Here is a 57340-nt window from a genome sequence, read left to right on the forward strand (position 1 = left end):
GCGATTTAATGAAATCGCTGTCCGCGAATTCTGAAATACGCATCCGGAAGGCCGTGGCCGGAAGAAGCTGTTGTCCCAGCGGATATTCCATTCTTCTCCAAGCCATACCGGCAAGACCGGGTGCTGGATGCGGTCAGGAAAATGGCTGCGTGATGACCTGGATCTTGCGGCCTGCCTCAAATCAGCCGTCACGTAGTTTTGCGCCCTCGCTCCCAGCCGTTCGAGAGTCGCGGTGATACTTAGGTTCTGCCGCGAAGGACTCACGTCACGCGTCAACGATTGGAGATGCAAAATGAAGCCAGAAGTCCTCCTCTATGTCACGAGTTGGTGCCCATACTGCCGCAGAGCGAAAGCGCTGCTTACAAAAAAGGGGGTAGCGTTCACGGAAGTCGACATCGAGGCTAGTGCGGAAAACCGAAAAGCGATGATCGACGTCTCAGGTCGAAGGACCGTGCCGCAGATATTCATCAACGGCACGCATGTGGGCGGCTCTGACGAACTCCATGCCCTCGATGCCAGAGGCGGGCTCGACCAGCTGCTCGCCATCGGACGGCCACCAGTGACGTGAAATGGAGGAGAAAGAATTCGATACGGCTTTCGCTAAGCTACCGGACGGATATAGTGGGGGCACTTACAAAGCCCGGCGCTTCGGCGTTACAGTCCGCCGCTCCAAAGATGGCCGACGTAACAGCCTTTTTGCCCGAGAGCTGGCTGGAACCGATATCGTTAGCTTCAACCTGTACCGCGTCTCAGCGGGCAAGGCTTCACTCAAGCCGTGTGAGATGTCCGCAGAAAAGGTCGTGGCGTTCGTGCTCCACTTTCGACCGGACGCATGAGCTTGGCTTCACCGCTAAACGTGGTGACCGTGATGGGCGCGAACCTAGGCCCCTAGGCTCGTTTCTGGTCGCCTGAACTATCGAAACTATAGTTACAGGTCATTGGACTTCATCCTGACGTAAATTCATTTTCTGTACCTTAGCGTGCGAAAGAATCGGCGCTGGTCTGTTGTGCAAGCCATGATCGAGAAAGTCCAAGCGATGACAAACTCCAGTGCTGCAACCGCGCCTTCACCTTCTGACCTGGACGAAAGCGCGACCATGACGGTCGCGGATGCGCTGAAGATCATTTTGGCGAACAGCTATGCGGTCTACCTCAAGACCAAGAACTTTCATTGGCATGTCTCGGGCCCGTACTTCAGGGACTACCACCTGCTTCTCGACGAGCAAGCCGCGGAGATCCTCGCTGCTACCGATGCTATGGCTGAGCGCGCCCGGAAGACCGGTAATACGACCATCCGATCGATCGGCGATATCGCCCGCCACCAGACGATCAAGGACAACGACGCGGAGTTCGTCACGCCGCAGGACATGCTGACGGAATTGCGCGCTGATAATCTTCATATGGTCGAGTCGCTGCGTCGCGCAAAGGACGTCGCCGATCAGGCGAAGGACAATGCGACCTCCGGCCTGATCGATACCTGGACCGACGAGGCGGAACGCCGTGCGTGGTTTCTTTTCGAAGTCAGCCGATAGGATTGCTGCTCAACGGATCGGATCGTTTCATGGCGTCTAACGATGCGCAGACCCAGTTTATTCAGACAGAGGGCGGTAGGATAGCCTTCGACGACACGGGCAAGTCCGACACCGCAGCGTTCCTAGACGAAGTCTCCGTGCCAAGCCTCATCGTGATGGGCTCGAAGGATCCAGACTTCCCGGACCCTGTCGAAGAAGCTCGGAGCTTGGCTTCGAGGATCAATGGCGGAACCATGATTGTCGCGGGCGCCGGGCACTACCCTCATGTCGAAATGGCGGACGATGTCGGACAGCGTATCATCGCGTTCGTAAGCCAGCTCGATAGGTCCGGCCTAGCCGTTTTGCCTTTGCGCAGGAGTTGAGGATGGCAAAGGTCGGCTTTGGTGGAGGCTGCCACTGGTGCACCGAGGGTGTTTTCCAAGCGTTGCGCGGCGTCACGCAGGTCGACCAGGGTTTTCTACAATCGACGGCGCCGGCAAACACCTGGGCAGAGGGGGTGATCGTCACCTTCGATCCCACGGTCATTGGTTTGACGACGCTGTCCGAGGTCCATCTCAGAACGCACTCCGCCAAGCGAGCCCGATCGCTGCAAAGCAAATATCGCAGTGCGATTTATATATTTGAAGAGAGCCAGCGCCATGAAGCTGAGCAAGCAATTGCCCGCTTGGGCGAAGAGACTGGCGAGGCGGTGCACACCTTAGTTCTATCGTTTGTGGGCTTTAGGGCATCGGATGCGCGCTATCAGAACTACTACCGCACCGATCCGAGCAGGCCTTTCTGTCAGAGCTACATTGATCCGAAGCTGGCGTATATCCGGCAGCACTATTCAAAGTTTGCTCTGCCGGGATAGCCAATACGAGTACGCATTTTCCGGGGATCCGCACGCCGAGCCAGCACCGTGTGCTGGGTGACTGCTTTGGCTAGTTCAACGTAGATGAATGATCCGACGACGGGGTCACGACTCGGCCAAGCGCCATAACTTTGGACCATCTCGGAGAGAGACAGCGCACCGAACACGACTCGAACGTGTGGTCTCCACCTTCAACGGTAGCACTGAATGATGGTGCGGGTGGCCGGGGTCGAACCGGCACTCCTCTCGGAACTGGATTTTGAAGGGAATCGCGTCTTTCGTATTCCGCCGTACCCGCCAGAAACTCGGGCCCGAAATCGCCCACATAACCGTTGCGCAGCATCTGCGCGGCACCTGGCGAGTCAACGGAAGCAGTTCGTCCAACCCCGCCTATGTGGCCTATACGGTATCCGTTTCTCCGACCCGAGCCGGGAACGTCTTTCGCGGCGGCGAATGGCGCAGCATGTATGTCCGTGCGGCAGCGTGAGGCACCGGTCTTTGGCCCTTAAAATTAAACCCGAAGCGCCCCTCAAAGAACTACCGCGATGATCAACTCAAGACGCGGCGGCAAGGCCTTGGTCATGCTGCCGAAGGAGGCGGCAGTGCCAGATAGCAAATACCTTACGCCTGAGGAGGTAGCTGAGCGCTACCGAGGTGGTATTTCGGTTGGGACCCTACGGAATTGGCGCGCGATGCGTCTTGGACCGTCCTTCGTCAAAATCGGCAAGGCCGTGCTCTACCCCCTCGATGAGCTTGATGCCTGGGATGAAAAGAATAAAGTGCAATGCCGTGCCCCAAGGGACACGGCGAGCACCTAGGTGATCAAACGTGACGGTCACGTTCACGCATGATCAACCGCCCCCATTCTCCGGCACCAGTCATTATGAAATTTACATTATTTGCTTATTGATCAATGTCTTAGCGTAATGGATGGCATGGTCCACAACCATCCTTCCGGTGATCCAACGCCATCGCGCGCCGACATCGATATGACCAAGCAGCTCGTCAACGCTGCCAAAGCACTCAACATCACGGTGCATGATCATGTCATTGTCGGGAAGCACGGCCATGCCAGCTTCCGTGGACTGGGATTGATCTAACAAAAATTTCCGCATCCAGCAGTTACCGATTGTTAAGCATAGCGCGAAGAATGGTTGCGCATTGCATGGAAATCGCTCGAATTTTCTTAAATTTGGACACAATCAGAGGTGAGACGAGAGCCAGTTCGAAGGCACGGCCTTTCGATGGGTATAATGAATTCAGGCATGTTTCCCGCCAGCGTTTCCAGACGGGAAAATCGGAGTAAAAAATGTTGAAGCGTTCTATCACCGCAGTGGCGCTTGGCGCCGCAATCGTTGCTTTTGCAGGTTCGGCTTTCGCTGCCGACATGATGGGAGCAACCGACTATTCCTATAATGATCCTGTCGCCGCAGGCCCGCATGACTGGTCCGGCAACTATATCGGCGCACAGGTCGGCGCTTCTTCGTCCAGGGTTCCCGGTCCTTTCACCAACCGCACTGGTGCTCTTGGCGGCGTTGTCGTAGGCAAAAACATGCAGAGCGGCAATGTCGTGTTTGGCGGAGAACTCGAAGGAAACTTCGCCGAAGCCGAACATCGCATCGGCAATGGCGGCAGCCTTCAGCAGTCATGGAACGGCAATGCCAAGGGCAAGGTCGGCTATGCTTTCGACAAGACGCTCGTTTACGGCACGGCTGGTTACGGCGTGACCCGCTTCAAGGCCAAGGACAACACCACCTCGGCTCCGGGCTGGGAAGGTGGCGCACTGGTTGGCGCTGGTGTTGAACAGGCCCTGAGCGGCCCGCTTTCCGTAAAGGCCGAATATGACTTCCAGCGCTTTAACGACGTGAAGTCCCGCGTCAACGGCGTGGAACAGCGCAACAATCTGAAGAACCATTCGATCAAGGCCGGTCTGAACTACAAGTTCTAGGCCTCGCGATCCGATGCGAAACTTCATTCTGTTTTAGCATCAAGCAATTCTGCATTTGCACAAAGGGCTGCGTTTCATAGCGCAGCCCTTTCGTTTTGCATAAATTTATCTTCATTTCGCAGTCTGACTACGTCATTCGATGGCTTGACTCCGACAGGCACTAACCGATTATAAATTGGTAGTGGAAGTGCGGGGAACAATAAGAGCGAAAAGCTCAACCACCATATCGGGAGGTTATCTTACCTTGCCGTGTTGTCTCCTCGCGCCTGAACACTTGGATATGTGGCTCTGCTGTCGCAGACCATGCAGTCAGGAATGAAAGAATGCAGCGCGTTTTTGACGGACACAACGATGTCCTTCTGCGGCTTTGGGAAAATGCCCGCAAGGGCCAAGACCCGATCAAGGAATTTATCGACGGGACGGATATCGGCCATATCGATCTGCCCCGTTCGCGCAAAGGCGGTCTCGCCGGTGGAATATGCGCTATCTACATACCTTCGGGCGAGCATATCGAACTGGGCAAGCCTGATGCCAATGGCCACTACGAAACGCCGCTTTCAGTGCCGCTGGAACGTAGTCCCTCCCTCGACATAGCTCTCGAAATCGCAGCCATCGCGTTGAAGCTGGAAGCTGCCGGGGGCTGGAAACTCTGCCGCAACGGTCGTGAACTCGACGAAACGCTGAACAGCGACACATTCGCCGCCGTGCTGCACATGGAAGGCTGCGAAGCCATCGATGCCGATCTGGCTGCTCTTGAGGTCTTTTATGCTGCCGGCTTGCGTTCGCTCGGACCGGTCTGGAGCCGCAACAACGTTTTCGCTCACGGTGTTCCATTCGCCTATCCGATGAGCCCCGATACTGGCCCGGGCTTGACCGATGCAGGCAAGCGCCTGGTCAAAGCGTGCAACACCAAGGGCATTCTGATCGACCTGGCGCATATCACCGAAAAAGGTTTCTGGGATGTGGCCAAACTGAGCGATCAGCCGCTGGTCGCCAGCCATTCCAACGCACACGCCCTCACTCCTGTCGCCCGCAACCTGACCGACCGTCAGCTTGATGCGATCCGCGAGAGCAAGGGTCTTGCCGGACTGAACTACGCCACGACGATGCTGCGCGCGGACGGTAAGGAAGACGCCAACACGCCGCTGTCCGATGTAGTTCGCCACGTGGATTACATGGTTGAACGCATGGGCATCGACTGCGTAGCGCTCGGTTCGGACTATGACGGCGCAACAATTCCAGCCGAAATTGGCGATGCCGCAGGCACGCAAAACCTTGTCGATGCACTGCGAAAAGCGGGCTATAGTGAACAAGAGCTAGCAAAACTTTGCCAGGACAATTGGGTACGGGTTCTGAAACAGGCTTGGCACGAAGCGGCCTGATCTGGTGCGCATCCCGAAAAGTGTGAAATGGTTTTCGGAATAAGATGCGCGAAAAAACAAAGACAAAATCCCAAACAAAATCATAGGAAGGGGACTCTCAACATGATGCATTTCGGACGTTTTCGTATTCTGGCTGCGGGTGCAGCACTTGCCGCGGTACTGGCCGCAAATCCAGCCTGGTCGGCCACGCCAGCCGACACACTGGTTCAGGCATGGGCCATCGATGACACGATCACGCTGGACCCGGCAGAATCCTTCGAACTGAGCCCGGCCGAATTCATCGGCAACGCTTATGACATGCTCGTTCGCCTCGATATCAACGACACGTCGAAAGTCATACCGGGCGTCGCTGAAAGCTGGACCGTTTCCGACGATGGTCTCACCTATACGTTCAAGCTGAAGAAGGACATCAAGTTCGCTTCCGGCAACCCGATAACGTCTGCCGACGTGGCTTATTCTTTCGAACGCGCTGTGCGTCTCGACAAGAGCCCGGCTTTCATCCTGACCCAGTTCGGCCTGACCAAGGATAACGTCAACGAAAAGGCGAAAGCCGTAGACGATACTACCTTCGTCTTCACCGTCGACAAGCCATATGCACCAAGCTTCGTGCTGAACTGCCTGACCGCGACCGTGGCCGCAATCGTCGACAAGAAGCTCCTCGAAGAGCATGCCGCAAAGGTCACGCCGACCGACGATTACAAATACGACACCGACTATGCCAACGCATGGCTGAAGACCAAGTCGGCAGGCTCGGGCCCGTTCACGATCCGCGAATGGCGCGCCAATGAAGTCGTCATTCTGGAACGCAACGACAATTTCTACGGCGAAAAGGCAAAGCTCAAGCGCGTTTTCTATCGTCACGTCAAGGAAAGCGCGACGCAGCGCCTGATGCTTGAATCCGGCGACGTCGATGTGGCGCGCAATCTGGAACCGGGCGACTATGAAGCCGTTCTGAAGAACGACAAGCTGACGACCGCCAGCGCTGCCAAGGGCACGGTCTATTACATCAGCCTCAACCAGAAGAACGAAAACCTGGCCAAGCCGGAAGTTCGCGAAGCGTTCAAATATCTGGTCGATTATGATGCAATCGGTTCAACCCTCATCAAGGGCATCGGTGAAATCCGTCAGACCTATCAGGCAAAGGGCGTTCTTGGTTCTCTCGATGCTGCACCCTACAAGCTCGACGTAGCCAAGGCGAAGGAACTGCTCGCCAAGGCAGGCCTGAAGGATGGTCTATCGGTCACGTTCGACGTCCGTAACGGCCAACCGGTCACCGGCATTGCCGAATCCTTCCAGCAGACCGCTGCTCAGGCTGGCGTGAAGATCGAAATCATCCCCGGCGACGGCAAGCAGACACTGACCAAGTATCGTGCCCGTAACCACGACATGTATATTGGCCAGTGGGGCATGGACTATTGGGATCCGAATTCCAATGCCGAAGCTTTCACCAGCAACCCGGATAACAGCGACGACGCATCGACCAAAACGCTTGCATGGCGCAACGCCTGGGACATTCCTGAGCTGACCAAGCAGACGCAGGCAGCTCTTCTGGAACGCGATAACGACAAGCGTGCTGAACAGTACAAGAAGCTTCAGCAGGAAGCTCTCGACCAGAGCCCGTTCGTCATGCTGTTCCAGCAGGTTGAAGTTGCAGGTATCGCCGGCAACGTGAAGGGCTACAAGCTCGGCCCGACATTCGACTCCAATTTCCTGGCGCCCATCAGCAAGGAATAGTTGGCTACGCCTCAGCGCATGAAAGCTTTTCATGCGCTGAATCGGCTTAAAAACAAAAGGATGGAGCGGTTTTCTGAATCAAAACGGAAAGCCGCTCCAGAGCATTTCCAGCGAACCGGTTTCGCTCCCGGAAATGCGTCACAACAGGAAATGGAACGGCTCATCGAAACCGTTCTAGGGCTTTTCAAGCAAAGATGACTGAGGCTTCAGACCAGAACCTGTTCTGAAATGCTCTCATTGTCGGAAGCGGTCAAAACATTGAGCAACACTGGAACCACCAAAAAGGTAAGGCGAGCGCCACGGCGTTCAACGGTCCTTGCCGCGTCGTTAGCCAGTTTTCTGGTCATCGTCGTCACGACCTATCTGGGCCTTCTGGCCGTCACATTCTTTATCGGCCGTGTGGTGCCGATCGACCCTGTGCTTGCCATCGTCGGCGACCGCGCTCCTGCGCATGTCGTGGCGCGCGTGCGGGAAGAAATGGGCTTTAACCTGCCCTATTACCAGCAGTTCTATCTTTACGTTAAGGGTGTGCTACAGGGCGATTTTGGCACTTCGGTACTGACGACCAATCCGGTCATGACCGACATTCGCCGCGTTTTCCCCGCGACCATGGAACTCGCTACCGTCGGCACCATCATCGGCGCTTTGTTCGGCATTCCGCTCGGCGTTCTCGCCGCCGTGAAGCGTGGTAGCCTCGTCGACCAGATTGTGCGCGTGATCGGCCTCGTTGGCTATTCGGTGCCGATCTTCTGGCTCGGTATGCTGGCACTTCTGATCTTCTATGCGCGGCTCGGCTGGACCTCGGGTCCCGGACGTATCGACATCACATTCGAATACACGTTCACGCCGATCACCGGTTTCTACCTGATCGACGCGATCATCCAGCGCGACTGGCCAGCTCTCAAGGATATCGTCTCCCACCTTATCCTGCCGTCGGCTTTGCTCGGCTATTTCTCCTTGGCCTATATCAGCCGCATGACCCGTTCCTTCATGCTCAACGAGCTGGAACAGGAATATATCGTTGCTGCTCGTGCCAAGGGTATTTCGGAAACCCGCATCATCTGGGGCCATGCGCTGCGCAATGCCGCCGTCCCGCTCGTGACAGTGATTGCGCTTTCCTATGCCGGACTTCTGGAAGGTTCGGTTCTGACCGAAACCATCTTCTCCTGGCCCGGCCTCGGACTCTATATCACCAATTCCCTCCAAAACGCTGATATGAATGCCGTTCTCGGTGGCACTATCGTTATCGGGTCGGTCTTTATCGCGCTCAACCTCGTGTCCGATCTTCTCTATCGGGTTCTCGATCCAAGGACGCGCGTACGATGAGCCAAATGACAGATACTTCCAACCTCTCATGGCGTGAATGGCTGCTTACCGAGCGGCCACAATCACGCACGCAAGCCCGTCTCGGCCGGGCCTATATGGTCTGGCGGCGTTTCACCGCCAACAAGCTGGCGGTTCTCGGCCTCCTGATCATCATCGGATTGCTCGTCGTTGCAGCGCTGGCCGATGTGCTGGCGCCGCATTCGCCAGTTATCGGCGATCTGGCCAATGCCCGCCTGCTGCCGCCGGGAACACCCGGCTATCTGCTCGGCACCGACGATCAGGGCCGCGATATTCTTTCGCGTCTGATCTATGGCTCCCGCCTCACTCTCTATGTGGTGTTGCTGGTCGCCATCATCGCCGCGCCTATCGGCCTTCTGGTCGGTACTGTCGCCGGTTATGCCGGCGGCTGGGTCGATGCCGTACTGATGCGCATCACCGATATCTTCCTTGCCTTCCCGAAGCTCATTCTCGCGCTGGCCTTCGTTGCTGCTCTCGGACCCGGCATCGAAAATGCCATCATCGCCATCGCGATCACCTCATGGCCACCCTATGCGCGTATTGCGCGCGCGGAAACGCTCACAGTGCGCAACTCGGATTATATCTCCGCTGTTCGCCTGATGGGCGCTTCGCCAATCCGCATCGTCGTGCGCCACATCATGCCGCTCTGCACATCTTCGCTGATCGTGCGTGTGACGCTCGACATGGCAGGCATCATCCTGACGGCAGCGGGCCTCGGCTTCCTCGGCCTCGGCGCTCAGCCGCCATTGCCTGAATGGGGCGCGATGATCGCTTCCGGTCGCCGCTTCATTCTCGACCAGTGGTGGGTTGCAGCCATGCCGGGTATTGCGATCCTGATCGTCAGCCTTGGCTTCAATCTTCTGGGCGATGGCCTGCGCGATGCGCTCGATCCGCGGGGTAACAATCAATGAAGCCTCTTCTCACTGTTGAAGACCTGCGCGTCACCTTCCCGACGCGCACAGGCGCAATCGAGGCCGTGCGCGGTGTCAGCTTCGAGCTTGGCCGCGAGCGTCTCGGTATTGTTGGCGAATCCGGTTCTGGCAAATCCCAGACCGGCCGCGCCATCATGGGGCTTACCCCGCTCCATGCGAAGATCACCGCCAGAAAACTCGAGTTCGACGGCATCGACCTTCTAAACGCGTCGGCACGCGAACGTCGCTCCTTGCGCGGTGGCCGCATAGCCATGGTGTTGCAGGACCCGAAATATTCGCTCAACCCTGTCATGACCATCGGCAAGCAGATCGCCGAAACGCTGAAGGCCCATGGCAAATTCAGCAGCGATGAAATCCGCAAGCGCTCAATCGCCATGCTCGAAGCCGTGCAGATTCGCGATGCTGAACGCGTCATGAGCCTTTATCCGCACGAAGTTTCGGGCGGTATGGGCCAGCGCGTCATGATCGCCATGATGCTGGTCGCCGAGCCGGAAATGCTGATTGCCGACGAACCAACTTCGGCCCTCGACGTGACGGTTCAGCTTGAAGTGCTCGGCATTCTGGACAAGCTGGTTGCCGAACGCGGCATGGGGCTGATCTTCGTCAGCCACGACCTGCGCCTCGTTTCTTCATTCTGCGACCGCGTTATCGTCATGTATGCGGGCAAGATCGTGGAGGAAATTGCGGCGAAGGACCTCGCCAATGCGAAACATCCCTATACGCAAGGATTGCTGAACTGCATGCCGAAAATCGGAGCCGATCGCCATCCCCTGCCAACCTTGCAGCGCGAGGAGGCTTGGAAGCTATGACAGGGGAAACTATGAGCACGGCATCTGCACTGAGCGTCGACAATATCGACGTCTATTTCGACCATTTCCATGCGCTGAAATCGGTGAGCATCGACGTAGCGCGCGGCGAATCCTACGGCCTCGTGGGGGAATCCGGTTCCGGCAAGTCGACCCTGCTGCGTGCCGTTGCAGGACTGGCACCCGTTGAAGACGGCGAAATCCGCATAGACGGGCAATTGCTGAAGACGCCGCGCGACAAGGCATTCTATCGCAATGTCCAGATGGTGTTTCAGGACCCTTACGGCTCGCTGCATCCCCGGCAAACGGTGGACCGGCTGTTGCTGGAACCGCTTGCCATCCACGGCGTCGGCGACACCGAACAGCGCATCGTGAAGGCGCTCGATGAAGTCGGCCTCGGTTCCGGCTTCCGCTTTCGCTATCCGCACCAGCTTTCAGGCGGCCAGCGTCAGCGTATTGCCATTGCCCGCGCCCTGATCGTTGAACCCAGCATATTGCTGCTCGATGAACCAACCTCGGCGCTCGATGCATCGGTTCAGGCGGAAGTGCTGAATCTGCTGGAGCAGGTTCGGCGTGACCGCAACCTGACCTTCGTTATGGTCAGCCACGATCTTGGCGTTGTGACCCATATGTGCGACCGGCTTGCTGTCATGCGTAATGGAGAGGTCGTGGAACAGCTGCAGGCAGACGATCTTGTCAGCGGCAATATCCATGCCGACTATACGAAGAACCTGATGCAGGCCAGCGAAGGCTTCCGCAGATAATGCAAAAGCTTGTCTCCCAAAAGTGGTAACCATTTTTGGGATAAAGACATTCGAAAAACAAAGGGGACCTTCCGGTCCCCTTTTTCATTGCATCAATCGTCGGATGCCTTGCGCGGTGTGTCGCCATCCTGCCCGCGCCGCCAATAGGCGACAATAAGCTGGCGATCCTTCGCAACATTGCGTTCCTTGCGCATATAGGTGCGGATCGACCGGAATGCGTTAAACTCGCAACCCGCCCAGACGTAAATGTCATCTTCGTCTTCCGGTAGTTCGACTGCGCGGACCGCATCCTGCAACAATGTCGTCGTTCCGGCTTCCGCGCCATCGCGGTTCAGCCACTGCAGATCGACATCGGCACGAGAGACAAGTTCCTGCTCTTCCGAAGCACTGCCGATCTCGACGCGCACGACTGCCTTGGTCCCTTCCGGCAGACGCTCCAGAATGCGCCCGATGGCAGGTAGCGCGGTTTCGTCACCCGCAAGCAGATACCACTTCGCATCGCCCGCATCGCCACCGCCCGGCCCCGTCATCCCGACAATATCGCCCGGCTTGGCGCTGACAGCCCAGCCGGAACCCGGCGCGTCGCAATCATCGCCATGGACGACCATATCGATATCCACCCAGCCGGCTACGCTATCGATGTTGCGGATCGTATAGACACGTGTGGCAAGCTTGGCTTCGCCATCCGGCCAGACAGGACGGCCATCTTCACCAGTTGTGGGCCATTGCGGTTTGGCCAGACCTTCCGGCGGAAACAGCAGGCGGATATGAAGGCCCAACTGCGAGAAGCGGAACAGGTTGTCGCCCTTCAGACGAATACGACGCATATGCGGCGTTACGTTCGATACTGCAACGACCTGCATCTCGCGGAAGTAAGGCAGCGGCAACCCGGCGGCCCCATCACCTTCCCAGATGATCTTCGGTTTGGCGCTGCCCTTGTCGAGAAATTCCAGCACATGCTCGGCGATGGAATATTTCATATAGGCAAGACCGGTTTCGTCCTCGCTTTTGACGTCGACGCTAACCGTTTCATCATCCCATTGCACATCAGCCTGACCGAAGCTCAGCACCAGCTTGGCCGTGCTGCCCTGCCGATGCACGTCGGCATGCTCGACAAAATGATCAAGGAGCTGATTGACCACATCACCGGCATTTGTGAGCGCAAAGCGGGTATTGGCGTTGAGTTCGGACATGCCCCGTCCTCCTTTGGGAAACAATTTCCCCAGCCTTACCCGAATATAACATGACTATTCAAGTCATCATTTCGATTTGAACCCGCAATAAATTGTGACGGGCAGTGCCTGTCGCCAGACATCGAAAGAGCCAAGTGCGCCGGCTTGCGCAACGCCAAGACGCGTCAATTCCCCGCCGAATTTCTCACGCCAGTTGAAAAGCAGCATCTCGCTTTGCAAGGTCACTGCATTCGCGACAAGCCTGCCGCCTGGTTTCAGGGCGTTCCAACAGGCTTCCAGCACGCCTTCATCCGTTATGCCACCGCCGATGAAAATCACATCCGGTGCCTCCAGCCCTTCCAGCGCGAACGGTGCTTCACCCCTAACCAGCTGTAATCCGGGGGTACCCAAAGCCGCACGATTTCGCTCGATCATCCCCTGCCGCTGTTCGTCCGCTTCTATGGCAATCGCGCGACATGAAGAATGAACGCGCATCCACTCAATGCTGATCGATCCACAACCGGCACCGACATCCCAGAGCAGTTGCCGCGGCAATGGCTGTAATCGCGACAGAGTAACAGCGCGCACGTCGCGCTTGGTCAGTTGGCCATCATTCTCAAAAGCTTCATCGGGCAGACCGGCGACGGGAGAAAACACGTTCGCTTCCGGCGCAGCGACACATTCGATTGCCAGCACATTAAGATCAGCACAGTTTTCGTACGGCCAGTCGTCAGCACTGCCGCTGATAAGCTTTTCCTTTGACCCGCCAAGATGCTCAAGCACCGTCAGACCACTGTGGCCAAAGCCTTTGGCCTTGAGAAGTGCTGCAGCTTTTGCGGGCGTTGTGCCATCATTGCTAAGCACGAGAATTCTCTCTCCCGGCAGAAGATGCGGTACCAGCAATTCAAACGGACGCCCATGGACGCTCACTGTGCGGACGTCCTGTAAAGGCCAAATCATCCGACTTGCAGCTAGAGAAAACGATGATGGAAAAGGAATAATCTGAAGTTCTTCGGGAGAAAAATGCCGGGACAAGGATGCGCCCATACCGAAGAACATCGGATCGCTGCTCGCGAGCACAACGACCCGTTGGCCTTGATATGCCTCAATCATCGCGAAAGCTTTGTCGAATGGAGACGGCCAAGTCACACGCTCGGCTGTGATCTCGTCACTCACAAAATCCAGATGCCGCTTGCCGCCGAAAATGACGGCAGCATTGATGAGCGCGTCGCGGGCGTTTTTTCCAAGGCCCGTCAGTCCATCCTCGCCAATACCGATAACTGTCAGCCAGCAGCTCATTAGCGTTGCTCCTTTTCTTTGTTCGTATGGCGGGGCAGTAGCAAGTGCAAGCGGCAAGGCGTATAAGGCTCAAATGTCGAGCCAACAAATCACTCAGTCGCGGCAAGCCCAACCCGACAGGCGCAACGCCTGCCCCGGTCTTTCGCGTATGGTTATGGCCAGGGATGGGGCTATTGCCCGTATCAAACTGAGGCTCGGTCGCCTTTCTGCCGATCAGGCGCGTTCAATTGCAGCAATAGCCGAACGTTTCGATGCAGGCGCGATAGAGCTGTCGATTCGCTCCAATATTCAGTTGCGCGGTATTACGCCCAGACATTGGGACGATGTTATCGCGGCACTTCACGAGGCTGGCCTTGGCGTCGACAATCCCGGCGCGGATGATATTCGCAACGTGTTGGTCAGCCCCACGGCTGGCATTGACCGGGGCCAGATATGCGACGTCACCGGACTGGCATCGTCTGTGCTGGACATGCTGCAGGCGAATGAGGCTTTTTATGCCCTATCGCCGAAATTCTCGCTGCAAATCGACGGTGGCGAAAACTGCGCGATGATTTCTCATCCGGGTGACATCTGGCTTTCGGCGATAGACGGCGAAACCTTTGCTTTTGGCCTTGCTTCGTCTCCCGACAGGGAAGCGCTGGGGGCTGTAGACGCACAACATGCCCTGCCCTTCATCGAAGCGATGCTGCATCGTTTTTTACGCCATGCCAGCTTTGCGCGGATGAAACATCTGTTTGAAGCCATCCCAGCATCAGAGTTTGTGGCAGGTCTGAGCCGGGAATTGTCGTTCCCGATTCATCCCGCAACCGGCTGGAAGCGCAAGGCACCGATGCCATTTTCGCATCTTGGCAACAACCAGCAGTCTGACGGTTCATTTTATGTCGGCGCCGTGCCGCTCCTGGGACGCCTGACATCGGCGCAACTAGCAGGTCTGGCAGACCTCTCCGACAGCGGAAGGCGTGGACTGCGTCTGACGCCGTGGCAAGGCGTTATCCTGCCTTATGCAGGCGAAACCCAGATTGGTGAACTAACCGAAAAACTTCGTTCGCTTGACCTCGAAACGACAGCCGAAGCCCCACATGCGCGGCTTCGTGCCTGTTCGGGATCAAATGGCTGCGTCTCCGCACTCGCCGACACACAGACAGACGGTAAAAGGCTGGCAACATATCTGGCGCCGGGAAAATCATCCGTGCACATCACGGGATGCGCCAAGTCATGCGCAGCACTTGCACCTTTGCCGCACACGCTTCTGGCGCGCTCGACAGGTCGCTACGATCTTTATGCGCAAGAGACGTTTCCGCAAGACGGGGCTGGACCATCGCGCTTTGGACGGCTATTGGCGACTGATATCACCATTGACGAAGCGGCGTGCCTTCTGAACGCCCGACACTGATTAGAGCGGTCACCATGACAGACTATATTCGCGATGGGCAGGCCATTTACGACCGGTCCTTCGCCATCATTCGTGCCGAGGCCGATCTAAGCCGGATACCAGCCGATCTGGAAAAGCTTGCAGTCCGTGTCATTCATGCCTGCGGCATGGTGGATGTGGTCAGTGACCTCGCTTTCTCGCAAGGAGCCGGCAAAGCCGGACGCGACGCTCTGCTCGCCGGTGCGCCCATTCTCTGTGATGCACGCATGGTGGCCGAAGGCATTACCCGCTCTCGTCTGCCTGCCAATAATGAAGTCATCTGCACGCTGAACGACCCATCGGTTCCTGAGCTTGCAACGAAGATCGGCAATACCCGCTCGGCTGCAGCGCTCGACCTCTGGCTCCCGCATCTCGGCAACAGCATTGTTGCAATCGGCAATGCACCGACCGCCCTCTTCCGCCTGTTCGAATTGCTGGATGCTGGCGCGCCAAAACCTGCGCTCATCATCGGCATGCCGGTTGGCTTTGTCGGCGCGGCAGAATCCAAAGACGAACTCGCCACAAACAGCCGCGGTGTACCTTATGTGATTGTACGCGGAAGACGTGGTGGCAGCGCCATGACGGCAGCGGCAGTCAATGCGCTCGCGTCGGAGCGCGAATAATGACGGTAAAAGGCAGACTGTTCGGCCTGGGCGTTGGCCCCGGCGATCCCGAACTGATAACGCTTAAAGCCCTGCGTCTCCTCAAAAGCGCACCGGTTGTGGCTTATCACGCAGCCAAGGGGAAGAAGGGCAATGCCCTCACAATAGTCGAGGAATATCTTTCACCGGAACAGGTTCTGGTGCCGTTGATCTATCCAGTGACGACGGAAAAGCTTCCCGCGCATATGGATTACGAACAGATCGTCAGCGATTTCTACGGCGAGATAACGAGCACGATAGCGAGCCATCTTGATAGAGGTCAGGATGTGGCCGTGATAGCGGAAGGCGACCCGTTTTTCTACGGCTCGTTCATGTATATTCATGACCGGCTTGCCGATCAGTATGAAACGGAAGTCGTGCCCGGTGTCTGCTCCGTTCTTGGCGCTTCAGCTGTGCTGGGCGCCCCACTGGTCTATCGCAATCAGACATTATCCGTTCTCTCCGGCGTCATGAGCGCAGAAGAACTGACGCGACGGCTCGCGGATACAGGCGCTGCAGCTATCATGAAGCTTGGCAAAAACCTCGATAAGGTCCGCGCTGTGCTGGGCGAGCTCGGTCTCATGGACCGTGCGCTCTATGTTGAGCGCGCCACCATGGCCAATCAGCGCATTGTGCCGCTTGCCGAAGTCAATGGTAGCGACTGTCCCTATTTCTCGATCATTCTCGTTCCGGGGCAAAAATGGAACGGCGCGTGATTCCCGCAATTCTGGTTCTCGGAGAAGCCGCGGTTCCTGCCGCGCGGCGGATCGCATCGGTGCTGGAACGCGCCGAAATACGCGGCCTCCAGAACCGTGTTGCGTCGCTGGATGAAACCTTCGTGCATTTCGGCGATGCGGTCAGGTCGCTTTATGAGGAGGGCCGCCCCATCATCGCGCTTTGTGCAGCCGGTATCGTCATCCGGGCGCTGGCACCATTGCTGCAGAACAAGCGCGTCGAACCGCCGGTTCTTGCTGTCGCCGAAGATGGAAGCGCAGTTGTGCCGCTTCTGGGTGGTCTCTCCGGTGTCAATGACATGGCTCGGCAGATTGCGGCAGCACTTGAGGTTGCGCCTGCCATAACCACGTCCGGCGAACTGCGGTTCGGTATCAATCTGCTGCACCCGCCTGCCGAACTGACCCTTGCCAATACTGACGACGCGAAAAATTTCACGTCGAACCTGCTTGCGGGACAGAAGGTGCAGCTTGACGGAAAATCACGCTGGCTTGCTAATTCCAAACTGCCTTTCGCCAATGACGGTGCGCTGACGATCAGCATAACGCCCCACATCCGCACACCCCAGCCAGACGAGCTGATTTATCATCCGCGCAGTGTGGCGATTGGCGTCGATAGGGTCAGCGAGAACATTCAGAACGATATTGAAGATGCTCTCGCCAATGCAGGCATTGCCCCCGCGTCGCTGGCATTGCTTCTCGCCCACGAAAAAGACTGCACTTCGCCGCGGCTCCAAGAGGCTGCGGCGAAAATTGGTGTCCCGCTGCGCTATGTGGCGAATGCAACCGATGCTCGTGAGATCGTTCTTCATTCGGTGGAACAGCCGGTTCAACTGATGGAGAGCTTGGGGCTTGCCATTGCCGTGGCTGCCACCCCGGCAGATGTTCTGTTTGTCGGTCGAAAACGTGGCAAGCTGGTCGTTATCGGCCTTGGGCCCGGATCACGAGAGCTAATGACGCCTGCCGTTCAGCACGAACTGGAACAGGCCGAAGACATTCTCGGCTATGAGACCTATGTGCGGATGGCTGAAGAAAACCTTCGTCCTTTCCGCGCCGATCAGATCGTTCATATGACTGATAATCGGGAAGAAATGCAGCGGGCACGTCATGCATTCGAACTCGCTGCTTCCGGGCGACATGTCGCCATGGTTTCTTCGGGAGATCCCGGTGTCTTCGCCATGGCTGCGGCAGTCGTGGAGGCGCTTCACGAAACGGAAAATGCGGCATGGCACGGCGTGGAGCTCGTCATCCAGCCCGGCATTTCCGCTGCAATGGCCGCCGCATCGCGGATCGGAGCGCCGCTCGGACACGACTTCTGCATCATTTCACTGTCGGACAATCTGAAACCCTGGGAAATTATCGAAAAGCGCCTTGCGCTTGCCGCTGAAGCGGATCTCGCCATGGCGTTCTACAATCCCATCTCCAAGGCACGTCCGCATCAGCTTGGTCGCGCGCTTGAAATCCTGCGGCAATATCGGTCTCCCGAAACGCCCGTTGTCCTTGGGCGCGACATAGGCAGACCGGCTGAGACTACACGGACAACCACGCTCGGCGCACTGACACCAGATGATGTCGACATGCGAACCGTTGTGATTGTCGGCTCGTCCCACACGCAGGTTTTTGCGAAATCTGATGGCAGGGAGTGGGTTTATACACCGCGCTGGTACGGCGAAAAGCCAGAGAAATGACAAACAAAAAAGGCAGGGAAAACCCTGCCTTTTTCATGTGTTATCCCTGATTGTTGAATCAGTTCTTCTTCGCCTTAGCCTTTTTCGGCTGGGCAGCGGCGGCTGCATCGGCCTTGGCTGCTGCAGCTTCAGCTGCAACCTGATCGGCGCTCTTCGGCGACGTATCGATAACAGCGCGCACACCGCCCTTGGCGGTCAGCTGGCAAACAGCGGTACGCAGATCGACCTTGAGATCGACATCGGTGCCGCCTGCTGCACCCGGACGGGAGTTGATGGCAGAGATAGCGTGTTCCGGCAGGAAATACTTGTTGGCAGCGGCAGTGATGCACGGCTGCGCGAGCGCCGGATCGACATAAGCTGTCGGCGTGAAGCGAGGCATCGAAATCGTCGGCGCGCTGATCGGGGCATCGGTCTTGCCCGGCGTCGCCGTCGTGGTTGGTACAGTCGTCGTGCAGGCAGCGGCAAGCGGGGCCAACATGGCAATGGCTAGAAAACGGGCTCCGGTGCGGGCGCGTCCGTACATGATCTACCTCATAGGATCTGCTGAGTAGGTAAAATTTTAAGTTCGATAACTATTCGGTTTTGCTCGATTGTCGAGTGGCAGGAAGGTCACATCGCCAGAATTTCGATTCGCATCCACAGTCTGGCATCACTGTTTTGCTAGAATCCAGTTCAGCATCTCGCGCCAGTCGGACATGCGGATCGGCGTGCCGTGATTACCACTTTCGAAACGCCGGAACTGGACCGGATAACCCGGCGCGCGCTTGCGTATCTCGCGATAGAAGGCTTCCTGCTTGTCGATTGCAAAAACCGGATCACGGCTGCCATGTCCGAAGAAGATCGGCACACGTTTCTTGAATGCGGGTGACTTGAAAAATCCGTCATCCCAAAGCGAGCCGAGCAGAATAAGTCCTGCGAGCTGGTTCCCCGCCTTTTCATTAGCCGCTATGCGCCAGCATAGTGTTCCGCCTTGCGAGCCGCAGGACAGGATCAACGGAGCGCTCGGTGATGATGCCTTGGCTGCTTCGATCAATCCGGCAATCTGCGCCTCACCCGCATCGGCAAAATCCTTGAAATCCGGCGTGATATAGAGACCGCCATTCAGTGCCGCGAGATTCTTCACACGGTTGAAATTGCCGCCAAAGGTAAAATCATTCATACCTTGCAGGCGATTACCGCCCCTACCATGCAGGTAGATGACGACAAAGGACGCGCCTTCGCGCCTGCCTGCTGTCATGGCCTTCACCGGCCCGGCAGCAGTCTGAAAGGTAACGTCCTTCTGGTAAGCGCGCGCCTTCAGCGAGACATAGGCATCTTTCACGCGCTTTTCAGGCACCGCATCGCGCCCGTTGATATCGCGCATCTCGTTGTAATCGATAACCTTGTAATCACCATTGTCAGCGCTGCTGATAATGCCGGGATAGGCGAAATAATCGTCCTTGTATGGCGGCAAAGACGCTGCCCCGTATGCCATCACAGTTGAAAACAGAAACAATGCCCCAAACAGGCCACCTATTCCATGCTTCAACATTCTATGGCTCATCGGATTACAGCTCCAGCGTATGATAGCGCCTGTTGAGATAGACCAGCGCCTCGTCCTCGGCTTTGGACCGCAGGCCCACGACTTCCCCGAAAAGGACGTGATGCGTGGAGTGATCCTGCACGCTGACCACCCGGCAATCGAAAGCAGCAAGTGCACCCTGCAATATGGGTGCTCCGGTCACCTGAACATCCCAGCGCGCCAGTTCGAACCGCTCGTCCTGGGTCAGGCCGATACGGCCCGAAAAAGCGTCTGCGAGCTGTTGGTGCGACCCCGCGAGCGTGTTGACGGCGAACACGCCGTTTTCGATGAACAGCCGGTTTTCTTCATGAATCTTTTGCAGGCAAATTAGGATCGTCGGCGGATTATCCGAAACCGAACAGGCCGCCGTCAGCGTCAGACCACGCCTTCCCGCACTACCGGCAGTCGTGACGATCTGTACTGCGCCGGCGTAATGACTCATGGCATCCCGATAGGACTTGGATTCCACCGAAGCTGCACTTGAAATGATGTTCTTAATCGTTTGCACGTCCAACAGAATCCGTCTCGCCCTATGGCATGTTATCTGAAGCCAGCTACCCTGGTAACAAGCCCGCATAACGAGCCCAAATAAGGGCCCCACATAACGGGCATTGCACAAAGGCCAGGAAACAGCTACCCACTTTTCGTTGAAAATGCCACGAATTGTTTAATGAAGACGGATCACGTGATCGAGCTTGGGAAACGTCCGACTGCAGTACTGACAAGTATCATCCTTATACTGCTGGCCAGTTCAGTACTGGCGCAGGCGGAGGATATGCGCGTCGGGCTCGCAGCACCGCTGTCCGGAACGTTCGCTCCATTGGGCAATCAGCTGGCGGAAGGCGCTCGTGTAGCCGCCACGGCAAAAGGCGCAGAACTCGTTATTTTCGATGATCGCTGCGATGCTGAAGGCGGCAAGGAAGCCGCAGAACGCTTCGTCAAGGAAAACGTCCGGGTCGTCACCGGCTTTCTGTGCCCGGAAGCACTTGAAGCAGCACTTCCGGTTCTCGCAGCCGGCAACATACCTGTTGTGACATCAGGCGTCAGCGAAGCCACGCTAACTGAAAGACGTGCGCCCGCGCCGATGGCGGTATTCCGTCTTGCAACCGGCCTAGACAAGGAAACACAGGCAACCGGGAGCTTCCTTGGCAGCCTTTGGCGCGCGCAATCTTTCGCAATCATCGATGATGGCACCATCGAAGGACGTGAACGAGCTACACGCGTTTTAGCCAGCCTTAAAGAGCAACAACTACAGCCGGTTTTCACAGACACCTACCGACCGGGTCTCGATAACCAGAATGCTCTGGTCGCCCGGTTGCGGCGCGCAGGCGCTACCCATGTTTATGTCGGCGGTGAGCGCGACGATATCGCCGCTATAGGCGCAAGCGCTGCCGCGCTCAACTATTCCCTGACGATTGCTGGCGGCAGCCTTCTTGACGCAGCACCTGGCACACAGCCCTTAAGTCAAGGCACGTTGATGATTGCCCCGCTCCGTCCGCAGGAACTCTCGACGGCAAAGCCAGCAATCGATGCATTGCGTCAGGCCGGGAAACTTGCAGACGCCTATGCAATCATTGGTTATGCCAGTGCGGAAATCCCTGCGGATGTGATCAAGCGTGCCGACGAGCAGAAGCTGCCGATTATCGACACACTCCGCAATAATTCCTTTGAAACCGTTCTTGGCTCGATCAAGTTCGATGGCAATGGTGTCCGAACCGACAACCCGAACCGCCTGCAACGTTTCGATGGCAAGCGGTTCGTGCTAGCCGACAAGTAGCCCAATCAGGCTCGCAGCAATCACCAGTCCGGTCATCAGGCTCATCGTCGACCAGAAAAGATGAAGCGCGGCATCGATATCATCAGCGTTGGCGTCGCGCTTGCCGGATGCATTCAGCATCGGCCCTTCGACTTTCTCCGCCCCATATTGGCGCGGACCGGCAAGCGCCAGCCCCAGCCCGCCTGCAAAAGCCGATTCCGGCCAGCCAGCATTGGGCGAGCGATGCAGACGTGCATCACGGCGCATGACGGAAAACGCTTCTTTGCCTGAAAGCCTGTCTTTCGTGATCGCGGTGGCAAGGGAGGCGAGCAGTCCGGTCAGTCTGGCTGGGATATAATTAGCGACATCGTCCAGCTTTGCGGCAAAACGACCAAAGTCACGATAGCGATCATTCAGATGGCCGATCATGGAATCAGCGGTATTGATCAGCTTGTAGGCGAACAAACCGGGTAGCCCACCGACCAGAAACCAGAACGCAGGTGCAACGATACCATCTGAAGCGTTTTCCGCGAGGCTTTCTATCGCTGCACGACTGACACCGCCTTCATCGAGATGTTCGGGATTGCGCCCGACGATCATCGACACAGCCCGACGACCGCCTTCGATCCCTTCCTCACGCAATGCCAGTGCGACCGCCTGCACATGATCGGCAAGGCTTTTCTGTGCAAGCAGCACCGTCACGATCAGGATTTCGGCAACTGCACCGGCAGTCCCGGCGAAGGGTAACGAGAGTTCAAGGATGAGCCCCAGAACCACACAGGCCATCACCAGCCCGATCGTCAGCCACATGCCGTTTCGGCGAAGCACCGAGGCAGAGAGATTGCGATTGTTCCAGCGCTTTTCGCCCCACGAAATTGCTTTCCCGAACAGGACGACGGGGTGCGGCACCTTCTGCCATAGCTGCGGCGGGTCGCCGACAAAGCGATCCAGAAGAAGCGCTAGCGAAAGAATAATCAGCTTTATTTCCATGAGCTTGACCAGAAAAACTGAATCAAAATTTCAACGCCTTTTCGAACCGCGCAAGCGCCACATCATCCAAAGGCAAACCAATGCGCAACCAGCGCGGGGCGTAATCGAATTTCCGGATCAGAATATGTCTCTCGCACAATCTGGTGTAAATCCCGATTGCACCCACGTGTTCGACGAGAGAAAACAACGCCGTGCCGCCAATTTCCCTCAGACCGCTTTTGTCCAGAACAGCCGACAATTCCGCCCGCCGCAGATCAATACGTGTGCGATAATCCGCAAGCGTTCCGGCATCGCTGAAAGCATGATTGGCGATTGCCAGTGCTGGGCCAGAAACCGCCCATGGTCCAAGCCGCCGCTCCAACGCTTCAACAAAACGACCGCCTGTAATTGCAAAGCCCAGACGAACGCCAGCAAGCCCGAAAAACTTGCCGAAGGATTTCAGCACGATCATCGGTGCATCTTCTGCATTTGCCGCAATGGTGACGGCCTCATGCGCGTCGGCGAACGCCTCATCAACAACCAGAAAGCCCCCGCGAGCACCGAGTTTCTGTGCAAGTTGCAGGAGAGCCTCTTTCGAAATCACGCGACCGTCTGGATTGTTCGGATTAACGATGACTGCCGCTGTTGCCTCACTCGGAATTTCATCAAGCGTCACACATTGCACAACCTTCCAGCCGGAAGCGGCGAACGAAGCAGCGTGTTCCTGATAGGTCGGTCCGAGGATGGCTACCGTCGACGGCGCGATCAGCGTTGGAACGAGCTGGATCAAACCCTGCGTGCCCGGCGCTGCAACGATCGGTGCTTTCTCGTTCAGCCGATAATAGCTGCGGGCCAGTCGCAACGTTTCCTGTAACAATCCTTCATCAGGCAGACGGTTCCAGATTTCAGGTGTCAGTTCGGGAAGCGGAAAATGCTCTGGATTGATGCCCGTCGAAAGGTCGAGCCAGTCTTGCGGCCTGCCACCAAAACGCGCGACGGCCTTGTCGAGCGCGCCGCCATGCTCGATTTCTGCACTCAAGCTTTCTCTCCGCAAAAATCGATGACATGCATGAACGAGCCTGAAACGGAGCCGACTCTCAGGCCTGCCTCGCCAACATCGTCGCCGACAGCATCACGCACACGGAAAAGACGATCAGCCTTTCCTTCACGCACGATGCTGGCATAGTGAAACTCATGCGCCTTCAATGTCTCGGTCCAAGGCGCACCTGCAAGCGGTTCCAGCATGCGGTAGCCGAGATGCAGCTTTCTTTTTGCAAAGCTCGTTTCTAGCGGCAGAAGATCCAGCATCGGGTGTATGACACCCTCTGCATCCTGCAAGCTTTCGCCGAGAACCATGTAGCCGCCACATTCGCCGTAAACTGTTACCCCACGGGCTGCAGCTTCGCGCATGCCCGCCTCAAAACGTCCTGCCTGCGCCAAACGCCCTGCATGCAATTCAGGATAGCCGCCCGGCAGATAGATTGCATCGGCATCCTGTCTCGGAGACTCATCGTCGAGCGGTGAGAAGAATGAAATCTCCACCCCTCGCCTGCGCCAGCCTTCAAACAAATGCGCATAGGCAAAGGCAAATGCGTCATCGCGGGCAACGGCAATGTGGTTGCCCAGCGGCTTCAAGCGCGGCACATTGGCCATCGCATCGAAGCGCTTCGGTCGCGACCAGATCGTTTGCAACGCATCGAGATCGATATGCGTTTCCATTGCATCTGCAGCGTGTTCGAGAAAGCTCTCAAGATCAGAGTGCTCGCCCGCCTGCACCAGCCCCAGGTGCCTTTCCGGCAAGGAAAGAGCAGTATCGCGGGGCAATGCACCAAGAACCGGAATACGGAGCGGCTCCAATGCGCCGCGTAACATAGCCTCATGCCGGGAGCTGCCAACGCGATTGAGGATGATGCCCGCAATCAGCACATCCTTGCGAAACTGGCTGAAACCCCAGACAAGAGCGGCAATGGAATGTGATTGCCGGGCACAATCCACCACCAGCACCACCGGCAGATCGAGAAGCCGGGCAAGATCGGCAGATGAACCTTTGCCGTCCATCGCTCCGTCAAAGAGCCCCATCATGCCCTCGGCAACCAATAGCTTGGCACCACTTTCCGTCATGCGGGAGGACAGTGCACTGATAAGTTCAGGGCGCATCGCCCAAGGGTCCAGATTGAAGCAATCCACCCCGCTTGCAGCCTTGTGGTAGGCGGGGTCGATATAGTCGGGACCGGCCTTGACCGGCGCAAGCGCTTCTCCCCGCCGCTTCAGGGCGCGCAGCAAACCCAGCGTTACCGTTGTCTTGCCAGACCCGGAAGCCGGCGCTGCTATCATGAACCCCTTCATGCGCTTCTCACTCCCTCATTTTGATTTCGTCTGGCAAGCGGATCGCTGGACAGGATTTTACCGTTCAACGCACCCATCCAATCCAGCCCGGCGCGCAGACGAACCACTTCACCTACGACCACAATTGCAGGCGGGTTCAGCCCCGCCGCTTCAACATCTTTTGCAGCCCGCGCCAATGTCGTTTCAAGTACGATCTGGTTGGGGAGGCTTGCATTGCACACGAAGGCGACAGGCTCATCCGGCGAACGCCCGGCCTCGATCAGCCGCCCGGCGATAAGGTCTATATGTTTCATCGCCATATACATGACGATAACCGGCGCAGACTTGGCGATCCCAGTCCAGTTGATCCCGTCAGGCATCGAGCCGCTGGCATCGTGACCGGTCAGAAAGGTCACCGATTGATTGATATCGCGATGGGTGGCGGCAATACCCGCATAGGCGAGGCCGCCAATTCCGGCAGTCACTCCGGGAACGATGCGAAACGGAACGCCATGCTCCACCAAGGTCAGCGCCTCTTCTGCTCCCCGCCCAAATACGAACGGATCACCACCTTTCAGGCGCAGCACCTTCTTTCCCGATTTTGCAAGTTCAACAAGCCGCAGGGATATATCACGCTGTTTTGGCGAAGGCTTGCCGCCGCGCTTGCCTGCATATTCCAGAACAGCATCCGCATTCTTGAGAGACAGGCAGGCATCATCCACCAGCGCGTCGTAAACGATGACATCCGCCTGCTGTAAGGCGTTGACAGCGTGAAGCGTCAAAAGACCGGGATCGCCCGGCCCGGCCCCAATGAGCCAGACATGGCCGGGTTCCATCGCAGGCAAGGTCACTTTGCTCCTCGCAATGACACATGCAGCCGTTTCTTCAGCCTTGTTCATTTTCATCAACCACTATTCTATCTGGCGGCACAGCTATCAGATACATTATAAGGCGTCCATGAATGACGAAACCGCTCCAACGAATAAAAGTCAGGAAAAAGCCGAGCTCCGCCGCGGCTGGACCACAGGCGCCTGCGCAACCGCTGCCACCAAGGCCGCATTGACGGCGCTTATTACCGGTGAATTTCCTGATCCCGTCGGTATAATTCTGCCCAAGGGGGAAGTACCCTATTTCCAGCTCGCCTATGAAGGGCTGGGCGATGGCTATGCGATGGCAGGCATCGTCAAGGATGCCGGCGACGATCCCGACGTGACCCATGGCGCCACGATCATCTCGACCGTATTCCCGGCCCCACCCGGAACCGGCGTCGTCTTTCGTGCAGGTGAAGGCGTTGGCACAGTTACGCGACCTGGCCTTCAAATCCCTCCGGGCGAAGCAGCTATTAATCCGGTCCCGCGCCGCATGATGACCGAAATCTGCGAGCAGATTTGCGCCGAATACGGCCTGCCCGCGGATATCGTCATTACGATATCGGTGCCCGGCGGCGAAGAGATTGCCAAAAAGACATGGAACCCGCGTCTCGGTATTGTCGGCGGTATTTCCATTCTCGGCACCACTGGTGTGGTCCACCCGTTTTCCTGTTCAGCCTGGATACATTCGATCCATCGCGGCATCGACGTTGCCCGCGCAGCCGGGCAGAAACATGTCCTCGGCGCGACAGGTTCGACGTCCGAGGATGCTGCGCAGGCGCTCTATGATCTGCCCGATTTTGCCATTCTCGACATGGGCGATTTCGCTGGCGGTGTGCTCAAATATCTGCGCGAGCATCCTATCGACAAACTTACGATCGCAGGCGGTTTCGCTAAGCTGACGAAGCTTGCGCAAGGTGCGCTCGACCTTCATTCTTCACGGTCGCAAGTGGACAAGAGTTTCCTTTGGACCCTCGCCGAAAAGGCTGGCGCGCCGGAAAGCATGAAGGATCAGATTCTCTTTGCGAACACTGCGCTGGAAGTGCTTGAACTGACTCAATCAATCGGGCTCGACATAGCCACGCCAATTGCGCTCAAGGCGAAGGAAACCGCGCTCGAAACCCTTCGCGGCGCGCCGGTCGCAGTCGAGATTATCGTAACTGATCGCAGTGGGAATATCCTTGCGCGCGTCTGACCCCAAGATACTCATTCTCGGCGGAACGACCGAGGCTGCGGCACTTGCAACGGCCTTCGGAGGGCTGCCCGTCAATGCCATTACCTCGCTTGCCGGGCGTACCAGCAATCCAGCCAAACTGACCGGAACGGTTCGAAGCGGTGGCTTCGGAGGTGTTGATGGTCTTGCTGCCTATCTCGACGAAGAACGGATAGACCTCATCATTGACGCGACCCATCCCTATGCCGCACGTATCTCGCAAAATGCAATGCAGGCGGCAGGCAAGCGCAGCATATCATTGGTGAGGCTGGAGCGCCCCGCCTGGGAGGAAAAGCCGGGCGACCGCTGGATCAATATTTCCGATGAAGCCGAAGCAGTAAATGCTATCCCATCCGGTGAGCGTGTATTTCTGGCGCTCGGTCGCCAGCACATCGCGCCTTTCGCGGAGCGCGCTGATGTTTATTTCATCATCCGCATGATCGATCCACCGGATGTGGCACTACCACAGGATTGCGAAATCGTTCTGGCGAGACCCGGCGATTACGCTGCGGAGAAGCGTTTTCTGGAAAACCACCGGATCGGGCTGATCGTCAGCCGCAACTCGGGCGGCACCATTTCCTATGCAAAAATCGAGGCTGCCCGTGCACTGGGACTTCCGGTCATGATGATTTCCCGTCCACCGGTTGCGGCCAGAAACGTTGTCACCTCGCCAGAAGAGGCAATCATATTCGCCCGCAAAGCACTAGGTTTTTGAACGCGCCGCGTGGCTGTGCGCTTCATGGTAAAGCGCTGAATCGCGAAAGCTTTTAGGGTCCAGTCCGCGCCCGACAAAAATCATTGCCGTACGTTTCAACCCGAATGCAGCTACCTTCTCCGCTATGTCTGACAGCGTACCGCGTAGAATTTGTTCATCAGGCCATCCAACGCGATAGGCGATAACCACCGGACAATCAGCACCGTAAAGAGGTGTCAGCTCGGCCTCGATTTTGTTGAGGTTCCGGATGGAAAGATGGATCACCAGCGTCGCTCCCGACCGCCCGAGTGTGGTAAGGTCTTCGCCTTCAGGCATGGCAGACGATTTCATCGAGGTACGGGTCAGGATGATTGTCTGATTGACCTCGGGAATGGTCAGTTCCTGCTTCATGGCAGCGGCAGCGGCTGCAAAAGCTGGCACCCCCGGCGTCACATCATATGGAATGCCTAGACTGTCCAGCCGACGCATCTGTTCGGCCATAGCGCCATAAATCGACGGATCGCCCGAATGCACTCGCGCAACGTCGAGGCCTTGCACATGTGCTGCTTTCATCTCAGCGATAATCTCGTCCAGCGTTAGCGATGAACTGTCGACCAGACGCACATCCTTCGGTGCTCCGGCAACAACCTCCTTCGGCACCAGCGACCCCGCATAGATGCAGACGGGACATTGCTCGATGAGGCGCAGACCGCGCACGGTGATAAGGTCCGCCGCGCCGGGGCCGGCTCCAATGAAATGAACAGTCACGATTTCCCCTTCCTGAACTGCGGACATGACTTTCCGTGATGTCGAAAGTCAATCCGTTTCCGGCAGAAGCTCTTCGATATCGTTGAAGATCGACTGCCATTCCTCATCCGTCAGTTCGAAGAAATTGAAGCTGCGCAACAGGAATGCACCTTCATTGGCTATGAAGGCCAGCCGAGTCCTGCGCCCTTCCGGTGTGGAGACATCAAGCCCATCCCATTGCTTGCGATACCAGAGACGGGTTTCATCCAGATGTTCGGTGTTGGGAATGAGACTGGTCATCATGGCCGCAAAGCGCGAGTCGTCTTCGGCATCGCTTTCGCGGGTCACGCGAATATGGGCGGCGATATGAGAAAGCGCGTCCATGCGGCCTTGCTTTTTCTTGTCGACCTGTGCGTCGAAACGATCGCCCCACCGCCCGATCATCGCTTTCAAAAGCCCGTCCTTATTGCCGAAGCAATACTGAACGCCTCCTTTGGTCACACCAGAAGCCTGTGCGACGGCATCCATGGTGAGGGCGACCAGCCCACCTTCGGCGACGAGCTTTTCAGCCATATCGAGCACATGGTCACGGTCGATTGAGCGCGGCCTGCCTATTTTGTGCAAATTTTCACTTTCCATACAGACGGATTTATATTAAGTGAGCCCTCCTCGCAAGTTTGAATACAAGCGTATTGAAAAGGTGCTATCCAATGTTGCCGAAAAATCGCTGGCTGGTTCTGACCATTGTTTCCAGCGCATTGTTTCTGATCGTCGTGGACATGACGGTGCTTTATACGGCGCTACCCCGCCTCACCCACGATCTCGCGGCCAGCGCTTCCGAAAAGCTCTGGATCATGAACATCTATCCGCTCGTCGTTGCAGGTCTCCTGCCCGGCCTAGGAACGCTTGGCGACAAGGTCGGCCACAAGCGTATGTTCATGTCTGGACTCGCAGTTTTCGGACTTGCCTCTCTTTGCGCGGCCTACTCGCCAAACCCGGAATTCCTTATTGCCGCTCGCGCATTTCTCGCTTGCGGCGCAGCCATGATGATGCCCGCAACGCTCTCCATCATTCGGTTGACGTTCACCGATGACAAGGAGCGCTCGCTTGCAATCGGCATCTGGGCGGCTATTGCATCAGGCGGTGCCGCCATCGGCCCTGTGGCAGGCGGCGTTCTGCTGGAATATTTCTGGTGGGGATCGGTCTTCCTTATCAACGTACCCGTCGTACTGGTTGCGCTGTCACTCTCCGTCTTCACACTTGAAAACCGTCCGCTCGGCTCCAAGCGCAAATGGGATTTGATCGGTTCGATCCAGATTATGGTTGGATTGATTGCACTCACCTATGCCGTGAAGGAACTCGCAAAGCGCGATGCGTCCATGACTGTATTTACAGCCGCGCTGGCAATCGGGTTGGTCGCATCATTCATCTTCGTGCGCAGGCAGCTCGCAAGCGAAGCACCGCTGATCGACTTCTCTCTGTTCAACAACAAGCTGTTTTCGATGGGTGTTTTCGCAGCTCTGGTGGCGTCCGGTTCAATGACGGGGATGGAGCTCGTCTTCAGCCAGCGCATGCAGCTGATCGAAGGCATGACACCCTTGCATGCCGGATTATCAATCCTGCCTATTCCTCTGGCCGCTTTCGTTGCAGGGCCGCTCGCTGGCATCATGCTCCCGCGCCTTGGTACCGGCAAGCTTCTGTGGTCGTCGCTGGGGATCACAGCACTTGGCGTTATTGTCTACATTCTGACTTACAAGACTTCGGCATCGTTCTATCTGGTCGGGCTTGCGATTCTCGGCTTCGGCGTGGGAGCTGCCATGACAGGTGCATCGTCGGCGATCATGACCAATGCACCGGTTGAAAAGGCAGGCATGGCAGCTTCCGTTGAAGAAGTTTCCTTTGAACTCGGCAACGCTCTCGGTGTCACGGTTTTCGGAAGCATTCTGTCCGTATTCTACACGGCAAGCCTTGTGATCCCTGAAGGCGCAGGTATCCCCGCAATCGTGCGCGATAGTCTGGACGAAGCGCTTCTGGCAGCTCAATCCCTACCGCCAGCAGATGCACAAACTCTGACGGCGCTGGCGTCGGCGGCTTTTGAGAGTGCTTATGTTGCCGTCATCACAGCGACCGCAACTCTGCTTTCGATCGCTACGCTCGTGGCCTACATTATTCAGCGACGTAAGACTATTGCCGCATAATCTGAAGTCGGGACCGGGCGACAGCCAATGCGGCAGTTGCCCGGCCTGATACGGTTTTCTCGACCACAAGAAAGCCATTCGGACCGGTGGCAGCAAGCGCAGCCGCTTCAGCGACACCATGACATCCAACTGCCTCGAGAACAGTCTCCGATGGGTTTTCGAGACGCGGAGTTTCCTTTTCCAGCCGCTCGGCATCGAAGAAACACAGCGCACATTCATAGTGCGCTGCAAGCTCGTTCCATGCGAGCTCGCCACACTTGGTACTCAACGTTGCGATAGCGTCAGGCCGCGAACAGCAGCCTTGCGACAACACCTGATCGGCCAAAGCCAAAAGCTCGTCGAATGTCACGCCGGACGAACCGCCCATGCCGAGGACTGTGCTGTAGTTTTTAGAACCCACAGGGCGACGACTGGCGTGCTTTGTGCAGCTCTTCCGGCTTGACGCCGAGTGTATCGGCAATGCGCTGGATCATCGTTGCCTCGGAACGGTCAAGCCGGTGATCGGAACAGGCAATCTTTACGAGGTCACTAAGCAGCGCCAAACGGCGATCCGGCGCCATCTCGGCCAGCATGTTGGCAGCTTGCTTGGTTGTGGTCTCGTAAGCGAAATCCTTGAGATACTCGGCCACTTCCGGAAGCTCTTCCGGCGGAATGCCGAAATTCCTTTCGGCAATTTCCTTGAACGCCGCTATTTCAGCCGGATGCTGGTCGCCATCGGCAAACACCACATGCAACAGCAAAAGCAATTCAGATGCGAGCGCCGGATCATCGGCCACGCGCTGCACGGCGCTCTTCTTGCTGAGAAAAGCGGTAATCCGCTCAAAGATGCTCTCGCTCATGGAACCCCTCAAAACTTTCAGCCTGAATATAATGAATAGCGCCGGATACACCGGAAAACAATCTCGCTCAACGCACTGGCTTTCTTCGGAGATTATCCTTGTCCGACTAGCGTTAGGAAAGCAGCTGCTCTATGTTGCGCCCACCTCTCCCTTGGGCTTCCCCGATGCTTGAATTTTTCGATACGCTTACCCTGCTCCTGACGGCTGCGGCATTCATCGCCGGGATCATCGATTCCATCGCCGGTGGTGGCGGAATGATTACAATTCCCGCCTTGTTGCTGGCCGGAGTTCCACCCGTTGAAGCGCTTGGCACGAACAAGCTGCAAGGCTTGTTCGGCTCGTCATCGGCAACCATCGCCTATGCGCGCAAAGGGCATGTAAACATCAAGGAACAGTGGCCTGAAGCACTTGCATCGCTCATCGGCTCAGTGTTCGGCGCTTTACTCGCAACGGTTCTGCCGGTCGACATCATGCGTGCAGCGCTGCCAATCCTCCTCATCGCGATTGCGGTTTATTTTGCCATCAAGCCGAGTCTTGGCGATGTTGATCGTGCGCGACGTATCGGCCCGTTTCTTTTCGGCGTAACGCTTGTCCCGCTGATCGGATTTTACGATGGCCTCTTTGGTCCCGGAACCGGATCGTTCTTCATGCTCGCATTCGTGGCACTGGCCGGTTTCGGTGTGCTGAAAGCTACGGCCCATACGAAACTTCTCAACTGCGCGTCCAATGTCGGCGGCTTTGCAACCTTTGCCGCTGTCGGCGTTATCAACTGGAAGATCGGTATCTGTATGGGCGTCGCCCAGTTTATCGGTGCACAGATTGGCGCAAGCCTCGCCATGAAGGTCGGCTCACGCATTATCAAACCGCTTTTGATCGTTGTCAGCCTGGCGCTGGCAGTTCGCCTTTTGATGGACGGAACCAATCCGCTGCGCCAGTGGGTTGGCTTTTAAATCCGAAGCGCTACCAGCACCACGCCGCAGCCGATAAGCAGAATGCCAAACCAGTTGAGGGTGGACATGCGCTCGCCAAGGAATGCCGCACCGAACAGTGCCACCAGCACAACCGACAATTTATCAATCGGCGCGACGCGCGATGCATCCCCGATCTGCAAGGCCCGGAAATAGGCAAGCCACGAAGCACCGGTCGCCAGACCTGAAAGCACCAGAAACAGCCACGACTTTCCGGAAATCTCGCCGGGTTTCTGCCATTGGCCGGTAACGGTCAGGAACAGGCACAACGCGCCAATGATGACCAGCGTGCGCACGAGCGTGGCGAAATCAGAATTGATGCCCTGAATACCGACCTTAGCGAAGATGGCGGTCAATGCGGCAAACACCGCCGACATCAGTGCCCAGAATTGCCAGCTAGCAATCATCAAAACTCAATACCCTTCTGTGCCTTCACACCAGAGCGGAACGGATGCTTTATCATTTCCATCTCCGTCACGAGGTCGGCCGCTTCAATCAGCTCATCCTTGGCATTGCGACCGGTAATGATGACATGCTTCATCTCCGGCTTCGCTTCGAGAACCTCGATCACTTCCTCGACCGGTAGATAATCGTAGCGAAGCACGATATTCAGCTCATCACAAAGCACCATATCGTAGCTTTCATCCAATATCATGGCTTTGGCTTGTTCCCATGCCCCACGCGCCATGGCGATATCTCGCGTCCGGTCTTGAGTCTCCCAGGTAAAGCCTTCGCCTAGCGCTGAAATAGTCACCTGTTCGGGGAATTTTTCGAGCACCCAGCGCTCACCCGTGTCCCACGAGCCTTTGACGAACTGCACGACGCCGATTTTCATTCCGTGACCCAGCGCACGGAAAACCATCCCGAAACCGGCAGTCGACTTGCCCTTGCCTTTACCGGTATGGACGATCACCAACCCTTTTTCTTCAGTCTTTGTCGCCTGAATCTTGTCGCGGGCAGCTTTCTTCTTGCGCATCTTGTCCGCATGGCGTGCATTCAGTTCCTCTTCCGTCATCGAAAGAAGTTTTTCCGATTTCTCAGCCATTTACCGCCCTTTCCGGATTCAATTTTTGAAGATTTGAACTCAATGTTTCCAGCTCGAACCGCGCAGAGTTGGAGCGAGGCGTCCAGAAGCCGCGCAAGATAGCATCGTTGAGTTTCGCTGCCGTCTCGGCAAGTGCTGCCGGGTTTTTCTCGGCCATGAAATCATGCACCGACTTGTCGGCGATATAAGCCTGATAGACCGCCTCGAAATGATGGTTCCCAACCTTGCCGGTGGTCGCCGCGAAGGCGAACAGATAGTCGACAGTTGCCGCAATCTCTGCCGCACCCTTATAGCCGTGGCGCATGACGCCTGCGATCCATTTGGGGTTGGCTGCGCGACCGCGTACGACGCGCGAAAGTTCTTCTTCCAGCGCACGGATCACCGGCTTTTCCGGGCGGGAATGGTCGTTATGATAAACTGCGGGCATTGCGCCACTCAAACTTTCAACGGTCGCAGCCATCCCACCTTCGAACTGGTAGTAATCGTCGCTATCGAGAAGGTCGTGCTCACGATTGTCCTGATTTTGCACAACAGCCTGAACCGAACGCAGCTGTTCTTCGAGAAGGCCGCGCTCAGCCTGCCCTTCCTCGCCTGCGCCATAGGCGTAACCGCCCCAGACAAGCCAGGCTTCCGCCAGATCGTTGCGTCCCGCCCAGCCGTTCTCGTCGATCAATGCCTGCAGGCCTGCTCCATAAGCGCCGGGTTTGGCCCCGAAGACACGATAGCCTGCACGCCGCTCCGCAGTCTTTTCGTCTGCCCCTTCTGCAACGAGGCGCGCTTGCTCAATCCGCATGCGTGCTGCGATTGGATTGTCTTCGGCATCCTCATCAAGAGCGCCTACTGCACGCACGGCCTTGTCGAACAATGCAATCTGTTCTGGAAACGCGTCGCGGAAAAAGCCGGAAATGCGCAATGTCACATCGACACGTGGACGGCCAAGCTTTGCAATCGGAACAATTTCGTATCCGGTTACCCGGCGTGACGCCATATCCCAGACCGGCTTGACGCCGATCAGCGCCAAAGCCTGCGCAATATCATCACCGCCGGTGCGCATATTCGATGTACCCCACGCGGTTAGGCCGAACGATGTCGGCCATTCACCGTGATCCTGCGTATAACGGGTAATCAGGAGCTCCGCCGATTTGCGTCCCAGTTCCCATGCTGCCGGAGTGGGAACGGCGCGACTATCAGTAGAGAAGAAATTGCGACCGGTTGGCAGCACATCGGGACGGCCGCGTGTCGGTGCACCGGATGGTCCCGGCGGCACAAACCGCCCGCCAAGTGCGGCAAGAAATCCACCTATTTCCGAAGGCCCACAGGAAACCACCATGGGGCGCAGATGTTCTTCTATGGATTGGAGAACCGCCTGCGCCTGCGGCCAGTCTGCGGGGCACTCTATCGCGCCTGCAACAAAGCTGGCGGCCAGCAGTTCGATACGCTCCACCGTATCGCCCGCAATGCGCCATGTTGCAGGGCTCGCAGCCAGCAGGAGTTCCGGTTTGGCACCCGTCCACGCCTCTGCCATATTGCAGTCCAGCGGATCGAATGTTTCGCCAAGCCCGCAATCCGCAGCGATTGCACGCTGGAGACTTTGATCGCCCGGCGCGCCGCCAAGCGAAACCGGCACGCCACGCGGCACACGTGCCAGTGCAACCAGAAGATCGGTTAGCAACCTGCCTTCAGGCGCCAGCCCGAAAATATGCAGACCGTCGCGTATCTGCATTTCCTTGAGATCACAGAGATAGGCGTCGAGCTTTTGCAACGCCATGTCCTCATCGTCATGGTCGTGAATGCCCGCATCGCGATCAAGCCCGATGTCGCGCACGAGATCGAGTATCTGTCCTTTCAGTCTGAGCAGGCGGCGCGGATCGACGCCGGAGGCCTCGTAATATTCGTCCACCAGCGCTTCAAGGTCTTTCAGCGGCCCATAACTTTCAGCGCGCGTCAGCGGCGGCGTCAGGTGGTCGATAATAACCGCGCTGGCGCGACGCTTGGCCTGCGTGCCTTCGCCCGGATCATTCACGATGAAAGGATAGATATGCGGTGTAGGACCGAACACGGCCTCGGGGTAGCAGTTTTCGGACAGCGCAAGCGCCTTCCCTGGCAGCCATTCCAGATTTCCATGTTTGCCCATATGCACAATGGCATCGATGCCGGCGACCTCGCGCAGAAAAGCGTAGAAGGCAATATAACCGTGCGGCGGCACCAGATCAGGCGAGTGATAAGTCTCTTTCGGGTCGATATTGTAGCCCCGTGCAGGCTGGATACCGACAAAAGTTTCGCCCAGCCGCATCAACGGCAATGCGAAAGCGACAAGCTCCTGCGCAAAATAAGGGTCATCTTCCGGCGCCCCCCAACGCTCTTCGATTTCTTTCTGAATCGCAATGGGAAGTTTTTTGAAGAAAACCTTGTATTGATTCAGTGAAATCGTTTCGCGAATCTCACGTCCGTCACGCGCAGCATTGGTCGGGCCTGCCGTCAACGCACGCATCAATGCATCACCGTCCACGGGCAGGTCAGCGACGGGATAGCCGCCCTTCGCCATGGCGTGCAGTACTTCAACCGTTCCGGCTGGCGTATCGAGCCCTACCCCGTTTCCGAGCCGCCCGTCGCGGTTCGGATAATTCGCAAGGATAAGCGCAACACGTCTGTCATTGGGCGATTTCCGCTTCAACCGCGCCCAGTTTGCAGCGAGCTGCGCCACAAAACCCACGCGGTTTTCATGCGGCTCGTGCGTCACGATATTCGCTTCCACTGCCGAATCAAACTGTTTTGCCGACTTGAAGGACACGGCACGCGAAAGCACACGCCCGTCCACTTCGGGCAAAGCGACATTCATCGCCAGATCGCGCGCCAACATGCCCTGCTGTGACGTTTCCCAAACTGCCTTCGGTGTGCCGGAGAAAATCACCTGCAACACCATATTGCCGCGCTTGTCGAGGACAGTCGGCTTGCGCTCCGCCCCCGGCGAAGAAATTGCAAACCCCGTGGCATTCAAAACGATATCCAGCGGACAATCCTCGATCAGACCGTCGACGACTGCGGCAGACAATCGATCCTTGAGGCTCGAAACGAATATCGGAAGCGGATTGAGACCTTTTGCCTGCAAAGCAGCAATCAGCGCATCGACGGGCTGCGTCTGTCCGCTTTGCACCAGCGCCCGATAGAAAATAATGCCAGCGACAGGTGCTTTTGCATCGCTCCAGTGCGTGCGAATACTATCCAGCGAGGAGACATGCTCTCCCGGCCACCACAGACCAGCCTTGAGCAGAGGTGCAGCACTTTCAGGCTTCTCGGAACCCGCAATCAGCGCAGCGCAGTAGTGAAGGAATGCGCCGGCATTCACAGCCCCGCCCTCGATCAGATACTGCCAGAGTTCATTTCGCTCGTGCGCAGAGATCGTTGAAAACCGGTCCAGCCCATGATCCGGCTTGTCGTCTCCCGGCAATACGGCAATCTTGATACCGTGATTGAGTGCGCAAGCATGCAGCGCTTCTAACCCGTAAGGCCAGTATGTCTCGCCGCCAATGATGCGCACCACGATGAGGCTCGCATATCTGACAGTACGCTCCACATAAGCGTCCACCGACATGGGATGGGTGAGACTCAGGAAATTGGCCAGTCGCAAGCTTGGCAAATCCGGCGCAAGTCTGTGTGCCTGCGCCAGACTGGCCAGTTCCGTATCGGCGGCGGAAAGGAACAATATCTCTCCCGGCGTCTGGCCGAGATCGACAGCCTCATTGCCGTCGCTGATTGTTCCTTTCTGGGCAAGAAGAAGATGCATCGGTCAGACAGCGTCTTTCACGGCCTTGGCAATGGCTGCTTCATCGATGTCATGCAGCCCGATCACAACCAACCGCGTAGAGCGCGTTTCATCCTTGCCCCATGGACGGTCAAAGTAATGTTCGATACGCGAACCGACCGCCTGAACGACCAGACGCATCGGCTTGCCCGGCACATCGACAAAGCCTTTCAGGCGAAGAATATCGTGTTCCGCGATGACTGCTTTCAGCTTTTCCGTGAATAGCTTGGGATCCGCCACAGAGCCCGCTTCGACCACGAAGCTCTCGAACTCGTCATGATCGTGCTCGTGTCCATCCGCATGATGGATTTCATGGTGGGATTTGCGGTTGGCGATGTCGTCTTCCGTGCCAACGCCAAGGCCGAGCAGAACGTCAACCCCAAGCTTGCCAAAGCTCGCAGGAACCATATTCACCCGGCGCGACGAACGCTCGGCCACATCGGCCTTAACACCGTCGAGCATCGAGGCGTCAATCAGATCGGCCTTGTTGAGAACAATCAGATCGGCTGCATGAATCTGATCCTCAAAAAGTTCTTCTAAGGGGCTTTCATGATCAAGAGATTCGTCCGCCGCCCGCTGCGCATCCACCCTGTCGTGATCATCGGCAAAACGCCCCTCCGCGACGGCGGCGGCGTCGATCACCGTCACCACGCCATCGACCGTCACCTGCGTCTTGATTTCCGGCCAGTTGAATGCCGCGACCAGCGGCTGCGGCAAGGCCAAACCGGACGTCTCGATCACGATATGATCGGGGCGATCAGCGCGGTCCAGAAGCCTGGTCATGGTCGGGATAAAATCATCGGCAACGGTGCAGCAGATGCAACCATTATTGAGTTCGATCACGTCTTCTTCGCGGCAAGTCTCGATACCGCAACCTTTCAGAATACCGCCATCGACACCGAGGTCGCCGAACTCATTGATGATCAACGCAATGCGTTTTCCATTGGCGTTTTCCAACAGGTTGCGGATCATCGTCGTTTTGCCCGATCCGAGAAAACCCGTGATGACTGTTGCGGGAATTTTCTGTCCCTGCATCGATTTATCCCTTCATCCTGAGCGGCAACCCTGCCGCCATGAAATAAACTTCATCCGCAATCGCGGCCACTGCCTGATGCAGAAAGCCTGCATGATCGCGAAATTCCCGTGCCATGCGATTTTCAGGCACGATCCCAAGTCCAACTTCGCTCGAAACAAAAACCACAGGCCCGGCAAGATTCGGCAGCATGGCGACAAGACTTGCCGTCTCTGTCGTTATATCGCGCTCGGCCATCATCAGATTGGTCAACCACAGGGTCAGGCAATCGACCAGCACGAACCGATCCGTAGCAGCATTCAATGTCAGTGCACCGATCAGATCGAGTGGCTCCTCCACCGTCTGCCATTCGGAACCACGTCGGTCGCGATGAATGGCAATGCGGTTTTCCATTTCCTTGTCGAAGGCGCGTCCTGTTGCCAGATAGAGCGGCTGAAGCCCCGAGGACTCAACCATCTTCTCGGCATAGGACGACTTACCCGAACGGGCTCCGCCAAGAACCAGAACCGATTTTCCCGGCGAAGCCATTTTCATCAGCCCTCAATCTCGGACGATGCGTAGTGCTGGATGAACCAGCCAAGTGCGAGGCCGATCACGGCCCACATGAACAGGTTCGTCGCCAGCGATGCGACCGCATATTGCGAAGCAAGCAGTGATGGAATCGGTGACGAGATGTCTTCGGGATGCGGAGCACCATAAAGATGCGGCGCCACGATCAGCACCAGACCGAGGGCCTTTGCCCAGATTTCCTGGCGCAACACGATGAGATAGAGGCCTAAACCGCTCAGCACCACGGTAGCGAGCCACCAGAGCTGACGTTCAGCCAGATCAGCCGCAGGCATTGCCGGTAATTCGGGTGATAAGCCCAACGCGGGTAGAAACGCGACCGCGAAGAAACCGGCAACGCCCCAATAAATCCCATTCTGCACCGTAATGCGGCGTCCGAGAAGCAAGGCCACGCCACCAAGCAGCAAGGCAAAACCTGCACCTGCTACGAGATTGGCAAGGATCGTATTGCCCAACCGCCCAAATGGTAGTTCAGCCCCTTCTTCCTCGGCACTTTCGGCAGCGGCGCCATGATCATGCGGTGTGGCTTCCGCCTCGCCGTGACTATGGCCACCGCCAGCATCTTCATAGGTTTCGGCCTGCAGGATCAAAGGCACTGTCTTCAAATACATGGCGGGAGTAACCAGCAGCCCGGCCAGAAGCCCCGCAGCAAGCGTCGCCAACAAATAACGGATCAACATTTCTGTCCCTCAATAGCAATTTCGCGCCGATGGCCGTCCACCATCGAGCTTTGCTCAGCTTCAATTCCGAAAGATGTAAAACTGCTCAGTGGCAGGGAAAACCATAGGAATGACGCGTATCGTGCGCTGAATCGTGCAGCGTATCGGAATGAGCAAGCCCTACGCCGTAGATCAGGAACGCGCCGAGAAGCAGTGAAACCACAGCCGTGCCCAGACGGGCAGCGAGCGGCATTGCGAGTGTGCTGGAAACAGAATTTTGAGTACGTGCAGCCATGACAACCTCCGTGCAGGCAGCAGGGAAAAACCTCCCATGGGGCTCGGGCTCAATGCCCTCACGCAGCAGGCAGGTCTCCTGGCTCACGGGTCACGGGGATTGAAACTACCTTCCCAGAAGCTTTACAGCCTCCAGTGGTTACCGGTTGCCCGGCTTGCCTCATCCCTCTCCGCTCTACAGTCGCGGGGTCGGCTGCGATAAAGACGCCCGGATTGGGTCCGTCCGTCGCATTCCCTTTTTGGTATTGCCGGGATTCGTCCCGGCAAAAACCTGTTGCATGGTTTCGACACTAGGCTTTCGCCCCATCGTCGTCAATCGCGACCGATGATTGACGACCTCATTTCAAGTTAAACAGTGCATCGATATCGAGACATGCGTCCAGCCCTTCGGCCAGCTCATCCAATGCAGCCTCAACGCCGGCGCGATAGTTTACTGAACTGCTACGCACACCAAGATCCTCCAGAAATCTCCGGCGAAATTCGTCTGCATTGAAAACACCGTGGAGGTAAGTTCCCATTATGTGCCCGTCTGGCGATATGGCTCCATCGTCATGCTCGCCAATTCGGGCGAAAGGCCGCCCCATATCCGGTCCGGTCGTTCGTCCGATATGGATTTCATAACCTTCCAGCGGCACATTATGGAGAAGCGCGGTCGCCTGCACGTTGCGGACCACTTTTTCAGGTTCCATCACCGTTTCGATATCGAGCAGCCCAAGACCATCAATGTCGCGTACATGCCCCTCGATACCAGCAGGATCGCTGATGTGGCGACCAAGCATCTGGAACCCGCCGCAGATACCAAGTACATGACCGCCTCGTTTCACGTGGGCAGATAATTGGCGATCCCAGCCATTGTCCCGAACCGCCTGCATATCGGCTATCGTGGACTTTGTCCCCGGCAGAACGACAAGGCCCGCATCGCCGGGAATACACGAACCAGGCGGCACCATGACCACTTCTACATCCGGTTCAGCCTTTAGCGGATCAAGATCATCGAAGTTGGCGATGCGCGGCAACATCGGCACAGCAACCACAAGCGACTTCTTGTCTCCACGTACCGCACGCTCAAGAACGACCGAATCTTCGGCTGGCAATCGCGATACTGCTTTCAGCCACGGAACCACGCCGAAAGAGCGCCAGCCGGTAAACCGGGTAATGGCAGCCAGCCCGTCATCAAAAAGCGAAATATCGCCCCGGAACTTGTTGATCAGAAATCCGCGAACCATGGCGCGGTCCTGTTCGGACAGAATAGTGTGTGTGCCGACGAGAGACGCAATCACGCCACCTCTGTCTATGTCGCCGACCAGAACAACCGGGACATCGGCCTGTGTGGCAAACCCCATATTGGCGATATCACCGGCCCGCAGATTGATTTCAGCTGGTGACCCTGCCCCTTCCACCAGCACAAGGTCCGCGCCTTCGCCAACCCTGGCAAACGATTCCATGACAGCCGCCATAAGCTGCGGCTTCAATTCCTGATAATAGCGCCCGCGCGCCTCGCCTCGCACTTGTCCCTGCACGACAACCTGACTACCCATGTCAGTCTGCGGTTTGAGGAGTACCGGATTCATATGGACAGACGACGGCACACCGCAAGCCAGCGCCTGCAACCACTGCGCCCGACCAATTTCGCCTCCGTCGTCGCTGACCGCCGCATTGTTGGACATGTTTTGCGGCTTAAACGGCCGAACATTCAGGCCGCGATTGCGCGCAACCCGGCATAATCCGGCAACAAGAACACTTTTGCCGACGTCCGAACCCGTTCCCTGAAACATGATTGCGCGTGCCATGGACTGCTGCGTAGCTTAAACTGAACTTTCTGGCAACGGGACCTCAATCGGCGAGCGTCTATGCAAAAATGCGCATCAGTTTATTACAAATGTGAGCAACATTATTCCAATGGAGCGTTGGCAGTCTCACACGGTTATGATCTAGTCCGGTGAAAAGGTGCGGTGCTACAGGGAGGAAACCATGGATGCTGCCGACCAGAACCAGTACGAACTGAACGAAGATCAGCTTGCCATTCAGGATATGGCGCGAGCCTTCGCCAGTGATCGCGTTGCCCCGCATGCATTGCAATGGGACCGCGACAAGCATTTCCCCGTCGACGTATTGCAAGAGACCGGACCGCTCGGCATGGGCGGCATTTATGTGCGTGAAGACGTGGGCGGCTCGGCGCTGAAGCGGCTCGACGCAGTGCTCATTTTTGAAGCACTGGCAACTGCATGCCCTTCATTCTCGGCTTTCGTCTCCATCCACAACATGGCCGCATGGATGATCGACACTTTCGGCAATGACGAACAGCGCCTGCGCTTTTTGCCAAAGCTCACGTCAATGGAATGGCTTGCCAGCTACTGCCTGACGGAGCCCGGATCGGGTTCGGATGCGGCGGCGCTCAGAACACGCGCTACACGCGATGGCGATCATTATATCCTCAATGGTTCCAAGCAGTTCATTTCCGGTGCAGGCGCCACGGATGTCTATGTGACGATGGTGCGTACCGGCGAGGACGGCCCCAAGGGGATTTCCACCATCGTTGTGCCAAAAGATGCACCCGGCCTTTCGTTTGGCGCAAATGAATTCAAGATGGGCTGGAACGCACAACCGACAAGAACCGTCATTTTCGACAATTGTCGCGTCCCGGCTGAAAACCTTCTCGGTGATGAAGGAACGGGGTTTCGCATAGCGATGGCCGGGCTTGACGGCGGTCGGCTCAATATTGCTGCCTGTTCGCTCGGCGGCGCGCAATCGGCGCTCGACAAGTCACTGGAATATTGCAGCCAGCGCAAAGCCTTCGGTCAGACAATTGACCGTTTTCAAGCGCTGCAATTCCGCCTGGCGGACATGGAGACGGAACTCTCCGCGTCACGCCTTCTTCTTTACTCCGCTGCCAGCAAGCTTGATCGCAAAACCCACGACGCGGGCAAATGGTCGGCAATGGCCAAGCGCTTTGTCACTGACACGGGTTTCAATGTGGCGAACGAAGCGCTGCAGCTCTTCGGCGGCTACGGCTATCTGCATGAATACGGGATCGAAAAGCTTGTCCGCGATCTGCGCGTACACCAGATCCTCGAAGGTACGAACGAGATCATGCGTGTGATCATCGCACGCCAGATGATCGGACGCTAGTTCTGAATTAGTAACCGCCAAGGGAGGAATTTTTTATGGCCACAATAGCATTTATCGGCCTTGGCAATATGGGTGGCCCGATGGCCGCCAACCTCGTGAAAGCCGGTCACACCGTTCGCGGCTTCGACCTCCTGCCGCAACATCTCGATGAGGCAAAGGCCAATGGTCTCTCGATAGCCTCGAGCGCGCAGGATGCGGTTGCCGACGTTGACGTGGTGATCACCATGCTGCCCGCCGGAAAACACGTTCTCTCCGTCTATGAGGACATTGCACCAAATGCTCGAAAAGACTCACTGTTCATCGACTGTTCGACAATCGATGTAGATTCAGCACGCAAGGCACATGAGCTGGCCGCAAGCCACGGACATCTTTCCATTGATGCGCCTGTTTCCGGTGGCACCGGTGGCGCTTCCGCAGGGACATTGACTTTCATGGCTGGCGGCAGCGACGACGCATTCACACGCGGAGAGCCGATCCTGCAGCCAATGGCTGGAAAGATCGTGCATTGCGGCGGTGACGGCGCAGGACAAGCGGCGAAAATCTGCAACAACATGATCCTCGGCATATCGATGATCGGTGTCAGCGAGGCCTTTGTTCTGGCTGAGAAACTGGGCCTGTCCCACCAAGCGCTCTTCGATGTGGCGTCAACATCATCGGGGCAATGCTGGTCACTGACAACCTACTGTCCGGTTCCGGGACCGGTTCCAACATCACCTGCAAACCGCGACTATAAACCCGGTTTTGCGGCAGCTTTGATGCTGAAAGACCTCAAGCTCTCGCAGGAAGCCGCGCAAAGCGCTGGCGCTGAAACACCGCTCGGTGCACATGCACAGGAACTTTACAGTCTTTTTGATGGTGAAGGCCATGGCGCGGAAGACTTCTCAGGCATCATCAATTACCTGCGCTCCAAATCAGGAGCAAAGTAAACAATTGCCCACGCAAAAAATCGCATTGTTTAGATTTGCTTAAGTCTCTGATAACCGTACGGTAACGATGTTGGGCTAGAAAGGAGCACGAGACGGGTTCCCCCGGCTCAACGCTCCGGATCTGGTACTGCGTACCGGAGCTCAGTATATCCCGCCAGTGTATTGTTCGGCGGAGATGCCATGCGTAATTGGCAAAACCGTGCACCTCTGGCAGCGCGGTTTTTGCCATTTCAGCCTACAAATAGTTGCCTGAAACTGGCCCGTTGCCCTTGATCACAAGGGAATGCACAATTACACGCCTTTGTTACAAAACATTTAGAGCTGTTCGATTGAAATCCGGACATAATCCTGTGAAATGCAGAGCGCTTCCAATGAAGCCTGCTACACAGGTGATTTTTATTCAGGGCAATGAATTTGACTGCACAACGACCAGCCACCGCTGTTTCCACTGCCGATAAGAAACTTTTCGGTCTGCCTTTGGCTGTAATTTTTGTGCTGTGCTATTTCGCGTTCCAAACCATTCTCGTCACCGTTGTTTCCAACGGCGCAGGCCTTGATGACGCCGAGCAGTTGGCCAATATTGGCTACCTGGACTGGGGGTATGGCGGATCACAACCCCCTCTCTATACCTGGATTACCAATCTGGTTGCATCGGTGCTGGGCACATCGATGCTCACACTCCAGATCGTGAAATTCAGCATTCTTGCAAGCTTGTTCCTAAGCGTTTACGGCGCTATGAGACTGCTCGGTTTTTCGCGCATCGTCGCGTCAGCCGGTATGCTTGGTCTGTTTCTCATCCCGCAAATCGGGTGGGAATCACAACGCGCCCTGACCCATTCAGTTGCAGGCACCGCCGGTTGTGGCTGGGCCTTCCTGGCCTTTGCCTGGCATATGCGCAGGCGCAGTGTCGTCTCTGCCGCCGCATTAGGCATCGCGATGGCTGCAGCTATCTTGGGCAAATTCAATGCCTCATTCTTCCTGATCATGCTGATCATGACAGGACTTCTCATTCCCGAATACCGCCGGATACTGCTCTCCAAGCTGAGTTTCGTTACGATTCTGGCATTCGCCATCTGCTTCGGACCAACTGCGCTCTGGATGTTCGCACACAAATCCAGCGTCATGGCGCGCGCGAGCAAGTTTGAAATCGGCGCTTCCGGCAATGTCTTCTTCGACCGGCTGATGGGCGTCGAGAGCCTGATAGAAGCAGCCTTTCTGTTCTCGATCCTTGCCCTGGCAATCGCGGGTATCATCGCACTCATTCACTGGCAGAAGAAAACCGCCCCCTCCGTTCCGCTGACCACCGGCGAGAAATTCCTGCGGCTCTTGATCCTAGTCGGACTGGTTATTGTTCTCGTTGGCGTTATCGCCACCGGCGCAAATAACGTGAAAGATCGCTGGCTGCAGCCCGTTCTGTTCCTCACTCCGGCACTGATGGCGAGCCTTTTTGCTCGTTACAGGACCGGAAACCGGGCCTTGATCGACTTCGCTGTCGTGAGCGCTGTCGTAGCTCTTATCGTCCCACCGGTGCTAAGCTATTACCTGACCTATGGCTCCAGCTCTCCGCCTTACGGTCAGCTCGATTATCGTCATTTCTACGAGGAAGTGCAGGCGAAAGGCCCGTTCAAGACGATCTTGACGGACAATGCACAGATACCGGGCAATTTCAGACTATTTGATTCGTCGTTGCGTGTGGTTCATCCCGAAACGCCAGATGCCAGAGCTCACCTGACATCACCCGTACTCGTTATGTGGTTCGGTGGCGCTGAACCCAATGAACGCATTGCTACCTTGTTGCAAAATGCGAACATCACAATACCTCATGACGGTATCGCTACCACCGAGATTGAATATAAAACCCGACCAGACAAGCACATAACCGTCAGCTATTTTCTGGTTCCATAAAGGAAAGGCCCGGGAAACCCGGGCCATTTATTCTCTTATTCTACTGTTTCCTGAACCGCATTAGCGGTGCCTTTTACGTCGCGGCCAACGCCGCGTACAGTATTTGCACAGGACGCAAGCGTGAATGCGCAGAGAACGATAGCAACTGGGACAAGTCGGGTCAGCTTCATGACAGTCTCTCCAATGGGATGTGCAATCCTCCCCCTTCAGGGGTAGGTGCATAGAGTTCCAAGTCTATTCAAACCAGTTATGCCTCCCGCCACATACGAAGCCCCTGCCCGGCATCTGGCGGTGAAGCCGATTCACTCGGCTGTCACAAAAGAAATCTAGCGCAGCGTTTTTCGCTGGCAAGAGAATGCATTAGTTCCCGCCCCAATAAACTGTGATCTGTCATCAGCTGGAACGAAAAGTCTCAAACCGGCCGGAACGGCGATAACCTTCGAAAACATTCCGCAGATGGTCAGCAACGACCTGAATGTGCGGCCCGGCTTCCGGTTTCACAATTATACCCAGCTGATAACGTCCCAGAGCGGGCAAACCATGTTCCGGCCCCAGAGCGACAATTCCATCGCTCAATAGCGTTTTACCAAATGGCGCAATGGCAAGATCAGCCATGATCGCAGCCCGCTGTCCTGTCGAATGTGAGCTCATATAGGCAATGCGGTAAGGACGGCCGCTAGTCTCAAGCGCTTCAAGCGCATTGCCGCGCCAGGCACATCCTTCTTCCCAAATCGAAAGAGGCAGAGGCTCCCGACGATAAGCCGTACCACACTTGGCACCCGCCCAGACGAGTTCCTCATCCAGCAGAACTTCCACATCGCCTTTGTTTAGTATCGTATGAGACATGTTGATCAGCGTAACATCGAGCCGTCGCTCATCGAGCCGCTTGCGCAGATTGCTACTCTGGTCGATCACGACATCCACTGTTACGCCCGGATGGCTTTCGGCAAAACGCTTCAAGACAAGCGGCAATACGCATTCGCCGATATCATCCGGCGACCCAAGCCGAACCACTCCGGTCACTGTGGGCGCAACAAATTTCGAGACTGCCTCTCGATTGAGAGCCAGAAGACGACGCGCATATCCGAGCAGAATCTCGCCATCGCTGGTCAGCGTAACCGAGCGTGCGTCCCGATCGAAAACTGCAACACCAATCTGCTCCTCTAACTTCTTGATCTGCATCGAAACGGCAGAGGGCGTGCGGAACACCGCGTTCGCAGCAGAGGAGAAACTTCCCGTATCGGCAATTGCCACAAATGTGCGCAGCACATCGATATCGAGCATCGGAAGGGGATGTTGAACGGGCGCTGTCATGACGGACTCCGTTTTCCACTCTTTGTTCAAATTTTCTGATCTTAAGCCTTTCTATATTTCGTTTGATTGAACGTCAAGCAGAATGCACATTGAGGACACGAACAAGCAGAGCTGCAGCGAGCGTATCAACCGAACTTCCTGAATGAGGAGAGAGAAAATGACCGTTCAATGCCAATCCGCTCCCAACGGCCGGGCATCAGTCGTGTGCTTTACATCAACGTCATCCGTTGCGAACGCACAGTCATGGTTTCTGGCATTTTACTCCGAAGTGCAAAAACAGATCGAAGCCTGGTCGTACGAACGTCGGGTGAAACGCAGCCGTCGTGTGCTGGAATCGCTACCTGAACACATATTGCACGATATCGGCTGGCCAAACGTTGATGATCGTCTGCCGGGCATCGCCAAAAACACAGCAGAGTTCAAGCGTGGGCAGTAAAGCCAATTGAGGGCGGTCATGCGATCCGCCCTCAATTTCCCGACATTAAAATACCTTTTCGCGGCAGGCATTTAGCCGCACTTTGCAACCTACCCGTTCTGTGTCTCAATAGAACACTATCTTGTTTGCGCCATCGCCCTCCCCCTGCGAATCCGGGCCAACGCAGCAAGATTGCCGGTCTGAAAGCGACCGGAGAAAACCGGGCCCAAAAGACCCGGAGTCGTGACGGAGACACAAGGCTTCAACTGCGTCGGGAACCGCAGCCAGAGCCTTTCGAGAATGGGAACGATCGGGCATGATCCAAGCTTCATCGGTTAAGCGGTCTATTGTCTTTTTCCTGGTTCCAAACTTTTCGATGATTGCATTCGCAACGGCCATTGAGCCATTGCGCATTGCAAATCGGATGCTGGGTTATGACGCCTATAGATGGCGACTGACATCGGTTGATGGAAAACCGGTGACCGCATCCAACGGTGTGGAATGCGCCGTCAATGCATCGCTGGAAGATGAGCGACGTTTCCTGCAGCGCGAGCAGCGGCCCTCAATGGTATTCGTCTGTTCCGGCGTCTACGTGGAAGAATTCAGAAACAAGTCGGTCTTTGCGTGGCTGCGTGAGGAATATAATCGCGGCGTGGCAGTCGGTGGACTTTGTACCGGCGCCCATATACTGGCCGCGGCCGGGCTTCTATCTGGCAAACGCTGTGCCATTCACTGGGAAAATCTCCCTGGTTTCTCGGAAGCCTTTCCCAAGGCCGAGGTCTATGCCGATCTCTTTGAGGTCGATGGCAACCTTTACACCTGCGCGGGCGGAACCGCCTCTCTCGATATGATGCTGAAGCTGATTGGAGATGATTTCGACGCCAATCTGGTCAACAAGATCTGTGAACAGGCACTGACCGACCGTGTCCGCAGCCCACAGGATCGCCAGCGCCTGCCGCTGCGGGCCCGTCTCGGCATTCAGAACTCCAAGGTGCTCACCATCATCGAGATGATGGAAGCCAATCTTTCAGAGCCGCAGGCACTGATCAATGTAGCCCATACGATTGGTCTTTCGCGGCGTCAGGTGGAGCGTCTTTTCCGACAGGAGATGGGCCGGTCTCCGGCACGTTATTATCTGGAAATTCGACTCGATCGCGCACGGCATCTATTGTTGCAGTCGTCCATGCCTGTGGTCGAGGTCGCCGTCGCCTGTGGCTTTGTTTCGGCGTCGCATTTTTCCAAATGCTATCGGGAATTATACGGACGCTCGCCGCAACAGGAACGGGCCGAGCGCAAAATGCTCATCGCCGCTTAAGCACGACACTAAAGAAAGATAGAGCTGCATCTTGAATGGAGCAGCTCCACTACTGTCAGCTTTCAGAATAAAATCAAAACCATACAGGCTTTTCCGGAATCAGTTCTACAGACCGACCATCTGTGGATGCAGGATTGTTGGATATGTCGCGAACAGGACAGCCGATGCTCAACCTTCCGGGATTTCCAGAAGCTGCGATGCAGTCGTCTGACGCTGCGAATATGTCGTATAAAGGCAAATGTCGCGACCGGGCAACGACTATGGTTTTGTCAAATACCAACGAGAGCGGTTTCAGGTAATACGGAGTCGTTGGAGCCGCTCTATCCATCTTTTTCACGCATTATCCGACGCAAAACCGCTACGCACTTTTGCTGGAAATGCTCTAGGGACGCATAAAATGGCAGAGTTTCCTAAGAAGGCAAAAGTTGTGATCGTCGGGCTTGGCGGTATCGTCGGCGCCTCGGTGGCACACCATCTGATCGAGCGCGGCTGGGACGATATCGTCGGCATCGACAAATCGGGTATCCCGACCGACATCGGCTCTACTGCCCATGCATCGGACTTCTGCTATGCGACCAGCCATGACTTCCTGTCGTGCTGGACAACGCTCTACTCCATCGATTTCTATGAAAAGATGGGGCATTACGCCCGCGTCGGTGGCATCGAGGTAGCGCGCGTCGGTGACGATGCCCGCATGGACGAAATCAAGCGCAAGGTCGCATCGGGTAAAGCTTTCGGCACTCGTGCTCGCCTGATGGAACCGTCAGAGATCAAGGAAAAATTCCCGCTCATCGAGGAAAGCCTGGTTCAAGGCGGCCTGTGGGACCCCGATGCCGGTCTGGTCATTCCGCGCTCGCAGACCGTCGCCGGCAAGCTGATTGATCAGGCTGAAGCTGCAGGCAAGCTACAAAGCTTCGCCAACACACCGGCCCAGTCGCTAATCGTCGAAAACGGACGCATCAAGGGTGTCGTCACGCATCGCGGCACCATCGAAGCTGACTATGTCATCATCTGCGCTGGCCTTTGGGGACGTCTGATTGCCGAAATGGTTGGTGAAGACCTGCCAGTCATGCCAATTGACCATCCGCTAACATTCTTCGGTCCCTATAACGAGTTTGAAGGCACCGGTAAGGAAATCGGCTGGCCGCTCATGCGCGATCAGGGTAACTCCGCCTATATGCGCGACACCGGCGATCCGAAAACTGCCGAAGGCGGCCAGATCGAATGGGGTTATTACGAAGAAAAGAACCCGCGCTTGTGCCATCCGCGTGACCTTCTGGAAAAGCATGAAGCACGTCTCTCGCCATCACAGCGCGATCTTGAGATGGACCAGATTCTCGAACCGCTTGAGCGCGCCATCGAGCTGACGCCCATTCTGGGCGAGCTTGGCTACAATGAAAGCCACTCCTTCAACGGCTTCCTGCAGGTCACGACCGACGGCGGCCCATCCATGGGCGAAAGCCAGAAGGTGCGCGGCCTATGGTATGCAGTCGCCATCTGGGTCAAGGACGGTCCCGGCATGGGTAAGCTCATTGCCGACTGGATGACCGACGGTCGCACGTCCATTGATCATCACGCCGTCGACTATACCCGTTTCTACCCGCATCAGATGACCGAGCAGTTCATCTGGGATCGCTGCACGGAAACGGCGATGAAGGTGTACAATCCGGCGGTTCATCCGCGTGAACCCTTCTCCAAGGGCCGCAATATCCGCCGCTCACCATTCTATGAACGCGAAGTCGAACTCGGTGGCCATTTCATGGAGCTTGGCGGCTGGGAACGCGCGCACGGCTATGCCGCCAATGAACACCTTCTCGAAAAATATGGTGATCGCGTACCGGTGCGCGAAAACGAATGGGATAACCGCCACTTCTGGCGCGTCTCCAATGCCGAACACCTCGAACTGACCGAAAATTGCGGTATCATCAATCTCTCGCACTTCGCCATGTACGACATTGAAGGCCCCGACCATGTCGAGCTGATGGAGTGGCTCTGTGCAGCTAAAATCGGCGGCGATGCCAATATCGGCAAGGGCATCTATACCCACTTCCTCGACGACGAAGGCATGGTGCGGGCCGACTTCACGGTAATCCGCATGGCAGACCGCATCCGTATGATCAATGGTGCCGATGCCGGACCTCGCGACTTCCACTATATGCGCCGCGTGGCCGAAGATAAGGGCTTTGACGTTACGATCACCGATGTGACGGAAAAATACGTCACCATCGGCATCTGGGGTCCGAATGCGCGCGAGAACCTGAAGAAGGTCGTTGAGAGACCTGAAGGTCTTGATGCGGAAAACTTCCCCTTCGCTGCCATCAAGCCAATCCGGATTGCGGGCAAGGATGTTACCGCGTTCCGCATTTCCTATGTCGGTGAACAGGGTTGGGAATTGCATATGCGTTACGAAGACGGCCTTGCCGTCTGGGATGCGCTTCGCTCCACCGGCGTAATTGCGGTAGGCGTCGAGACCTATGCCAACACGCGTCGCATGGAAAAGAGCTTACGCCTGCAGAATGCCGATCTGCTGACCGAGTATAACCTTCTCGAAGCCGATCTTGCTCGCCCGAAGGTCAAGGAGGCGGATTTCCGCGGCAAGGCAAAGCATGTGGAATATCGCGCCCGCGAGCATCAGCCTGCCATGCTCTGCACGCTGGTCATAACCGACAATGTCGATTCGAAAGGTGTGGCCAGGTATCCTGTCGGCATCATGCCAGTACAGGATTTGGATACCGGAGAAACACTCATTGACGAACTTGGCCGCCGGTCTTTCACGACCTCAGTCGCCTATGGCCCGACGATTGGCAAGAACATCGCGCTCGCGTACCTGCCATGGGCCTATTGTCAGGAAGGTCGCAAGCTGAATGTGGAATATTTCGGTGAGACTTATCCGGTTGAAGTGCTTTCGATAGGTTACAAGCCTCTCTACGATCCGGAAAACCTCAAGCCTCGCAGCTGACCGAGACACTTTCCATACAAAAAAGCCGAGGCAACACCTCGGCTTTTCACATTTCGCAATGGGAAAACTATTTCAACGTGGCTTTGCCACCACTGATCGTGATCGTTTCATCGCCGGTCAACGCTTCGCGGTCCCCGTTCGGAAACGTTACAAAGCAGCCCGAGGCGCAGAATTCAACAGTTTCACCGGGCGCGACAATCATTTCGCGCTTGGAAGCGCCTTCCGTAACGACAATCGTCTGAGGGCCGCTATCATTATTGGAAATCTGCGCGGCGTAGGCGCTGCCAGCCGAAACCGCAAAACCGATTGCTGCACCAAGAACGAGCTTCCCCAAGCTGTTGGCCTGATTTCTGTTCATACCGTCCCGACCTTTCCATCGCTCCCGCCGCGATATGTCCAATGTCGCAAGAGCCCTATTGCCCTCTGTCATCCCCTTTATAAGCGGACAAAACTGAACTGCAACTGAACGAAACGTTCATCAAGCCCGGTCGTCGGCATCCTCGTCGACTTCCGGCTTCTCTGCCACGGCCTTTTTCTTCTTGGCTGATGATGACGGCTCTTTCTCCTTCTGCATCAGATCGGAGAGTTTTTCGATTTCAGGCACACTGAGCACCAGATCAGTCCTGGTAGACGACAGATGTAATCCTTCCTCATGGAAGCGCTCGACAATCTGGAATCGCAACTCATTCTTGATACCACCCGTCGCTGTAATATCGGCCACATAAGCGTAGATATCAAAAATCATCAATGAATCGTTCATGTTCTGAAACGAAACGAACGGCTCAGGATTCTTCAAGATCGACGGATGACCGCGAACAATTTCGAGAAGCAGCGCGTGGACCCGGCGTGGCTCCTCCGTATAAGAGGCCTGCACATTGATATCGATGCGCCCGAGCTTGTTGCGATGCGTCCAGTTGCCGACGTTACCGTTGATAAGCGTCGAATTCGGCACGATGATCGATTGCTTCTGGAAAGTTTCCACTTCCGTTGCGCGCACGCTGATCTTCTTGACGATACCGCTGACCGTGCCGGCTTCTACCCAGTCGCCGACCTTGAACGGACGTTCGGCGAGCAGAATGAGACCAGAAACAAAATTCTGGACGATATTCTGGAGACCAAAACCGATACCGAGAGACAAACCACCGGCGATAAGGGCCAGGTTCGACATATTGAACCCGGCTGCCGATACACCGACCAGAGCGGCAAGACAAAGGCCAACATAGCCTATGACTGTGCGGATTGAATTGCGTACACCAGAATCGACCCGCCCGCGCGCCATAACGCTGTTGTCGAGCCAGTTCTGGAACCAGCGCGTCAGAAGATAGCCGATCACGAACAGCAGCACGCCGGTCAATAGTCCCATGAGCGAGATCGAAATATTGCCGATCTGGAAGCCGGTCATCAACTGATAGAAGGTGCTTTTAAGTTCGGCCCACTGGAAGCCGAGCTGCATCAAAACAAGCGGAATGCCGATCAAGGCAACGACGAGATTGATCAATATGCCCGCCACAAGGCCAAGCTGATCAAGGGTTGCGTCGTCGAAATGAAACCGCTCTCGCATTGCCTTGCCAATCTGGCTGGATGCGAAAGCCTGCTCTTCGGAAATTGCACGCCCAGTCAGGAAGCCCATATACATCGTAACCAGAAATGCGCCCGTCACCACGATCTGCTGAGATATGAAGCGCGCCATACCGATATAGCCAAACAGCGCGGTTAGAATGGGTAAAAGCCCCAATATGATCAGAAATGTTCTGAATGCGCGCGGCCATGAGCGGACAGCGCCATCCTTTTCGCGCTCAACCGGTTTCAGAAACGCAATCGCCAGAATCAGAACGCCGACCATCACCGTGGCAAGCAGGCTTTTCGCCATCGTCAGCGACAGAGGCGATGACAAAATCTGGTTGACCTTTCCGAAGAAAGAATCGAGCCCGCTTGTCAGCGCCGTGGCAGTTATCAGCAACCCCAACACGCGTCCTGGACGTGGTGCGACCGGAACCAGTCGCCACTGCGGCATATCCGAGCTGATACAGGCAGACGCCAGTCTATGAATGAAGAAAACGAGCCCCAGAACGAGAAACAGCGACTGAATCAGAGCGGCAATATCTGTTCTCAAAACGTTGAAATAGTTCATTAAAAAGTAAGTCGTCGCCAGAAAAACGCCCACGGCTGCGGACGGTATAACCGTAGACCAGAAAGCCACTGAGAGGCGACTTAGATAGGAGGGCGATTCGATCGTTGGATCGCGTTGATAGAGCGTTCCGAGGACGCGCCTTGCACCCAGCTGGATGACCAGCGCCGCCGCAAACGCAAAAAACGCGGCAGCGAGAAATGACTTGAGCTTGAACGTACTTACAAAACGCCACCACGACTGAACGATGCGCCAGAGTGAAACCATCTGGTTACTGGCAGCCGAAGCAACCTCTGTACCCAGCGTCGTATCGAGATTCACGCGTTGTGAAAGTGTGCGTGCAAAAAGGTCTCGGCGCATGTCGCCGATCTTTGCGGACATCTGATTGACGGAAAGCGATGTGTCTTCCGTCTCGCCGACAATGGCATTGATCTCGACCTTTTCGGCGGTCAGTCGCGCGCGTTCTTCACTGACGATTGCCGGTTCTGGCGGCTGATCACCGGAGGGTGCGGGGCCAAGCTGTTCCAGCCGCGTATTGATTTCGGTCAGACGCGGACGGAATGAAACGCCAGCATCCAGAAGCTTCTTTGAAAGAGAGTCCAGCTGGAGCTTGAGATTGGCCAGCGTTTCATCGTTCGAAGTGGCCTTGGGAAGCTGATCACTGATCCGTTTCGTCTGTTGCTTCAGATCGTTGATGACAGGCTTTTGTTGCTGAACAACGCTGGAAACAGGCGCTGGTGCCTGTTGCTGATCGGTGGCAGCGGGCGCTTGCTGGGCTGAGTCGTTTTGCGGAGCGGCAGCGGGCGCAGTTTGTGCCGCCGGCGGAGTCGAGGGCTTGTTATCCTGCGCAAAGGCAGGCGCAATGCCACCCGGCGACAGAACGCCGATCAGAAGAGAAAATGCAAGAACACGAAACGTCGATGAATATGCCAATTCAATTCTGCCGTTAAACAAGACATGGTTTCAACATAAAGCGCCCTAAAACGGATGCAAGGCGTAGGCCGTCTACAAGATTTCACGGTGCGCAGGAAGCGGACCCATAACGTATAAGACGAGCCTTGATGCCAGTATTTCCTTGTTCGTGCGAACACAAATGATTAATGAGGATTCGCAATGAGTGTGAAAAGCTGGCTCAACTCCACGGATAGACTCTAAAGAAAGTCTTGGCGATTTGATGAAGGGCATGAAAAACACGGAACAGCACAAGCGGCATGGTTTCATGCTGTTCGTTACGTGCGTTCTGTCGTTTACGGCTTTTCTGTTTGCCGTGGATTTTTCAACGCCGGACGAAGATGTTGCCCGTGGTCACTCCGGCGGCATCGTGGCAAGACAGGTCGAAGGCACTCCGACAACCCCTGTTCGCCAGCAATCCACCCCCTCGCCGCAGCCCATGCGGGCGATCTTGATCGAAGCGATCGCAGCCAAGATCAAAGCTGTTTACCTTGATGGCACCGGAGCAGCGCTGCCCGTGGCGGCAGTGGCTTTTGCTCTTCCAAAGTCGGCAGCAGCCAAAGCGGCGTTGAATTTCCAGCGCCTCGCAGTTTTGCAGAGACATTTTGGCTCTGCCCGTGCGCCTCCTAAAAGCGCATAATATGCCATCCTCGAAGATTGGCTTTAACCAATCCTGACACCATTACAAACGATGCCCGCACCGCTGCTTGATGAGTGGCAATTGGGGCGTACCAACCGGAACCTTAATCCATGCGTACTTCCAAATGGGTGGTTGTGCTTTATAGCCTGATCGTTGCGATCGGCGTTATCATTGCCTTGCCCAACTTTTTCACCCAAAAGCAACTTGAGGCAATGCCGTCCTGGTTCCCGAAGCGTCAGGTCACGCTCGGCCTCGACTTGCGCGGCGGCTCGTATCTCGTGCTCGAAGTCGATGCAGCGAGCCTGAAGAAAGACCGTTTGCGCTCTCTGCTTGACGATGCCCGCAGCAAGCTGCGTGCCGAACGCATCCAGCCGCAGTCGATCCGTGCTGTCGGCGATGCGGTCGTTGTGACCATCCCTGATGCGGACCAGCGTTCCAAGGCGGAAACTGCACTTCGCACGTTGATTTCGCAGGTCAATACCAGCGGTTTCGGTACGGCGATCAACGACATAGATGTTGCCTCGAACGACAATCAGGTACGCCTGACCCTCACCGAGGCAGGTTTCAACTATCGTCTTGATGCCGCTCTTCAGCAGAGCCTTGAAATCATCCGTCAGCGCGTCGACCAGGTCGGCGTTGCAGAACCGTCCATCCAGCGCGTAGGCTCGGACCGTATCGTCGTTCAGCTTCCCGGTCTTCAAGACCCGGCGCAGCTTCGCCAGCTTCTCGGAAGCACGGCGAAAATGAGCTTCCATATGGTCGCCGATGCCAATCCGAACGATGCGCCGCCTCCGGGCGTGACCATCATGCCGGATTCCAAGGATCCGAACATCAAGTACCCGATCGAGGATCAGATCGCCCTTTCCGGCGAGCGTCTCACCGACGCGCGTGCAGGTTTCGACCAGCGCACCAACGAGCCGATCGTGTCTTTCCGTTTCGATAGCCTCGGTGCACGCCAGTTCGCGGACATTACGACGAAAAACGTCAATCGTCCGTTCGCAATCGTGCTCGATGGCAAGGTGCTAAGCGCCCCGGTCATCCGTGAACCGATCACCGGCGGCTCGGGCCAGATTTCCGGCAGCTTTACGGTTCAGGACACAGTTGTTCTTTCGGCACTCCTGCGCGCTGGCGCCCTGCCCGCTCCGCTGACCGTTATCGAAGAACGCACAGTCGGTCCGGACCTTGGCGGCGATGCCATCAAGATGGGTCTGATTACAGGTATCGTGGGCTTCGTACTCGTCGCGGTCTTCATCCAGCTCCTTTATGGCGTCTGGGGCACGATTGCCAACGTGGCGCTGTTGCTCCACACCTTGCTCACCTTCTCTGCCTTGAGCCTCATTGGCGCAACGCTGACATTGCCCGGTATCGCCGGTATTATTCTCGGTATTGGTATCGCGGTTGACGCCAATATTCTCATCAATGAACGTATCCGCGAAGAAACGCGACGCGGCCTCGGAGCCATGGCCGCGCTGGACAAGGGCTTCCATAGCGCCTTCTCCACCATTGTGGATGCGAATGTTACATCCCTGATCTCGACCTTGCTGTTGTTCACCTTCGGCACAGGCCCGGTTCGCGGCTTTGCGATCACCATGATGCTCGGTATCGCGATCTCCATGTTCACTGATGTGACGTTGGTACGCATGGTCATGGCGTGGTACGTTCGCAAGCGTAAGCTGAAGGTGCTCGTCATCGAGCCGTTCCTGAAATTCGTTCCTGAGAAGACGAATATCAGCTTCATGAATGCGCGCTTCATCGGCATTGGCGTCTCGATTGTGCTGTCTATTCTGTCCATTGGTCTGTTCTTCAAACCGGGACTGAATTACGGCATTGACTTCAAGGGCGGCATTCAGGCGGAAATCGTCACGTCACAGCCAGCCGATCTGGC

General features: G+C 56.4%; 55 protein-coding genes, 1 pseudogene and 1 riboswitch (1 of these 57 cut by a window edge). Of the genes and pseudogenes, 31 read left to right on the top strand and 25 right to left on the bottom strand.

Annotated features, from left to right (window positions below; genetic code table 11):
* The first annotated feature begins 292 nt into the window (after window positions 1-292).
* The 14 genes and pseudogenes from grxC (at window position 293) to CES86_RS05300 (ending at window position 11292) form a co-directional block, all read left to right on the top strand.
* Window positions 293-568, top strand: a complete 276-nt coding sequence (gene grxC / locus CES86_RS05225; RefSeq protein WP_088217422.1) for a glutaredoxin 3 — start codon at window positions 293-295, stop codon at window positions 566-568.
* 448 nt (window positions 569-1016) lie between these two features.
* Complete coding sequence (locus CES86_RS05235; protein WP_231771192.1) at window positions 1017-1532, top strand: Dps family protein; 516 nt, start codon at window positions 1017-1019, stop codon at window positions 1530-1532.
* Window positions 1533-1561: 29 nt separating this feature from the next.
* Window positions 1562-1894 carry an alpha/beta fold hydrolase gene (locus CES86_RS05240; RefSeq protein ID WP_088217424.1) on the top strand — a complete coding sequence of 111 codons (333 nt, stop codon included), beginning with the start codon at window positions 1562-1564 and terminating at the stop codon, window positions 1892-1894.
* A gap of 2 nt (window positions 1895-1896) precedes the next feature.
* Entirely contained in the window at window positions 1897-2382 is a 486-nt protein-coding gene (locus CES86_RS05245) for a peptide-methionine (S)-S-oxide reductase (protein WP_088217425.1), read from the top strand.
* A gap of 259 nt (window positions 2383-2641) precedes the next feature.
* Window positions 2642-2869, top strand: a complete 228-nt coding sequence (locus tag CES86_RS05250; RefSeq protein WP_088217426.1) for a hypothetical protein — start codon at window positions 2642-2644, stop codon at window positions 2867-2869.
* A 94-nt stretch (window positions 2870-2963) separates the two neighbouring features.
* Window positions 2964-3200, top strand: coding sequence for a helix-turn-helix transcriptional regulator (locus tag CES86_RS05255; protein ID WP_254915512.1), 237 nt, complete (start codon window positions 2964-2966; stop codon window positions 3198-3200).
* A gap of 117 nt (window positions 3201-3317) precedes the next feature.
* A pseudogene (locus CES86_RS05260) lies at window positions 3318-3482 on the top strand (JAB domain-containing protein); the annotation flags it as partial.
* Between the two features lie 209 nt (window positions 3483-3691).
* The gene (locus CES86_RS05265; RefSeq protein WP_010659869.1) at window positions 3692-4330 is read left to right on the top strand and encodes an outer membrane protein; all 639 of its coding nucleotides are present in this window, start codon (window positions 3692-3694) and stop codon (window positions 4328-4330) included.
* A 323-nt stretch (window positions 4331-4653) separates the two neighbouring features.
* Window positions 4654-5712: a dipeptidase gene (locus CES86_RS05270; protein ID WP_029928876.1), complete on the top strand. Its 1059-nt coding sequence runs from the start codon at window positions 4654-4656 to the stop codon at window positions 5710-5712.
* Window positions 5713-5814: 102 nt separating this feature from the next.
* Window positions 5815-7446: an ABC transporter substrate-binding protein gene (locus tag CES86_RS05275; RefSeq protein ID WP_010659867.1), complete on the top strand. Its 1632-nt coding sequence runs from the start codon at window positions 5815-5817 to the stop codon at window positions 7444-7446.
* 228 nt (window positions 7447-7674) lie between these two features.
* On the top strand, window positions 7675-8772 hold the full coding sequence (locus CES86_RS05285) for an ABC transporter permease (protein WP_373418737.1): 1098 nt from the start codon (window positions 7675-7677) through the stop codon (window positions 8770-8772).
* The gene (locus CES86_RS05290) at window positions 8769-9701 is read left to right on the top strand and encodes an ABC transporter permease (protein ID WP_010659865.1); all 933 of its coding nucleotides are present in this window, start codon (window positions 8769-8771) and stop codon (window positions 9699-9701) included. Before CES86_RS05285 ends, CES86_RS05290 begins: the two co-directional genes overlap by 4 nt.
* The gene (locus CES86_RS05295; protein ID WP_029928878.1) at window positions 9698-10531 is read left to right on the top strand and encodes an ABC transporter ATP-binding protein; all 834 of its coding nucleotides are present in this window, start codon (window positions 9698-9700) and stop codon (window positions 10529-10531) included. Before CES86_RS05290 ends, CES86_RS05295 begins: the two co-directional genes overlap by 4 nt.
* Before the next feature lie 11 nt (window positions 10532-10542).
* A complete protein-coding gene (locus tag CES86_RS05300) occupies window positions 10543-11292 on the top strand; it encodes an ABC transporter ATP-binding protein (RefSeq protein ID WP_029928879.1) in 750 nt (249 codons plus the stop codon).
* Window positions 11293-11384: 92 nt separating this feature from the next.
* Here CES86_RS05300 and CES86_RS05305 read toward each other — a convergent pair whose 3' ends face one another.
* Both CES86_RS05305 and cbiE read right to left on the bottom strand, forming a co-directional pair.
* A complete protein-coding gene (locus tag CES86_RS05305) occupies window positions 11385-12485 on the bottom strand; it encodes a siderophore-interacting protein (protein ID WP_029928881.1) in 1101 nt (366 codons plus the stop codon).
* A 66-nt stretch (window positions 12486-12551) separates the two neighbouring features.
* Window positions 12552-13763, bottom strand: coding sequence for a precorrin-6y C5,15-methyltransferase (decarboxylating) subunit CbiE (cbiE, locus tag CES86_RS05310; protein WP_094513810.1), 1212 nt, complete (start codon window positions 13761-13763; stop codon window positions 12552-12554).
* A 73-nt stretch (window positions 13764-13836) separates the two neighbouring features.
* Here cbiE and cobG point away from each other — a divergent pair, with 73 nt between their 5' ends.
* Genes cobG through cobJ form a run of 4 tightly spaced genes read left to right on the top strand, consistent with a single transcriptional unit; the run spans window position 13837 to window position 18234 of the window.
* Window positions 13837-15156 carry a precorrin-3B synthase gene (cobG, locus tag CES86_RS05315; protein ID WP_094513812.1) on the top strand — a complete coding sequence of 440 codons (1320 nt, stop codon included), beginning with the start codon at window positions 13837-13839 and terminating at the stop codon, window positions 15154-15156.
* Between the two features lie 14 nt (window positions 15157-15170).
* The gene (locus CES86_RS05320) at window positions 15171-15797 is read left to right on the top strand and encodes a precorrin-8X methylmutase (protein ID WP_029928887.1); all 627 of its coding nucleotides are present in this window, start codon (window positions 15171-15173) and stop codon (window positions 15795-15797) included.
* Window positions 15797-16531: a precorrin-2 C(20)-methyltransferase gene (locus tag CES86_RS05325; RefSeq protein WP_029928889.1), complete on the top strand. Its 735-nt coding sequence runs from the start codon at window positions 15797-15799 to the stop codon at window positions 16529-16531. Before CES86_RS05320 ends, CES86_RS05325 begins: the two co-directional genes overlap by 1 nt.
* A complete protein-coding gene (cobJ, locus tag CES86_RS05330; RefSeq protein ID WP_036596317.1) occupies window positions 16516-18234 on the top strand; it encodes a precorrin-3B C(17)-methyltransferase in 1719 nt (572 codons plus the stop codon). Before CES86_RS05325 ends, cobJ begins: the two co-directional genes overlap by 16 nt.
* Window positions 18235-18292: 58 nt before the next feature.
* On the opposite strand, the gene CES86_RS05335 is transcribed toward cobJ, so the two are convergent.
* From CES86_RS05335 to CES86_RS05345, 3 genes are all read right to left on the bottom strand, one after another.
* Entirely contained in the window at window positions 18293-18757 is a 465-nt protein-coding gene (locus CES86_RS05335) for a hypothetical protein (RefSeq protein WP_010659856.1), read from the bottom strand.
* Window positions 18758-18883: 126 nt separating this feature from the next.
* The gene (locus CES86_RS05340) at window positions 18884-19777 is read right to left on the bottom strand and encodes an alpha/beta hydrolase (protein ID WP_029928894.1); all 894 of its coding nucleotides are present in this window, start codon (window positions 19775-19777) and stop codon (window positions 18884-18886) included.
* Window positions 19778-19781: 4 nt separating this feature from the next.
* A complete protein-coding gene (locus CES86_RS05345; RefSeq protein ID WP_010659854.1) occupies window positions 19782-20303 on the bottom strand; it encodes a flavin reductase in 522 nt (173 codons plus the stop codon).
* A 177-nt stretch (window positions 20304-20480) separates the two neighbouring features.
* Here CES86_RS05345 and CES86_RS05350 point away from each other — a divergent pair, with 177 nt between their 5' ends.
* The gene (locus tag CES86_RS05350; protein ID WP_029928896.1) at window positions 20481-21572 is read left to right on the top strand and encodes a branched-chain amino acid ABC transporter substrate-binding protein; all 1092 of its coding nucleotides are present in this window, start codon (window positions 20481-20483) and stop codon (window positions 21570-21572) included.
* On the opposite strand, the gene cbiB is transcribed toward CES86_RS05350, so the two are convergent.
* Genes cbiB through cobA form a run of 4 tightly spaced genes read right to left on the bottom strand, consistent with a single transcriptional unit; the run spans window position 21558 to window position 25744 of the window.
* Complete coding sequence (gene cbiB, locus CES86_RS05355; protein WP_010659852.1) at window positions 21558-22541, bottom strand: adenosylcobinamide-phosphate synthase CbiB; 984 nt, start codon at window positions 22539-22541, stop codon at window positions 21558-21560. The genes CES86_RS05350 and cbiB overlap by 15 nt on opposite strands.
* A gap of 22 nt (window positions 22542-22563) precedes the next feature.
* Entirely contained in the window at window positions 22564-23559 is a 996-nt protein-coding gene (gene cobD / locus CES86_RS05360; protein ID WP_094513815.1) for a threonine-phosphate decarboxylase CobD, read from the bottom strand.
* Entirely contained in the window at window positions 23556-24866 is a 1311-nt protein-coding gene (locus tag CES86_RS05365) for a cobyrinate a,c-diamide synthase (RefSeq protein ID WP_010659850.1), read from the bottom strand. The genes cobD and CES86_RS05365 overlap by 4 nt, the downstream gene beginning before the upstream one ends.
* A complete protein-coding gene (gene cobA, locus CES86_RS05370) occupies window positions 24863-25744 on the bottom strand; it encodes a uroporphyrinogen-III C-methyltransferase (protein ID WP_094513837.1) in 882 nt (293 codons plus the stop codon). The genes CES86_RS05365 and cobA overlap by 4 nt, the downstream gene beginning before the upstream one ends.
* Before the next feature lie 58 nt (window positions 25745-25802).
* Between cobA and CES86_RS05375 the strand changes: the two genes are divergently transcribed.
* The gene (locus CES86_RS05375) at window positions 25803-26909 is read left to right on the top strand and encodes a cobalt-precorrin-5B (C(1))-methyltransferase (protein ID WP_094513818.1); all 1107 of its coding nucleotides are present in this window, start codon (window positions 25803-25805) and stop codon (window positions 26907-26909) included.
* Entirely contained in the window at window positions 26896-27642 is a 747-nt protein-coding gene (locus CES86_RS05380) for a cobalt-precorrin-6A reductase (RefSeq protein WP_094513821.1), read from the top strand. The genes CES86_RS05375 and CES86_RS05380 overlap by 14 nt, the downstream gene beginning before the upstream one ends.
* Here CES86_RS05380 and cobM read toward each other — a convergent pair.
* Window positions 27631-28389: a precorrin-4 C(11)-methyltransferase gene (gene cobM / locus CES86_RS05385; RefSeq protein ID WP_029928906.1), complete on the bottom strand. Its 759-nt coding sequence runs from the start codon at window positions 28387-28389 to the stop codon at window positions 27631-27633. The genes CES86_RS05380 and cobM overlap by 12 nt on opposite strands.
* Window positions 28390-28437: 48 nt before the next feature.
* Window positions 28438-28992: a TetR/AcrR family transcriptional regulator gene (locus tag CES86_RS05390; RefSeq protein ID WP_010659845.1), complete on the bottom strand. Its 555-nt coding sequence runs from the start codon at window positions 28990-28992 to the stop codon at window positions 28438-28440.
* An 86-nt stretch (window positions 28993-29078) separates the two neighbouring features.
* Between CES86_RS05390 and CES86_RS05395 the strand changes: the two genes are divergently transcribed.
* A complete protein-coding gene (locus CES86_RS05395; RefSeq protein WP_029928910.1) occupies window positions 29079-30566 on the top strand; it encodes an MFS transporter in 1488 nt (495 codons plus the stop codon).
* Here CES86_RS05395 and CES86_RS05400 read toward each other — a convergent pair.
* Both CES86_RS05400 and CES86_RS05405 read right to left on the bottom strand, forming a co-directional pair.
* On the bottom strand, window positions 30553-30933 hold the full coding sequence (locus CES86_RS05400; RefSeq protein ID WP_029928913.1) for a cobalamin biosynthesis protein: 381 nt from the start codon (window positions 30931-30933) through the stop codon (window positions 30553-30555). The genes CES86_RS05395 and CES86_RS05400 overlap by 14 nt on opposite strands.
* 22 nt (window positions 30934-30955) lie before the next feature.
* Window positions 30956-31405 (bottom strand): tellurite resistance TerB family protein, encoded by a 450-nt coding sequence (locus tag CES86_RS05405; RefSeq protein ID WP_010659842.1) that lies wholly within the window; start codon window positions 31403-31405, stop codon window positions 30956-30958.
* A 164-nt stretch (window positions 31406-31569) separates the two neighbouring features.
* Between CES86_RS05405 and CES86_RS05410 the strand changes: the two genes are divergently transcribed.
* Window positions 31570-32355 carry a TSUP family transporter gene (locus CES86_RS05410; RefSeq protein ID WP_029928915.1) on the top strand — a complete coding sequence of 262 codons (786 nt, stop codon included), beginning with the start codon at window positions 31570-31572 and terminating at the stop codon, window positions 32353-32355.
* Here the strand turns inward: CES86_RS05410 and CES86_RS05415 are convergent.
* From CES86_RS05415 to CES86_RS05450, 8 genes are all read right to left on the bottom strand, one after another.
* On the bottom strand, window positions 32352-32780 hold the full coding sequence (locus tag CES86_RS05415) for an EamA family transporter (RefSeq protein ID WP_012091859.1): 429 nt from the start codon (window positions 32778-32780) through the stop codon (window positions 32352-32354). The genes CES86_RS05410 and CES86_RS05415 overlap by 4 nt on opposite strands.
* A complete protein-coding gene (gene cobO / locus CES86_RS05420) occupies window positions 32780-33418 on the bottom strand; it encodes a cob(I)yrinic acid a,c-diamide adenosyltransferase (RefSeq protein ID WP_010659839.1) in 639 nt (212 codons plus the stop codon). Before cobO ends, CES86_RS05415 begins: the two co-directional genes overlap by 1 nt.
* On the bottom strand, window positions 33411-37202 hold the full coding sequence (cobN, locus tag CES86_RS05425; RefSeq protein WP_094513824.1) for a cobaltochelatase subunit CobN: 3792 nt from the start codon (window positions 37200-37202) through the stop codon (window positions 33411-33413). The genes cobO and cobN overlap by 8 nt, the downstream gene beginning before the upstream one ends.
* A gap of 3 nt (window positions 37203-37205) precedes the next feature.
* Entirely contained in the window at window positions 37206-38255 is a 1050-nt protein-coding gene (cobW, locus tag CES86_RS05430) for a cobalamin biosynthesis protein CobW (RefSeq protein ID WP_029928919.1), read from the bottom strand.
* A gap of 4 nt (window positions 38256-38259) precedes the next feature.
* A complete protein-coding gene (gene cobU / locus CES86_RS05435) occupies window positions 38260-38781 on the bottom strand; it encodes a bifunctional adenosylcobinamide kinase/adenosylcobinamide-phosphate guanylyltransferase (RefSeq protein WP_029928921.1) in 522 nt (173 codons plus the stop codon).
* Between the two features lie 5 nt (window positions 38782-38786).
* Window positions 38787-39500, bottom strand: coding sequence for a CbtA family protein (locus CES86_RS05440; RefSeq protein WP_029928923.1), 714 nt, complete (start codon window positions 39498-39500; stop codon window positions 38787-38789).
* A gap of 85 nt (window positions 39501-39585) precedes the next feature.
* The gene (locus CES86_RS05445; RefSeq protein WP_006467114.1) at window positions 39586-39774 is read right to left on the bottom strand and encodes a CbtB domain-containing protein; all 189 of its coding nucleotides are present in this window, start codon (window positions 39772-39774) and stop codon (window positions 39586-39588) included.
* Between the two features lie 51 nt (window positions 39775-39825).
* A riboswitch (cobalamin riboswitch) is annotated at window positions 39826-40063 on the bottom strand.
* 48 nt (window positions 40064-40111) lie between these two features.
* Window positions 40112-41563: a cobyric acid synthase gene (locus CES86_RS05450; RefSeq protein ID WP_029928925.1), complete on the bottom strand. Its 1452-nt coding sequence runs from the start codon at window positions 41561-41563 to the stop codon at window positions 40112-40114.
* Window positions 41564-41744: 181 nt separating this feature from the next.
* Between CES86_RS05450 and CES86_RS05455 the strand changes: the two genes are divergently transcribed.
* From CES86_RS05455 to CES86_RS05465, 3 genes are all read left to right on the top strand, one after another.
* Entirely contained in the window at window positions 41745-42902 is a 1158-nt protein-coding gene (locus CES86_RS05455; protein WP_094513827.1) for an isobutyryl-CoA dehydrogenase, read from the top strand.
* A 35-nt stretch (window positions 42903-42937) separates the two neighbouring features.
* Window positions 42938-43828, top strand: coding sequence for a 3-hydroxyisobutyrate dehydrogenase (gene mmsB, locus CES86_RS05460; RefSeq protein ID WP_029928929.1), 891 nt, complete (start codon window positions 42938-42940; stop codon window positions 43826-43828).
* A 408-nt stretch (window positions 43829-44236) separates the two neighbouring features.
* Window positions 44237-45733, top strand: a complete 1497-nt coding sequence (locus tag CES86_RS05465; RefSeq protein ID WP_029928931.1) for a glycosyltransferase family 39 protein — start codon at window positions 44237-44239, stop codon at window positions 45731-45733.
* Window positions 45734-45768: 35 nt separating this feature from the next.
* Here CES86_RS05465 and CES86_RS05470 read toward each other — a convergent pair whose 3' ends face one another.
* Window positions 45769-45903, bottom strand: a complete 135-nt coding sequence (locus CES86_RS05470; RefSeq protein ID WP_010659830.1) for an entericidin A/B family lipoprotein — start codon at window positions 45901-45903, stop codon at window positions 45769-45771.
* Between the two features lie 223 nt (window positions 45904-46126).
* The gene (locus CES86_RS05475) at window positions 46127-47047 is read right to left on the bottom strand and encodes a LysR family transcriptional regulator (protein ID WP_012091849.1); all 921 of its coding nucleotides are present in this window, start codon (window positions 47045-47047) and stop codon (window positions 46127-46129) included.
* A 157-nt stretch (window positions 47048-47204) separates the two neighbouring features.
* Between CES86_RS05475 and CES86_RS05480 the strand changes: the two genes are divergently transcribed.
* The 3 genes from CES86_RS05480 (at window position 47205) to CES86_RS05495 (ending at window position 51736) form a co-directional block, all read left to right on the top strand.
* Entirely contained in the window at window positions 47205-47483 is a 279-nt protein-coding gene (locus tag CES86_RS05480; protein WP_029928934.1) for a DUF1127 domain-containing protein, read from the top strand.
* 295 nt (window positions 47484-47778) lie between these two features.
* Window positions 47779-48777 carry a GlxA family transcriptional regulator gene (locus CES86_RS05485; protein ID WP_012091847.1) on the top strand — a complete coding sequence of 333 codons (999 nt, stop codon included), beginning with the start codon at window positions 47779-47781 and terminating at the stop codon, window positions 48775-48777.
* A 397-nt stretch (window positions 48778-49174) separates the two neighbouring features.
* Window positions 49175-51736 (top strand): GcvT family protein, encoded by a 2562-nt coding sequence (locus tag CES86_RS05495; protein ID WP_094513833.1) that lies wholly within the window; start codon window positions 49175-49177, stop codon window positions 51734-51736.
* Between the two features lie 67 nt (window positions 51737-51803).
* On the opposite strand, the gene CES86_RS05500 is transcribed toward CES86_RS05495, so the two are convergent.
* A complete protein-coding gene (locus CES86_RS05500) occupies window positions 51804-52094 on the bottom strand; it encodes a hypothetical protein (RefSeq protein WP_010659825.1) in 291 nt (96 codons plus the stop codon).
* A gap of 120 nt (window positions 52095-52214) precedes the next feature.
* Window positions 52215-54797, bottom strand: coding sequence for a mechanosensitive ion channel family protein (locus CES86_RS05505; RefSeq protein WP_094513835.1), 2583 nt, complete (start codon window positions 54795-54797; stop codon window positions 52215-52217).
* A 241-nt stretch (window positions 54798-55038) separates the two neighbouring features.
* On the opposite strand from CES86_RS05505, the gene CES86_RS05510 reads away from it, so the two are divergent.
* Complete coding sequence (locus CES86_RS05510) at window positions 55039-55455, top strand: hypothetical protein (protein WP_010659823.1); 417 nt, start codon at window positions 55039-55041, stop codon at window positions 55453-55455.
* A gap of 110 nt (window positions 55456-55565) precedes the next feature.
* Window positions 55566-57340, top strand: the 5' portion of a protein-coding gene (gene secD, locus CES86_RS05515) for a protein translocase subunit SecD (RefSeq protein ID WP_012091842.1). 760 nt of this gene lie beyond the right edge of the window; only the first 1775 of its 2535 coding nucleotides appear in the window; the start codon lies at window positions 55566-55568; its stop codon lies off the right edge, out of view.

Source organism: Brucella lupini (genome assembly GCF_002252535.1).
Classification (GTDB): Bacteria; Pseudomonadota; Alphaproteobacteria; order Rhizobiales; family Rhizobiaceae; genus Brucella; species Brucella anthropi.

Bases quoted from the DNA above. Each gene is read 5' to 3' on its own strand.
- grxC (WP_088217422.1), top strand. From the start codon at position 293: ATGAAGCCAGAAGTCCTCCTCTATGTCACGAGTTGGTGCCCATACTGC.
- CES86_RS05235 (WP_231771192.1), top strand. From the start codon at position 1,017: ATGATCGAGAAAGTCCAAGCGATGACAAACTCCAGTGCTGCAACCGCG.
- CES86_RS05240 (WP_088217424.1), top strand. From the start codon at position 1,562: ATGGCGTCTAACGATGCGCAGACCCAGTTTATTCAGACAGAGGGCGGT.
- CES86_RS05245 (WP_088217425.1), top strand. From the start codon at position 1,897: ATGGCAAAGGTCGGCTTTGGTGGAGGCTGCCACTGGTGCACCGAGGGT.
- CES86_RS05255 (WP_254915512.1), top strand. From the start codon at position 2,964: ATGCTGCCGAAGGAGGCGGCAGTGCCAGATAGCAAATACCTTACGCCT.
- CES86_RS05265 (WP_010659869.1), top strand. From the start codon at position 3,692: ATGTTGAAGCGTTCTATCACCGCAGTGGCGCTTGGCGCCGCAATCGTT.
- CES86_RS05270 (WP_029928876.1), top strand. From the start codon at position 4,654: ATGCAGCGCGTTTTTGACGGACACAACGATGTCCTTCTGCGGCTTTGG.
- CES86_RS05275 (WP_010659867.1), top strand. From the start codon at position 5,815: ATGATGCATTTCGGACGTTTTCGTATTCTGGCTGCGGGTGCAGCACTT.
- CES86_RS05285 (WP_373418737.1), top strand. From the start codon at position 7,675: ATGCTCTCATTGTCGGAAGCGGTCAAAACATTGAGCAACACTGGAACC.
- CES86_RS05290 (WP_010659865.1), top strand. From the start codon at position 8,769: ATGAGCCAAATGACAGATACTTCCAACCTCTCATGGCGTGAATGGCTG.
- CES86_RS05295 (WP_029928878.1), top strand. From the start codon at position 9,698: ATGAAGCCTCTTCTCACTGTTGAAGACCTGCGCGTCACCTTCCCGACG.
- CES86_RS05300 (WP_029928879.1), top strand. From the start codon at position 10,543: ATGAGCACGGCATCTGCACTGAGCGTCGACAATATCGACGTCTATTTC.
- CES86_RS05305 (WP_029928881.1), bottom strand. From the start codon at position 12,485: ATGTCCGAACTCAACGCCAATACCCGCTTTGCGCTCACAAATGCCGGT.
- cbiE (WP_094513810.1), bottom strand. From the start codon at position 13,763: ATGAGCTGCTGGCTGACAGTTATCGGTATTGGCGAGGATGGACTGACG.
- cobG (WP_094513812.1), top strand. From the start codon at position 13,837: ATGTCGAGCCAACAAATCACTCAGTCGCGGCAAGCCCAACCCGACAGG.
- CES86_RS05320 (WP_029928887.1), top strand. From the start codon at position 15,171: ATGACAGACTATATTCGCGATGGGCAGGCCATTTACGACCGGTCCTTC.
- CES86_RS05325 (WP_029928889.1), top strand. From the start codon at position 15,797: ATGACGGTAAAAGGCAGACTGTTCGGCCTGGGCGTTGGCCCCGGCGAT.
- cobJ (WP_036596317.1), top strand. From the start codon at position 16,516: ATGGAACGGCGCGTGATTCCCGCAATTCTGGTTCTCGGAGAAGCCGCG.
- CES86_RS05335 (WP_010659856.1), bottom strand. From the start codon at position 18,757: ATGTACGGACGCGCCCGCACCGGAGCCCGTTTTCTAGCCATTGCCATG.
- CES86_RS05340 (WP_029928894.1), bottom strand. From the start codon at position 19,777: ATGAGCCATAGAATGTTGAAGCATGGAATAGGTGGCCTGTTTGGGGCA.
- cbiB (WP_010659852.1), bottom strand. From the start codon at position 22,541: ATGGAAATAAAGCTGATTATTCTTTCGCTAGCGCTTCTTCTGGATCGC.
- CES86_RS05365 (WP_010659850.1), bottom strand. From the start codon at position 24,866: ATGAAGGGGTTCATGATAGCAGCGCCGGCTTCCGGGTCTGGCAAGACA.
- cobA (WP_094513837.1), bottom strand. From the start codon at position 25,744: ATGAACAAGGCTGAAGAAACGGCTGCATGTGTCATTGCGAGGAGCAAA.
- CES86_RS05375 (WP_094513818.1), top strand. From the start codon at position 25,803: ATGAATGACGAAACCGCTCCAACGAATAAAAGTCAGGAAAAAGCCGAG.
- CES86_RS05395 (WP_029928910.1), top strand. From the start codon at position 29,079: ATGTTGCCGAAAAATCGCTGGCTGGTTCTGACCATTGTTTCCAGCGCA.
- CES86_RS05400 (WP_029928913.1), bottom strand. From the start codon at position 30,933: ATGGGCGGTTCGTCCGGCGTGACATTCGACGAGCTTTTGGCTTTGGCC.
- CES86_RS05405 (WP_010659842.1), bottom strand. From the start codon at position 31,405: ATGAGCGAGAGCATCTTTGAGCGGATTACCGCTTTTCTCAGCAAGAAG.
- CES86_RS05410 (WP_029928915.1), top strand. From the start codon at position 31,570: ATGCTTGAATTTTTCGATACGCTTACCCTGCTCCTGACGGCTGCGGCA.
- CES86_RS05415 (WP_012091859.1), bottom strand. From the start codon at position 32,780: ATGATTGCTAGCTGGCAATTCTGGGCACTGATGTCGGCGGTGTTTGCC.
- cobO (WP_010659839.1), bottom strand. From the start codon at position 33,418: ATGGCTGAGAAATCGGAAAAACTTCTTTCGATGACGGAAGAGGAACTG.
- cobN (WP_094513824.1), bottom strand. From the start codon at position 37,202: ATGCATCTTCTTCTTGCCCAGAAAGGAACAATCAGCGACGGCAATGAG.
- cobW (WP_029928919.1), bottom strand. From the start codon at position 38,255: ATGCAGGGACAGAAAATTCCCGCAACAGTCATCACGGGTTTTCTCGGA.
- cobU (WP_029928921.1), bottom strand. From the start codon at position 38,781: ATGGCTTCGCCGGGAAAATCGGTTCTGGTTCTTGGCGGAGCCCGTTCG.
- CES86_RS05440 (WP_029928923.1), bottom strand. From the start codon at position 39,500: ATGTTGATCCGTTATTTGTTGGCGACGCTTGCTGCGGGGCTTCTGGCC.
- CES86_RS05445 (WP_006467114.1), bottom strand. From the start codon at position 39,774: ATGGCTGCACGTACTCAAAATTCTGTTTCCAGCACACTCGCAATGCCG.
- CES86_RS05450 (WP_029928925.1), bottom strand. From the start codon at position 41,563: ATGGCACGCGCAATCATGTTTCAGGGAACGGGTTCGGACGTCGGCAAA.
- CES86_RS05455 (WP_094513827.1), top strand. From the start codon at position 41,745: ATGGATGCTGCCGACCAGAACCAGTACGAACTGAACGAAGATCAGCTT.
- mmsB (WP_029928929.1), top strand. From the start codon at position 42,938: ATGGCCACAATAGCATTTATCGGCCTTGGCAATATGGGTGGCCCGATG.
- CES86_RS05465 (WP_029928931.1), top strand. From the start codon at position 44,237: ATGAATTTGACTGCACAACGACCAGCCACCGCTGTTTCCACTGCCGAT.
- CES86_RS05470 (WP_010659830.1), bottom strand. From the start codon at position 45,903: ATGAAGCTGACCCGACTTGTCCCAGTTGCTATCGTTCTCTGCGCATTC.
- CES86_RS05475 (WP_012091849.1), bottom strand. From the start codon at position 47,047: ATGACAGCGCCCGTTCAACATCCCCTTCCGATGCTCGATATCGATGTG.
- CES86_RS05480 (WP_029928934.1), top strand. From the start codon at position 47,205: ATGACCGTTCAATGCCAATCCGCTCCCAACGGCCGGGCATCAGTCGTG.
- CES86_RS05485 (WP_012091847.1), top strand. From the start codon at position 47,779: ATGATCCAAGCTTCATCGGTTAAGCGGTCTATTGTCTTTTTCCTGGTT.
- CES86_RS05495 (WP_094513833.1), top strand. From the start codon at position 49,175: ATGGCAGAGTTTCCTAAGAAGGCAAAAGTTGTGATCGTCGGGCTTGGC.
- CES86_RS05500 (WP_010659825.1), bottom strand. From the start codon at position 52,094: ATGAACAGAAATCAGGCCAACAGCTTGGGGAAGCTCGTTCTTGGTGCA.
- CES86_RS05510 (WP_010659823.1), top strand. From the start codon at position 55,039: ATGAAGGGCATGAAAAACACGGAACAGCACAAGCGGCATGGTTTCATG.